This is a genomic window from Bariatricus sp. SGI.154 (assembly GCF_050313795.1).
Lineage (GTDB): Bacteria > Bacillota > Clostridia > Lachnospirales > Lachnospiraceae > CAMBRQ01.
Window position 1 is genome coordinate 115,343 of sequence record NZ_JBNPMC010000002.1, and the last position, 47,205, is coordinate 162,547.

The window sequence follows — 47,205 nt, forward strand, 5'->3', positions numbered from 1 at the left end:
GATGATATCTTAATTATTACGGCGGATCACGGATGCGATCCTGGATTCAAAGGAACGGATCACAGCAGGGAATATACCCCTTGTCTATGTTATGGAAAGTCACTAAAGCAAGATGTGAATCTTGGCATTAGAAATAGTTTTGCAGATATAGCAGAGACGATAGCGGATATATTCCAGATAGAGTATAGAGGAGACGGTAGGAGTTTCTATTCTGACATTAAGTTGAATTAACTGTATTTCATGTACTTGTTGAGTTGAAGTAGTAGTATTTCATATACTTGTTATGTAATTAAAAATTATAGTGTATATTAACAGTTTTTTATACAAATTTTGAAAAATGTTCTTACATTAAAATTTTTCACGTGATATAATATAGTGTATAAAGGGATTATGTCGGTGTGAAAGCGAACTTCATAGATGTAACTCCAGACATACTGGCGTACAATCTGTAAGCATATATGCTTTGATTGTACGCTGTTTATCTTCTTACAGGTAAACGCCTTTGGCAGTCCTTTATGTTGGAACAGGTGGAATCGAACCATATGAGGAGGTAATTATGTTCAAGATTGGTGATTATGTGGCGCACTATAAAGAAGGTGTATGCGAAGTGACAAGTATAGGGAAACTGAATATGAGTTGTTCAGATAAGAAGAAAGACTACTATACCTTAAAACCGCTCTATGATGCCGGTGGAACTCTGTATACACCTGTGGATAATGAGAAGAAACAGATTCGGGAAGTGATCTCTAATGAAGAAGCGCAGATGCTGATTGCGGATATGTCGAATATCGAGACAATCTGGGTGCCTGATGAGAAGCGGAGAGAGATGTTATATAAAGAAGCGTTGATGAAGAATCAGTGCCGGGAGTGGATTGCAATTATTAAGACTTCTTATCTGCGGAAGATGAAGAGGATGGCTTCGGGGAAGAAAGCAATCAATGTGGATGATAAGTATCTGAATATTGCAGAGAGATTCCTGTATGGGGAGCTTGCAGTGGCGCTGGATATGCCGAAAGATGAAGTGAAGGGATATATTACGAAGCGAATGAAGGCGTAAGTGGGAATTTGATGTAGAAAGTGGAGTGTTGGAGGTGTACGGTGCAAGGGCAGGGAAGCTGTGGGCTTTGGCCGGATCATTTCGCCAAGACCTCGTAACAGAAAAAGATATCGTCAGTTCTAACCGGGCATATTCGCCGTAAGCCCTTGATGGCCTTACGACTCAGATGCCCTCGAAACCAGGACTTGTAGTCCTGGTTTCGCACGAACGAACGGTATCTTTTTCTGCAACGAGGTCTAAGGCTTATGATACGGCCGCAGCCCACAACTTCCCTGCCCTTGCACCTGACATCTCCGTGGACTCAAGGCTTTCTCCCGTGGGGGATTCCGGCGGGGATGCGTGTGAAACGGTATTGGTGGAGGAGACCTGCTGGACATGTAAGAGAATGAAGAAAACTCCTGTTTGTTTCATGAATATAAATTCGTTCCAACCAACACAATTCCAATACGCAAAGCAATCACTCGCCCCGCTCTCCCTCTTCCTTACATCCGTTCTACTCCCAATCTGTTACCCATCCAACACCGTTCCCCACGTATTTCCGCCAGGAATCCTCCCCGTTCATGAAGAGTCACACATAAGAATGTCAGGCAAAGAGGGGAAGTATGGGAGTTCATATCCGTAGAAGAGCCGTACAACCGTTAGTGAAAAAGAGATCTAAAATCAGGATGAATTATGTGCTACAAGCACAGAATTCAAGAATGTCTGAGTCGGAAAAATCTTTCAGATTTTTCCGGCGAATACATTCGATTCCTGATTTTAGACCTCTTTTGAACTTACGGTTTGTAGGCGATTGGAGTCGGATAAGAACTCCCATACTGCCCCTCTCTGCCGTACACCTTACAAATTACTCTTCATGAATCAAATTCCCATCTTTTCTACAATATGAATGCGGAAACTTTCATACTCTTCCGTTGCTGCTGGAAGCAAAAGCCCTCCATTCATCAGCACATCACCCGGGTATTCTTTTCCGTCCACAGTGTAGATACTATCCGGCTTCAGTCCTTTTACTTTCATCCAGCAGCCTGGTCCGTTTGGATGAATCTGGAGTGCTACGATACACAGGAGTGCCTCGCTGCCATCCGCAGCGGCGAATTCCCATCCATGATAACTCTCGGCTGTATCCGGGTTCGTAAGGCGGTAGTAATCGCCATATTGGATCAGATCATAGTATTTTTTGAATTCGTCGATCTGGCTTCTTACGATAGACTTGTCTTCCTCAGACATCTCGTTTACATCTAATTCGTATCCAAAGGTTCCGGACATTGCTACGGTTGCTCTGGTATTGATCGGAGTGTTGCGTCCGGTCTGTTCGTTTGGACATTTGGATACGTGTGATCCCATGGTGCTGACTGGATATCCGAAGGAGGTACCGTACTGGATACTGAGTCGTTCGATGGCGTCGGTATCATCGCTGCACCAGATCTGTGGTGTGTAATAAAGCATACCGGCATCGAAACGTCCGCCACCTCCGCTGCAGCCTTCAATCAGCATATCCGGGTAGCGCTGTGTCAATTTTTCCAGCATGTCATATAAGCCGAGGACGAAACGATGTGCTACTTCTCCCTGTCTGTCTGCTGGAAGCAGGGCGCTGTATAAGTCTGAAAGGCTTCGGTTGAGATCCCATTTCAGATATTCGATCTTAGCGGAATCAAGAACTTGGCATATATGGCTGAAAATATAGTCCCTTACATCTTCTCTTGAGAAGTCTAGTAATAATTGCTGACGAGACCGGCAAGGTGATTTGCCCGGAACTTGAAGTGCCCAGTCCGGATGTGCGCGATATAAGTCGCTGTCTTCGTTAATGCCTTCTGGTTCGAACCAGATACCGAACTGCATTCCGAGATCATGGATCTGATCGGAAAGTTCTCCAAGGGTACATCCAAGTTTCTTCTCATTGACGATCCAGTCGCCAAGCCCGGATACATCCAGTTCCCGTTTGCCGAACCATCCGTCGTCCATGACGAAGAGTTCTACGCCAAGTTCGGCAGCGTCTTTTGCCATCTTTACCAGTTTTTCGCCATTGAAGTCAAAGTATATGCCCTCCCAACTATTCAGAAGAACCGGACGTCTTGTGGCTGTCCATTTACCCCGGCATAAGTGATTGCGGTAAGCCTTGTGATAGATGCGGGAGAGTTCTCCTAATCCATTGTGAGAGTATGCCATGGCAACTTCTGGTGCGTAGAAGGATTCGCCTGGCTTTACACAGTAGCAGAAGTTGTCAGGATGGATGCCAAGTAGAATTCTGGTCTGGTTATACTGGTCGTACTCAGCAGTTCCGAGAAAATCTCCGCTATACAGGAAGGAGAAGCCGTAACAACTTCCATTTTCTTCTGTGGTATCTTCTCCTGAGAGGATCAAGAAAGGATTATACTGATGGCTGGAGGTTCCGCGGGTGCTGCCAACAGACTGGATTCCGTGTCTTAAGGTCATACGCTGGTAATTGCGTTCTTTTACATGGCGGCCATAGAACGTATGCAAATCAAATTCACCATGTAAATAATCGATACAAGTACTCTGAACATTCTCAAGATAGATCTCTGCGTCACTGTGATTCTCAATACGGACGGATCTTGTGATCATATCAAGTTCTTCGAGTACTCCATAATATAAATGTACATAGAAGCAGTGGCGGGTATCCTCCAGGGTAATCACTAAAGTGTCGGCTTTCGTGTCTTCTGTCGCATAGATAGCCGGAAGTCCTGGAAGAGCATATTTTCCTTCCAGCGTCTTATGTCCGGCGTATCTTAATTCGCAGGCAGTCGTTCCGTCCGGATAGCGGACTTTTAATGCACTTGAGCGGTAGTCGCCGCTTCCGTAGGTGGGATATTCCTGCGGAAGGACATCCAGGGAGTAGGTACGTTCATCCTCTGCTTCGTAAGGATTGCCAGAGAAGCCCCGGTCTGCGTAGGAGATCAGATAAGAATAGTCGAAAACTGAACCCTTCATACCAAACCAGGTATGGAGTAAAACCCCATACCTGTCGGCTTTCATTTGGTACATACTATGGTTAGTTTCTAATGTGAATAGTCTGCTTGTGCTGTCAAATAAAATAGCCATAAGTTTGTCCTCATTTCAATATATCTAATTATTTTACTGCACCGTTTACAACACCATTGATAACCTGCTTCTGGCATACGATGTAGAACAGAAGGATTGGAATCAATGCAAGTAAGTAAGAAGCAAATGCCAGGTTGTAGTTCGTACCGAACTGTGTCTGGAATGTTAACTGTGCAAGTGGAAGTGTGTTCGTTCCTGTTCCGGACATAATTACCAGAGGGGTCATAACGTCGTTCCATGTTCCCAGGGCTGTCAGTACGGCAACGGTTGCGTGCATAGGCTTCATAATTGGGAAGATAACCTTCCAGTAGGTAGTCCATGTGGTAGCACCGTCTACAAAAGCAGCCTCTTCCAGTGCGATTGGAATGTTCTTTAAGTAGCCGCTGTAGAGCATAACATTCATCGGCATATAGAACACTAAATAGCATAAGATAACACCAAACCAGTTGTCAACCCCCATTTGTGCAGTCTGTTTTACCAGAGGCATCATCAGGATGGCAAAAGGTACGAACATACCACTAACAATGTAGAGGTAAGAGAATTTGTAAAATTTGCTCTTTGCCATACTTCTTCCGATTGCATATCCTGCGATAGAGTGAATCAGGATTGCCAGAACTACGGTGATTACAGTAATCATAACACTGTAGCCGAGAGAATGCCAGAAGTCTGTCACGCGCATAGCTTCAGCAAAGTTCTCGAAACTCCAGCTTTTTGGCAGGCTTAATGCTCCTGCAATATCGTTGGTCATCTCTGACGGTTTCTTGAATGCGATTACAACTGCCATGTAAAGTGGAAAGATTACAGTCAGACAGCCAAGGATCAATAATATAGTAAGTGGCCAATTGGTTGCAGCAGCAACTTTGTTTTTCTTTTTCATTATAACTGTTCCTCCTTCTTTCCTGTGAAGTTAAGCTGGAATACAGAGATTGCAACAATTACTACGAAGAACAGAACGGCGTTGGCACTCTGGAAACCAAACTGTCCGCCTCCCATACCATTGTTGTAGATCAGGTAAGAGATAGACTCTGTACTCTGTGCAGGACCACCTTTGGTCAAAGCCATGATCTGGTCGAATACCATCAGGAAGTCTTTCATGCTTAATACCATGTTGATACTGAAGAATGGAATGATCAGTGGGAAGGTTAATTCCTTGAAACTCTTCCATCCTGTAGCGCCATCAATTGCACCGGCCTCATATACGTCTTCCGGTACTGTCTGCAGACCAGATATGTAGATCAGAGTTGTCTGTGCGATGGACTGCCATGCAGCAACGATTACGATTGCGATCCATGCTGTCTTTGTGCTGGAAAGCATACTGGAGCCGCCAGTGATTGCCGGAAGGATGTAAGTGAAGATATATCCGAAGATATAACCTACAACCAGACCACCGAGGATTCTAGGAACAAAGTATACACCACGCAGAGCGCTCTTTGCTTTGATTTTTGCATTTAATCCTAATGCAAGCAGTAAAGCGATAACGTTTGTTACGATTGTAGCAAGTATAGCGAATTTAAATGTAAAGAGATAAGATTTTCCTACACGGGCATCTGTAAACAAGTCAGCGTAGTTACGTAATCCTACCATCTCGTAGCTTCCGAATCCTTTAAAGTTCGTGAAACTGTACATAAAACCTTTGATCAAAGGTAATGTGTTAAAACAGAAGAACAGTAATAATACTGGGACTGTGATTAACATGAAGGTTTGGTTTCTACTCAGTTTTTTCTTCATTATTCATTCCCTCCATTTTTTTCTTCGTATTCCTGTACCTTGCGGATGATATCTCTGTTATATCTTGTCCAGTCGGTATCGAATTTCTTAAGGAATGCATCTACATCTCCGTTGATTAAGAATGTCTGGATCTGAGCATCTACGGACATCTCGGCAGGATAGTAGTGATCCTGGTAATCGGCCATTTTGCCTTCTTTGATGTAGTCAGCCATACCATCGAGTACTTTCGGAAGTTCGAAGTTTCCTTCTTTACAAGGAACTGCACTCTGGTCATCCAGATAGATCTGAACGGTCTCATCTGCTAATAAGTAGGACAGTACTTCATAAGCGGCTTCTTTGTTCTCGCAGTCACTGGTAACACAGAATTGGAGGTCGATACCAGAGTTCAGAACGTTTTCATCTGCATTGTCACTTCCTGGCATTACGAAGGAATCAATATTCATGTCAGGATTCACAGATGTAATCTGAGGAACTGCATAGTTACCGATTGTGTACATTGCAGATTCTCCATTTGCAAATGCTGTACAAGCGTCATTGTAGTTGTATGCAAATGGATCTTCCGGTCCATAAGGAAGTAACTCTAACATCTTCTCGGAGATTTCTGCGTATTCATCTGAGAAGGTTGTCTCGCCTTTGTTCACCTGCTGGCATACGTCGGCCGGAGCTAAGTCTACAGCGAGAGCGTTCCATGGTGCAAGACAGGTCCATGTATCTTTGAAACCAAAGTACAGTGGCTGAATGCCCTCAGACTGGATCTCATCACATAATGCTGTGAATTCGCTCCATGTAGTCGGAATCTCCCAGCCATGTTCTTCGAACATATCCTTGTTATAGAGAACTCCGGCAGCGTTAGCAACGTAAGGCATAGAGAATACACCATCTTCCGGAACATATTCCAGATTCTTAGCAATCTCCAGATATGCTGGCTTGATCTCTGAGATTCCTTCGAAGTCGGAGATATCCATCAGCATGTCAGAATCAATAAAGGAGGAGAAGTTAACATCTCCACCGATACCGATAATGTCCGGTGTATCTTCCTTAATAAAACGGGTTTTCAGTACAGTCATCGCATCGTTCGGAGATTCGATTTGCAGCACGATATCATCATGCGTTGCGTTGAATTCTTCCTCCATCTTTTCGAAGGCTTTGACTGCTTCGGGTTTGTACTGTACCAAGGTAATATGGGTCTTACCGTCTTTGTCTGCAGAGTTACCGCATCCGGTGGTCGCTACCATGCCGGTCAAGACTGTTGCCATAAGAAGTACAGCAATCACTTTCTTTTTCATTCCACACCTCTCCTTTTCTCTCATGCATTCGTCATGTTGCATGAAGATTTGTTTTTTTTCTATACAAAATGATAGCAGTCTAACGAAGAAACGTAAATGTTTCAATGTGTGGGGTTTTTTATCAAAATGCGTTTTCGGAATAAAATAGTTGAAGTGTAGACGCATAATGGTATATAATTGATGAAAAGAAGGTAATTTCGTTAAAAATATATAAAAAAGGGGGGAAGAAATTGTGAAAAATATTGTATAAAGCGTTTTATAAATATAAAGAATAAAGCGGGAGAATAGGTCAAAATAGTGTAATATGTTCTCAATATAAGAGAAGAAGTATGAGAGATGTGATTATATAATGTAATTGTTGGAAAGAGAGGAGATAAGGAATGGCTGATACTTTATTTTCGGTTTTTCAAGATGAGCGTTTTATGGATCTGACAATATATCAATTTGGGTATGAACAGTGTAAGCCGCTGCATTCATTTGGTCCATATGTAAGGAATCATTATCTGTTTCACTATGTAATATCGGGAAAGGGGACGTTATATTCGGATGATGAGAATAACGTAACTATGATATATCAGATATCTGGCGGATCAGGATTTCTGATCGAGCCCGGATATGCGAATATGTATTCGGCGGATCAGGATGATCCGTGGGAGTATGTCTGGATTGAGTTCGGTGGCTTGAGGGCCAGAGAATGCATGGAGGCAGCAGGAGTGTCACAGAAGACTCCAATCTATATACCGGATACGCCGGAGCATGGAACTGAGATGGAGGAACGCATGATGTCATTCATTAAGAGTGAGGATGCGACTCCGATGGGGCTGATTGGCCGTCTCTATCTTTTTCTGGACTGCATGATTCGTTATTCCACGTCGAAACGTCAACTGCAGAGTGGCAAATTGAGCGCATTCTATGTCAGGGAAGTCATGAGTTATATTGAACAGAATTATGCTCAGGATATTACCGTAGAGGATATGGCAAGGAGATGTAAGTTGGACCGCAGTTATTTTGGTAAGATATTTAAGAAAGAAGTGGGTGAATCACCACAGGAGTTCTTGATTCATTACCGTATGACGAAGGCGGCGGATCTTCTGGCAGTCACTGGTCTGGCGATTGGAGATATTGGGGCTGCGGTCGGCTATGAGAATCAACTGCATTTCTCCAGGGCATTTAAGGGTGTATATGGTATGCCGCCCAGGGAATACCGACAGAAGAACCGAATCATAAAAGGAATTGACAAGAAATAGAGGATTGTAGATGGAAGGAGAAACGAAGATGGAAAAGGCATGGTGGAAAGAAAGTGTGGTATATCAGATCTATCCAAGGAGTTTCTGTGATAGCAACGGGGATGGAATCGGAGATCTGAAAGGAATTGCAGGAAAACTAGAATATCTGAAAGAATTGGGGATTGATGTAATCTGGCTGTCACCTGTATATCAGTCGCCGAATGATGACAATGGTTATGATATCAGTGATTACCAGGCAATCATGAAAGAATTCGGAACAATGGATGATTTTGAACGGATGCTGGATCGGGCGCATAAACTCGGAATTAAAATTATGATGGATCTGGTAGTTAACCATACGTCTGATGAACATGCATGGTTCGTGGAGAGCCGGAAGTCGGAGGACAATCCATATCGAGATTACTATATCTGGAGAGATGCAAAAGAAGGCAAGGAGCCGAATAACTGGGGCTCATGTTTTGGCGGCTCTGCATGGAAGTATGATGAAGAGGCGGGACAGTACTACCTGCATCTGTTTTCTCCCAAGCAGCCAGACCTTAATTGGGACAATCCGAAGGTGAGACAGGAAGTGTTCCGTATGATGAACTGGTGGTGTAATAAGGGGATTGACGGATTCCGTATGGATGTGATCAGCCTGATCTCTAAAGTGCCGGGACTGCCGGATGGTGCAGTTGGCAAGAGTGGATACGGAGACTTTGGACCATATTGTGTGAATGGTCCTCATGTCCATGAGTATCTGCAAGAGATGAATCAGGAAGTCTTATCAAAATACGACTTGATTACGGTTGGAGAATGTTCTGGTGTTACGGTAGAAGAGGCGAAGAAATATGCATCTTCATCCGGAAAAGAACTGAACATGGTGTTCCAGTTCGAGCACATGGATCTGGATGGCGGCGAGAGTTTTAAGTGGAATCATAATAAGATCCGCCTGACGGAACTTAAGAAGATCATGAGCAAATGGCAGACAGAGTTAGAAGGCAAAGCATGGAACAGCCTGTACTGGTGCAATCATGATCAGCCAAGATTCCTGTCACGCATGGGTAATGACAGTCCGCAGTATCGGGAGGTATCTGCGAAGATGCTGGCAACTTGTCTTCATATGATGCAGGGAACTCCTTATGTGTATCAGGGAGAAGAACTGGGAATGACCAATTATCCGTTCACTTCTCTGGATGAGTTCAGGGATATTGAGAGCATCAATGCATATCATGAACTGACAGAGAAGGGAATCGTTGCGCCGGAGGATATGTTCGACTATATCAGTTATAAGGGCAGGGATAATGCCAGAACTCCGATGCAGTGGGACGACAGTGACCAGGCAGGATTCACAACAGGAACACCGTGGATTCCAGTGAATCCGAATTATAAAGAAATCAATGCAAAAGAGCAGATGAGCAGGGAGACTTCCGTATTCCATTATTATAAGAAGTTAATTGCTCTGAGAAAGCAGTATGAGATCATCGTGTATGGCAAATATGACTTGCTGCTTCCGGACAGTGAAGAGATTTATGCGTATATGAGGACGCTGGGAGAAGAGAAACTGCTTGTACTGTGTAACTTCAACGAACAGCAGGTAGAGTATGAGGTTCCGGAGGAATTCGCTGGATGCCAGGGAAAGGTTCTGATCGGGAATTATAGGAATGATGCGGCAGCGGAATGTGAGATAGGTGAGAAGATTGGACTTCAGCCTTATGAAACGGTGGTATATTTAGTGTAAATAGAGATTGACATTTCTTGATAAATTCGGTATGATGGACTTTAGTGATTGGGCGCTTTAAAGCGCGAAAATACGTACGGAAAGATATATCATAAAAGGGGGATTATCATGCCTATTACGGATATTTTGGAGAAGAATTGCCGTCTCTATGGAGAGGATGTATGTCTTGTGGAGATTAACCCGGAGATGCCGGAGACGAGAAGGGTTACATGGAAGGAGTATGAACTGATTGAGCCGGTGCGTGCTTCATACTATCGTCGTGAGATTACATGGAATGTTTTTAATGAAAAAGCGAATCGTTTCGCGAATCTTTTGCTGGAGAGAGGAATTAAAAAAGGAGATAAAGTAGCAATATTGCTGATGAACTGTCTGGAGTGGCTGCCGATTTATTTTGGTATCCTGAAGACGGGAGCGTTGGCAGTGCCGCTTAATTTCCGATATGCTGCGGATGAGATTAAGTATTGTGTGGAACTGGCAGAAGTGGACGTGCTGGTATTCGGACCGGAATTCATCGGACGTGTGGAAGAAGTGGCAGATGAGATCAGCCAGCATAGATTACTGTATTATGTGGGGGATGGATGTCCGGGATTCGCAGAGGATTATGTCATGCATTCTGCGAACTGCTCCAGCCAGTCTCCGAAGATTGACATTAACGATGATGATTATGCTGCAATTTATTTCTCTTCCGGAACGACAGGATTCCCGAAGGCAATCTTACATACGCATGAAGCATTGATGCATTCTGCAAAAGTAGAGCAGAATCATCATGGACAGACGAAGGATGATGTGTTCTTATGTATCCCGCCGCTTTACCATACGGGTGCGAAGATGCATTGGTTCGGAAGTTTCCTGACGGGAGGCAAGGCTGTCCTTCTGAAAGGTGCGAATCCGGAGTTTATTCTTCGTGCAGTATCTGAAGAGAAATGTACGATTGTATGGTTACTGGTTCCGTGGGCGCAGGATCTGCTTCTTGCGCTGGATAGCGGCAAGATTAAACTTGAGATGTACCAGTTGGAGCAGTGGCGTCTGATGCATATCGGAGCACAGCCGGTACCGCCAAGTCTGATTAAACATTGGAAGGAATATTTCCCGCATCACCAGTATGATACCAATTACGGCTTAAGTGAGTCTATCGGACCAGGATGCGTACATCTTGGTGTGGAGAATATCCATAAAGTAGGGGCGATTGGAAAGGCTGGATATGGCTGGGAAACGAAGATTATTGATGAAAAGGGCAATCTGGTGACACAGGGAGAGACTGGTGAACTTGCGGTAAAAGGTCCTGGCGTGATGGTGGAATACTATAATGACCCGAAAGCCACAGCGGAAGTACTGCATGACGGATGGCTCTATACCGGAGATATGGCGATGGAGGATGAGGATGGATTCATCTTCCTGGTAGATCGTAAGAAGGATGTTATCATCAGTGGCGGAGAGAATATCTATCCAGTGCAGATAGAAGATTTCCTGCGTACCAATGATGCGGTTCTGGATGTGGCAGTAATCGGTCTGCCGGATCAGCGTCTGGGAGAGATTGCTGCGGCGATTGTATCTATCAAGCCTGGTGTGATCTGTACGGAAGAAGAGATTAATGAATTCTGTAAGAAACTTCCAAGATATAAGAGACCACGGAAGATTATCTTTGCAGATGTGCCTCGTAATGCAACTGGCAAGATTGAGAAGCCAAAACTTCGAGAGATGTATGGGGCAGCGCATCTGGTAGAGGAACAGAATCGGAGATAGGAATCTATTGGAAATATATAAGGATATCATGCATAATTGGGGATTATCTGTTATGCATGATATCCTTTTTGATTATCTGGCTGCTTTGTCAGCGAATTCTGTCGTGACCAGATCTTCGTATGGTGCGCGTTCGGTAAGTTCCCCGGCATCTTCCAATATATCCTGGAGAAGGTCGAAACTTTCCTCTTCAAATACAAGATTCTCTTTCCAGGTATCCTGGTCGTAGTAGCGGGTAACAATGGTAGTGATTGTTTCTGTGTCGGTTTCTTTGAACTGAGGTGCTATGATGGCTGCAATCTCTTCCGGAGTATGTGTCTGTACATAATCCATGCCTTTCTGCAAGGCATTGGTGAAGCCCTGGATGACTTCTGGGTTCTTATCGATGTAACTCTTTTTTGCTGAGAATGCGGTATATGGTACGTAGCCGCTGTCGGTTCCGAGAGAGGCCACTACATAGCCTTTGCCTTCTTTTTCAAGATTTGTGGCTCCTGGTTCAAATTCAACGGTGAAATCCGCCTGGTTTTCTGCAAATGCGGCTGCGGTGGAGCCGAAATCAATGCTTTGGTCGATATTGACATCGGTGGATGGGTCGATGCCGTTTTGTCTCAGGATGTATTCGAAAACCATTTCAGGCATGCCACCTTTTCTTCCACCCAGAACATCCTTGCCCTTCAAGTCATCCCATGTAAAATCTGGCATTTCTTCCCGTGCAACCAGGAAGTTACCTGCACGCTGGGTCAATTGGGCGAAGTTCACAACATAATCATTGGCCCCTTCATTGTAAGTGTAGATGGATGCTTCAGAACCCATGAAGCCGATGTCGGCGCTGCCGGAGAGGACGGCGGTCATTGTTTTGTCGGCGCCAAACCCAGTCAAAAGTTCCAGATCAATCCCCTCTTCCTCAAAATATCCTTCCTCAATTGCTACATACATCGGTGCATAGAAGATAGAGTGAGCCACTTCATTCAATATCACCTTTGTAACTTCAGGAAGTTCTTCCGTATCTTCACTCTTAGTTTCTGTTTCTTTCGTAGAGGCAGTCTCCTTGGTGTCATCCTTAGATGAGCATGCAAGAAGAGTCGTCATTGTCATAGCAACGACAAGAACTACAGCAAGTAATCGCTTTTTCATATATATCCTCCTTGAAATTCCTAATGGTATAGTATATTCGAAAACATAGATTGTGTGAGATGACGAATCGGAATATAAATATTATCTGAAAGAAGTGGCATACTATATTCAGATGAATAAAGGATGGTGAAACGGAGGTTATTATGAATCAAAGTGATATGAATAAGAAAAAACAGGAACAGCAAAATCAGAAGAAGAATAATGAAAAGTTTAACAGCATCACGCAGAAGGCAAAACCAGAAAATCAGAATCAGCATCATAATGTAAGAAAAGAAGCGGTGGATGTAGATAGATGGCAGATGTAATGAGATAGGAGTCAAAGAAAATGAGGAATAGTCACTGCCAGATAAGCAAGTGACTATTCCTCGATTCCATTTGTATGATAATAATATAAGGTTGTATTTTCATTATAATCCGCAGAATGTCCATAATCAAGAAATGCTCATCATCAGAGTTCGACATCATAAGACAGATAACCCTAACAAACAACAATCACTTTTCGAGGCGTTGTCTGCGGCGGTATGCTTCTTGTAGTAGTTGAATAATATACAATCAGAAGCAGATTGTTAAAATCTCTGAGTGAGCAGTCAAAGGGCTGCCCGTTAGAAGTAACCACTGGGGTGGCGCGTTCGACATTGAGTTTCAGAGAGCCATCCAGGGCTTCGAGGTTCTCATCAAATTCTCCGGCATAGATGGTCTCATATGGATTCCTGCGTCCGATGAAAATAGCCTGATATTGTGGCGGATATATAAGCGGAACCGGGAGGTTCGCGTCATAGAATGCAGTAACATTCATGCCGACTCTTAAGCGTACTTCGTTAATAACATACGTATCAGGGGTTAGAATAAAGTTCTGGACGCCGTCCTGATTCTGGATGGTAATCTGTTGCTGGCAGCAGGTGTCACCAAAAGGAGCGATGCTTTGGATGACTCCGTTTACGGCTACTAAGTTCATAGAAGGCATAATTAAGACTCCGTTTTTGATTAATATATGCCGGATTATCTTGGATGTTCGTCTGGTTTGATATTAGCTGCCCGTCCGTTTGGAGGGAGAAAATGATATAATTCCTCGTAGGATTCGATTTCTTCCACAGAGACAGGCTCGGATGGGATTAATCCTGTACAGTCCTGCATGGAGGCTGCATTGGAGAGATAGTCATATTCGTCAATGATTTTTTGATTGGATTGCTGACTCTTGGATTTTTCAGTTAACGTTGTTTTATCATCTGTCGTAGATTTGAGATTCATCATAGTTATGTTTTCGTGTGTGGAATTCATGTTTTTCATCGTATTACCTCATTTCTCATAACTTTCATAACGGATTGTTGTACTTCATGGTGTACTTGTTGCAATAGGAATCGATAAAGACTAAGATTATAATGTGTAGAAAAGAGAAACAATATGCTGTATAATATTTCCAGATGTTTTATAAGAAAGAAGGGAGAATTCATGAAGATAGAGATTGATACTCATACCCATACGCTTGCCAGTGGACATGCATATAATACCATCCGTGAGATGGCAGCGATGGCGGCTGAGAAAGGATTGAAAGGGCTGGCGATCACTGAGCACGCGCCAGAGATGCCGGGAACCTGCCATATCTATTATTTTCAAAATCTGCGGATCGTGCCAAGGAGGATGAACGGCATTGAACTTTTGCTGGGAACGGAATTAAATATTATGAACAGAGCAGGAGAAGTGGATCTCCCGCAGAAACTTCTGGAGGAATTGGATATAGCCATTGCCAGCATGCATACGCCGTGTTTTCACGAGGAACATTCAAAAGAACTGGTCATGGAGGCGTATCTGAATGTAATGCAGAATGAATATGTGGATATTATCGGTCATCCGGATGATGGAAGATTCCCGATTGATTTTGAGGTATTTGTAAAAGAAGCGAAGAAGACCGGAACGTTGATTGAGGTGAATAATTCTTCTCTGCGTCCGGAGGGATTTCGTGTCAATACCAGGGAGAATTGTCTTCAGATATTGAAGGAGTGCAAGAAACAGGGGGCATTGATCGTACTGGGGAGCGATTCCCATGTGGATGCGGATATCGCAGGATTCCCATATGCAGGGAGTGTTCTTGAGGAAATAGGTTTCCCAGAAGAACTGATTGCTAATGTCACATTGGAAAAATTAAAGACTTCTTTAAAACGAAATAAAAAGGTGTAGACTTTATGAATTTACTGTGTTAAAATGTAACAGTGATGAATCTGTTATGAAGGAGATTATGCTATGAATAAGAAGATTAGGACTGATGCAGTAGATTATCTTTTTAGTGCGATATTAAGTCTGAAAGATAAAGAAGAATGCTATACGTTTTTTGAAGATATCTGTACAATCAACGAACTGCTCTCGCTGTCACAGAGATTTGAAGTGGCGAAGATGTTAAGAGAGCATAAGACGTATCTCGAGATTGCAGAGAAGACAGGGGCATCGACTGCAACCATCAGCCGTGTGAACCGTTCGCTTAATTATGGTAATGATGGATATGATATGGTATTTGAGAGGATTGACAAACCGCAAGAATAAGACGGAAGAGATAAAAAGAAATAAGGTCGCTGACCTTATTTCTTCTTTTTATGCTCCGGTTCCGGAAGTTCGTCTATTAATTTTTCGATAATCTGCTTTTTGACATAGACGTCAAAACTCAGGCTACAGATGAATGCGAAGAACTGAAGATATTCCCTGTCTTCTTCAGGAACACCCTGGAAACTGTCCAAGGCACCGTTATAAGCCTTGGCAACGTCTTTCTGTAAGAGGTCAATTCTTGACTTTTCCAACTGGCAGATCTCCTCATAGATGGAAGTCATATTGAATTCTTCCCCAGTGTCAAAATATTTCTCCGTAAGGGGAGCAAGCATGGTCTCGATATCCTTGATGGACAGGATATTCTTAAAATAATAGATGAATATCATCACCAGTACGTGCTCTTTGGAATACTTCTTTTTGACCGGCGGCGGCAGCAGGTTATTCTTGGCATAATTATTAATCATGGTCTTGGTCAGAATCTTATCATCGTCATGGCGTTTGGTGGAACTTAACTGTTCTTCCATGAATGTTGTTACCTGATCCATGTACAGATCTATATTCGGAATATTCCCGGGTCTCACGTAGTCGATTCGCGAGATACTGGATAAGATGCTATTTAGCATGTCTTTTGTGTCTATCGTCATATTATCACCTCAATGTAATTATTATATAGTTTTTAAAACTATATGACAAGGATTTTTTAAATACTATATCAAAAAATTATAATATATGATATAACAGAATCGGAGGTATGTAAACGAGGAGGAAGAACATGAATGCACTAAAGAAAATGTTTGCCCCTGTGGATATGACTATGGGGAAGCCCTGGGAGGATATTCTGATCTTTACGGTTCCCATGCTGATCGGAAATATTGCCCAGCAGCTCTATAATACGGTAGACAGCGTGGTTGTGGGGAATTACGTTGGGGATAATGCTCTGGCAGCAGTGGGAAGCGCCGGACCGATCCTGAATCTGCTGATTGTACTTTTTATCGGAATCAGTGTGGGAGCCAGCATTATGGTATCCCAGTACTTTGGAGCAAGAAAGCGGGAAGATCTGTCCATAGCGATTGCAAATAGTATCGTCCTGACAGGGATTGCCTCTATATTAGTAATGATTATGGCGACGGTAGCGGCAAAGCCGCTTTTGATTCTCCTGAAGACACCCGAGAGTATCTTGGACTGGTGTACTTCTTATCTGAGGATTCTGTTTCTGGGAGTTGCCGGATTGGCGTTCTACAATATCTTAAGCGGAATTTTAAGAGGACTTGGGGATTCCATCTCCGCTTTGCTGTATCTGATTGTGGCAAGTGTGCTGAATATCATTCTGGATCTTCTGTTCGTGGTGAAGTTTGATATGGGGGTCAGTGGAGTTGCGCTGGCAACGGTCATTGCTCAGGCGATATCATCTGTGTTGTGTCTGCTCAAATTAATGCGGATGAAGGAATTATTTGATTTTCGGCTGCCGTATTTTAAGGTGACGCGCCAGCATGGGCTGAATATCATACGCCTTGGCGTCCCTTCAGGAGTCACGCAGGCGATCATGTCTATGGCAATGTTGATCGTACAGTCCCTGACCAATAGTTTTGGAGAAAAGTTTATCGCGGCCAATGTAATTGTCATGCGTGTGGATGGCTTCGCTATGCTTCCAAACTTTTCTTTTGGTACGGCTATGACAACTTATGCCGGGCAGAATGTCGGTGCAAGAGCGTACGACCGTGTGGTTCAGGGAGCAAGGCAAGGAACGGCAATGGCGATTGGCTTTTCGGCAACGATCACAGGATTGATTCTGATATTTGGCAAGTTCTTGATGGGTATCTTTACGAACACGGCTGATTTGGTAACGCTTAGTATGAATATGATGCGGATATTGGCGGTTGGATATATTGCAATGGCGATTATTCAGAGTTTGTCAGGTGTTATGCGGGGTGCAGGAGATACGGTGACGCCGATGTGGATATCGATTGTCATGACAATAGTCTTGCGTGTGCCGATTGCGTATGGACTGGTACATCTGACGAGAAGTGCGGAATTCCCGGGAGGACGCAGAGAAAGTATCTATATCTCTCTTCTGATATCATGGGTTCTGGGAGCCATCATAACTTGCGTCTGCTATAAGAGAGGTAAATGGAGAGAAAAAGCGATTTAGGTCTTTACAATGTCATATGACGGGATTATAATATGTTACATGAATAGAAACGATCTTCAGGGCGGGGTGTGATTCCCCACCGGCGGTAAAGCCCGCGAGCCAATGATTTGGTTGATTCGGTGAGATTCCGGGGCCGACAGTATAGTCTGGATGGAAGAAGATGACTAGTGTATTAAGATGTGCAAAGTACATTCTTTTTATTACAAAGGATCATTGATATTGGAACTATGACCGGAGAAAGCCCTGCAGATTTATCTGCCGGGCTTTTTTAGTGTGTGCCAAAGCATCCGGAAGGAGCCGCCAGTGGCAGGTCCTGTAGGTATGCTATCAGAGAAAATGAACAAGAAAGAAGGAATGTACATGACAGACCGCGACTATATGTTAAGGGCAATTGAGTTGGCTAAGAAGGGAAGAGGATGGACGAATCCTAATCCGATGGTAGGTGCTGTTATTGTAAAAGAAGGGCGGATCATCGGAGAAGGATATCATGTGCGCTGTGGAGAACTTCATGCGGAGCGCAATGCGATTGCGGCGCTTACAGAATCGGCAGAGGGGGCAACCATCTATGTGACTCTGGAACCGTGCTGCCATTATGGTAAGACGCCGCCTTGTACGGAAGCGATTCTGGAGCATAAGATTGCCAGAGTCGTGATCGGCTCCCGCGACCCGAATCCCAAGGTGGCTGGAAAAGGAGCGAGGATCTTAAGAGAAGCGGGAGTCCTGGTGGAAGAAGATTTTATGAGAGAAGAATGTGACCGTCTGAATCCCGTGTTCTTTCACTATATTACAACGAAGACCCCTTATGTTGTGATGAAGTATGCGATGACAGCAGATGGAAAGATTGCTACGAAGACAGGGGCGTCTAAATGGATTACCGGAGAAGATGCCCGGATGGAGGTACAGATGATGCGCCACTGTTGTATGGGAATCATGGCAGGGATCGGAACCGTCCTGGCAGATGACCCGATGCTGAATGTTCGTCTGGAGGGAAAGAAAAGCCCGGTTCGTATTATCTGTGACAGTAGATTAAGAATTCCGTTAGGCAGCCGAATCTGCCAGACAGCAAGGGAGTATCCGACGATCATAGCCTGTGCCGTGGAGGATGAAGAGGCAATAAAGCGTCTGGAAGATCTGGGGCTTCAGGTGGCGGTGGTGCCTGATGAAAAGGGAACAGTGGATCTTAAGAAGTTGATGAGGTATCTCGGAGAACAGGGAATCGACAGTGTATTTCTGGAAGGCGGAGGTACGTTGAATGACAGTGCTTTGCGTGCAGGGATTGTACAGGAGATCAAGGCATTCATTGCGCCTAAGGTGTTCGGAGGACAGTTGGCAAAGTCTCCGGTATCCGGAGAGGGCATAGATCTCCCGGCAGAGGCTGTACCCCTTCAGTTAGAGAAGGTATCACAGATCGGGGAAGACCTGTTGGTGGAATATAAGGTGAAGAAGGTGAATGTATGTTTACAGGAATCGTAGAAGAGATGGGAAGAATCCGGCATATTGCATTGGCTGGAAGTTCTGGACAGATTGCCATTCAGGCAAAAAAGGTATTAGAAGGGACGAAGATTGGGGACAGTATTGCCGTGAATGGGGTGTGTCTGACGGTAACGTCTTTGAGACCTGATGGATTTACCGCAGATATTATGGCGGAAACCTATCGGAGAAGCAGCCTGGGGCAAGGGAAGCCCGGAGATCTGGTGAATCTGGAACGGGCGATGGCGGCAGATGGAAGGTTTGGCGGGCATATTGTGTCCGGGCACATTGATGGAACCGGAGTAATTAAGTCTTGCCGCAGAGAAGAGAATGCAGTGTGGGTAACCATTGAAACCAACTCAGCCATTCTGAAACTGATTGTGGAGAAGGGCTCTATCTGTATCGATGGAATCAGCCTGACGGTGGCAAGTGTTGGAAAGACCTGGTTTCAAGTGTCGGTAATCCCGCATACCGGAGAAGAAACCACACTATTGAAAAAGGCACCAGGCAATCTGGTGAATCTGGAGAATGATGTTGTGGGGAAATATGTAGAGCGATTATTGGGATTTGCCGCTTCGGAGGAAGAAGAGGCTTCGTCCGGGATTACGATGGATTTCTTAAGAGAATATGGAATATAAGGAGGAAAAATGAGATGACAGAACAGTATAACACTGTGGAAGAAGCACTGGAAGATCTAAGAGCGGGAAAGATCATCTTGGTGACGGATGATCCGGACCGTGAGAATGAGGGAGATATGATCTGTGCGGCTGAGTTTGCAACGCAGGAGAATATCAACTTCATGGCAAGCCATGCAAAAGGGCTAATCTGCACGCCAATGAGTGCGGAGGTTGCGGTAAGGCTTGGACTGCCGCCGATGGTATCTGAGAATACGGATAACCACTGTACGGCATTTACGGTATCCATTGATCATGTGGATACAACGACAGGAATCTCAGCGGCAGAGCGTTCCTATACGATGATGAAATGTGTGGATGAGGCGACACGGCCGCAGGATCTAAGAAGACCGGGACATGTATTTCCGTTAATATCAAGAAGGGGCGGTGTTCTGGTTCGAAATGGCCATACGGAAGCAACGACAGATCTTATGCGTCTGGCCGGACTAAAAGAGTGTGGAGTGTGCTGTGAGATTATGGAGGATGACGGCACCATGATGCGGACACCGAATCTGTGGAAACTGGCGAAGAAGTATAACTTAAAGTTCATTACGATCAAAGATCTTCAGGATTACTGTAGGATTCATGAAAAGCATGTGGTGCAGGAGGCATGTGCCGATATGCCGACGCAATACGGACATTTCCAGATTTACGGATATGTGAATGATATCACGGGAGAGCACCATGTGGCACTGGTTAAAGGAGAGATTGGAGACGGAGAAGATGTGCTTTGCCGGGTGCATTCGGAGTGCTTAACCGGAGATACATTTGGGTCCATGAGATGTGACTGTGGCAAGCAGTTACAGGAGGCGATGCGCCAGATTGAGGAAGAGGGAAGAGGGATTGTCCTGTATATGCGGCAGGAAGGCAGAGGAATCGGGCTGATTAACAAGTTGAAGGCATATGAACTCCAGGAACAGGGAATGGATACTGTGGAGGCGAATATCAGGCTGGGATTCGCGCCGGATCTTCGGGAGTATTGGGTTGGAGCGCAGATTCTTAGAGATCTTGGGGTAAAGTCATTAAGACTTCTGACCAATAATCCGGAGAAGGTGTATGGACTGAGTGATTTCGGGCTGGAGATTAAGGAGCGTGTGCCGATTGAGATTGCGCCGCAGAAATACGATGTAGTATATATGAGAACAAAGCAAGAAAAGATGGGACACATCTTTCATAAAATAGAATTATAACAGGAGGATAAGAAAGATGAGAGAAATTCATGTATTGGAAGGAAAGGTTGTTGCACCGGAGGGGATGAAGGTTGGGATTGTGGCATCCCGGTTTAATGAGATCATTGTGAATAAGTTGTTAGGCGGTGCGGTTGACGGACTGGTGAGACATGGAGTGGAAGAGGATCATATTACTGCGGCGTGGGTGCCGGGGGCGTTCGAAATTCCGGTTGTGGCTTCTAAGATGGCTCAGTCAGGGAAATACGATGCGGTCATCTGCGTTGGAGCGGTGATCCGTGGTGATACATCTCATTATGATTATGTATGTAATGAGGTGTCCAAAGGTGTTGCGCAGGTTGGGCTGGCAACAGGTGTTCCGGTACTGTTTGGCGTGGTGACGACGGAGAATATTGAGCAGGCGATCGCGCGAGCAGGAAGTAAGGCTGGCAATAAGGGGTATGACTGTGCGCTGTCTGCGATTGAGATGGTGAATCTGATGGGACAGATGTAAGATGCGGCATATATTAATATTCGATTATGACGGAACCATACATGATACCTTGCGGATCTATGAGCCGGCTTTTCGTCAGGCGTATGACTGGCTGGTCAGGGAAGGCTATACAAAGAGGCAGGAGATTGCTTCAGAGACGATTGCCGGCTGGCTTGGGATGAACAGTAAAGAGATGTGGAATGCATTTCTGCCGGAACTGCCGCAGGAGATAAAAGATCAGGCAAGTGCTATGGTAGGATCAGGCATGACAAGGAGGATTGCTGATGGTCAGGCTGTCTGGTATTCTGGTGCAGAGAAGATGCTGGATGCACTGAAAGAAAACGGTCATAAGATGATTATCTTGAGTAATTGTAAAGTGGCGTATCGTGAGACAAACTGGAAAGAGTTCGATATGCAGCGGTGGTTTGCCAGATTCTATGATTGTGAATCTTATGGATTCGCGCCTAAGACGGAGATTGTCAAGCATATACAGGAGGAATTTCCAGGACCTTATATTGTGATTGGAGACAGAAAGGGAGACCTGGAATGTGCCAGGGCATGCGGAGGTTTGTTTATTGGATGTGACTACGGATTCGGGCAATGCGGAGAGTTGGATGAAGCGGATTATATAGCAGATTCGGTGGAGAAAATCATAGCACTGATAAGAACTATAGAAAATGTCGAACAATGAAATTGTTTATAGAAAAAAACTATTAAAATGTAAAATATTGCATATGACTAACTTATTGAAATTGTAAGGGATAATTGCTATACTATCCGTGTTGCAGAATTCTTGTTCGTAAGCATCAATGGATGATTTATAGGAATTGTCTATAAATGTCGGTTTGCGGCAATGGGAACAGCAGCAAATAAACTATATTTTAAGCAAGGGAGAAAACCATGAAGAAGAAAGTATTAAGCATGCTGTTATGTACAGTAATGGTAATGTCTCTGGCAGTAGGATGTGGTTCTTCATCTGATGAAAAAGAGGCGGACACCAAGGAAGAGACTACCAAAGAAGATGCAGCAGAAGAAGAGCCGGTAGAGGCTGAGGCTGTAGACCAGAGAACTGTCTATGTATCACCAGAGTGGGTAAAAAGTGTAATTGATGGTAATCAGGAAGGATACGAGAATTACGTTATCTGCGAAGTTTCTTATGATGATGTAGATTCCAGCCCGGATTATAATGAAGGACATCTTCCGGGAGCGATTCACGTAGGTGATACGGAAGTAGAGGATGCTACCGGTTCTGAAGAAGGAGCATATAATCTGCTTGCTGCAGAAGAGGTAGAAGCGAATCTGCTTTCTCACGGAATTACTAAAGATACTAAGGTTATCCTGTATGGTCAGGACCCTGCTGGTGTAGGTCGTGTGGCTTACGCATATATCTGGGCAGGTGTTGAGGATGTTAAGATTCTCAATGGAGGTATTGATGCATGGAACGAGGCTGGATACGACCTTGAGACAGAGGCTAATGAGCGTGAAGCAGCAGAGGACTTTGGAACAACTGTACCAGCGCATCCAGAGTATTGGGTATCTATTGAAGATGCAAAAGACAGACTTGCGAATGATGATAACTTTAAACTTGTCAGCATCCGTAGCGAGGCTGAGTGGTTAGGTGAGACCAGCGGATATAACTATATGGACAAAGCTGGTGAGCCAGAAGGTGCTGTATGGGGGAAAGGTGCACAGACAGCATTTGACGTAGCAGACTTTACAAATGAAGATGGAACTGTTAAGGATCTGGCAGGTCTTAAAGAAGTATGGGCTGACTGTGACTTTACATTAGATAACCATCTTTCCTTCTACTGTGGTACAGGCTGGAGAGCAACTGTTCCATTCCTTGTACTCTATGAGAATGGATATGATGATATCTCTGTTTACGATGGCGGATGGTATGAGTGGCTGATGCATGATGATTATCCGGTACAGGTTGGTGATCCTGCAAGCGATGATTGCGAGCATACAACTGTAGGAGAACTTCCGACCGGTATGGCTGCAGAAGACTAGAATCGAAGAATAGAGGCTTAAATAAACGCTGCTGCCTTAGGGTAGTGGCGTTTACTGGCTATGGAGGTAAGATGAAGAAGGTTTTATTCGGAGTGTTGGATTTGTTGGCAGTGGCATTTCTGGTTGGAGCATATGTGATTCAGTATTTTACCAAGAGAAAGTTGGGAATGCTTCGCTGGGTAAATCATCAACGGATGAAGGTTCAGAAGGCAATGCCTGTAGATATGTTAAAATATGTAGCAGTAATCTTGGTTTTAATACTAGTCATTCTAGTTGTCGTAGGTTATATGAAGAAAAGAACTAAGCTAGGAAAGTTAGATGCAGTGATGGCTGTAGTAATGATAATTGTCACAGTTGTATATCTTGGATTTACGTTGTTTGTGAATGTTGAGAGTATTCGCTCTTATTATCTGGTGCTGCCGATGATCGGAGCAGCCTCATTGATGCTAGTAATTAGAAATAGCATTGCAATATGGATGTGTAAAGATGAAAAATAAAAAACTATGGATATTCATCGGAATCATTGTATTGATTCTGGTTTTGAATTATATATTTGGATGGTCTTCTTATCTGAGTGATATGGATAACTTAAGGTTCTTAGAGGAGATGGTTCAGGAGAATCTGATGCTGGCAGCGGCGATCTATATGGTGCTGACGGCGGTTGGATGTGTAGTATTGGCACTTCCCGGTGTGACGTTTGCAATCATTGCCGGACTTTTGTTCGGTCCGGTGCTTGGAACGGTATTCTGCTCTCTTGCAACGACCATAGGTGCTATGTTCGCATTTCTTGCCGGACGTTTCTTCTTAAAAGATAGTGTGAAGCCTATGGTCATGAAGAATAAGTATCTGAAGAAATGGCTCTTTGATGAGAGCGGAACCAACGAGATCTTCGTACTTATGATTACGCGTCTGGTTCCATTATTTCCTTATAATCTTCAGAACTTTGCGTATGGGATTACTGATATCAGGTTCAGTACCTATTCCATCTGTTCTCTGTTTTTTATGTTGCCTGGAACTGCCATATATACGGTGGGAACGGCAGGACTTGCAGATAAGGAGAATCGGATTCTGTATATTGGGATTGCAATTGTGCTTGCAATCGCAGTGATGGGGATCGGAGCATTTTTAAAGAAGAGATATGTGCAGAAAGGAACGCTGGAAGATGGGAAAGAATAGGCAGGATGAGAGGCTGGGAAAAAGAAAAACGAATGCATCGGAATGCGTACACTGTCATATCTGTCAGAAGAACTGTGATTTCCTAAGCAAATATAAGCTTGATATTGGAGACCGCAAGCGGTTGGAGGAACTGGCATATCATTGCTTCTTGTGCGGCAGATGTACCGAGGTGTGTCCGGTTGGAATTGATGGAAGGGAAGAGATTCTGAATATCAGAAGAGAACACTCTAGAGATAATAATGGACAGCCGGGAGAAAAAGGATATGGAATGCTTCTAATGGAGAAGAAGGATTATTTGTTTCGGAATTATCGGAATGCTGCCGGGAAGAGTGCCTTATTTCCAGGATGTAATTTCCCGTCATTTTATCCGAAGACTACGAAGAAACTGGTGGAACTGATGAGGAATAAAGCAGGCATGGGGGTTGTATATGACTGTTGTGGCAAGCCGGTTGCGGAATTAGGGATGACAGCGCAAGAAGAGAAAATTATTCATGGAATAGAGGAACGGCTGAAAAAGTATGGGATTACAGAATTAGTTACCATGTGTCCGAACTGTTATCATTTCCTAAAACCTAGATTGTCTGTCCGTGTGGCAAGCATTTACGAGAAACTGAAAGACCTGGGACTGGGAAGCCAGATTCCGGGAGATGCTTCTGTCTTTATGCCTTGTCCGGACCGCGAGAAACATAAGTGGCTGGAAGAGATTCGTCCTTTTTTTAGAGAGGAATGTACGGTGCTTCAGAGTGTACAGTGCTGTGGGCTTGGCGGTTGTGCAGGAGTGAAAGAGCCTGAACTTGCCAGAGGAATGGCTGAAAAGTTGGCGAAAGAGATGACGGAAAATCAGGTAGTATATACCTATTGCGGTTCTTGTTCTGGTAATCTTGCCAGAAATGGCTGTAAGAATGTGCAGCATGTGTTGTCCGAGATATTAGGCATTCATGAGAAGCCGGATACGGGCGGATCCATGCTGAACAGAATGAAGACAAAGTTGTGGTAAGGAGCAAAACAAGGATTAAAAGAGATATTAAAAAAGTTTGATAGAAGGATTCGGAATGAAAAAAGCAGTGATTGTATTTACTAGAGTTCCTTTACCGGGACAGACAAAGACAAGGATGATGCCATACTTAAGTGCCAGACAGTGTGTTCATCTGCATAGTTGTTTCCTGAAAGATGTTAAGAATGCGTGTACGGAGACGGGGGCGGATCTGTTCATCTGCTATACGCCAGAAGGAAAGGAAGGGCTTCTCTATCCCCTGCTGGGCGAAGAGGCGGTTTATTTTCCGCAAGAAGGAGAAGGACTTGGAGAGCGGATGTACCATGCAATTGAATCTGTATTGCGAAAGGGGTATGATGCTTGTGTGTTGATCGGAACAGATGTGCCGGAGATTCAAACAAAGCATTTGAACGAGGCATTTGCCGTGTTGGGGATGGAGAAAGTTGCTAACGACGTAGTCTTTGGTCCAACTGTGGACGGTGGATATTATCTTGTTGGGATGAAAAAGCCTTACAAAGAAGTATTCGAGAAACAGACTTATGGAAGCGGAAATGTTTTGGAAAATACAATTAGAAGATTAAAGGATCAGAAGTTCAAAGTAGGGTGTATTGAGCAATTGCAGGATATGGATACCCGTGAAGATCTGCGAGGGTATCGAGAGCGTATGCGAAAGAATCTTCGTCTGCAAAAGACAGAGACCGGAAGATATCTTATGCGGACCAGCCGTATCTCGGTAATTGTGCCAATCTATAATGAAGAGAAAACCATTGTAAAGATGCAGGAGCAGTTGAGACCTTATCAGAGTCAGTGTGAGATTCTGTTCGTAGATGGCGGAAGTTCGGATCAGACGCTTGAGTTAATAGAACCGGGATTCCGTGTGTTAAACTCGAAAAAAGGCAGAGCGAGCCAGATGAACCTTGGGGCGCAGGAAAGCCATGGAGATATTCTGTTCTTCCTTCATTGCGACAGCGAATTGCCTGAGAGGTTTCTGTCCGAGATCAGGTATGTGATGAAGGATTATCGGGCTGGATGTTTTGGTATCGCATTTCATTCTTGGAATTTCTTTATGTGGACCTGTCGTGTGATCTCGAATCATCGGATTAAAGACCGGAAAGTTATGTTTGGAGATCAGGGGATTTTTATTGACCGGGAGTTGTTCTTTGAAGCAGGAATGTTTCCGGAACTTCCGATTATGGAAGATTACCAGTTTTCCTTAATACTTAAGGAGAAGGGAATCAAACTGGGAATTGCAAAGCATCGGATCTATACGTCTGATAGGCGTTTTCCTAAAGGGACCGTTTCAAAACTTCAAATGATGTGGAAGATGAACAGAATGAGGAAAATGTATCGGGATGGAGTAGCAATAGAAAGAATTGCACAGATGTATCGGGATGTAAGATGATCGTAGGATACAGGAGGAAAGAATTAAATGGATAGAATCGCAGGACTGCAAAAATACGTTAAGAATCAAAAATACCGGGAGGCATTAGGGCTTCCGCGCGAAGTATCAGAAGAATACCGTATGCTGGCGCAGGGAGAATATAACATAAATTATCTCTTCACCCATCCGGTCAGTGGACAGAGGCTGCTGCTTCGGGTAAACTGTGGAAGCCAGATGCATCTGGAGAACCAGATCGGGTATGAATACCATGCACTGAAATTGTTGGAGGATTCCGGAAGGACACCGAAGGCATTGTATGTGGATGGAAGTTTGGAACTTTTAGATCATGGAGTGATGGTGATGGAATTCCTTCCTGGAAATGTCCTTGATTATCGGACAGATCTTGATTATGCAGCAGCCTGCCTTGCTGATATCCATAGTGTAAAATTGGATGGTCCATCCGGGCTTTTCTGTCCTGAGAATCCATTGAAGGCGGTCTTAGAAGAATGCGAGGAGATGGTGAAAACATATATGGAATCTTCGCTTGGAAGAGAAGAGACAAAAGCAAAGATTCGAAGGATGTTAGATGCCGGATGGGAGATGATTCAGAAGATCCCGGTGGAAGATACCTATCATTGCTGCATTAATACAGAATTGAATTCCACGAATTTCCTGATTAATGGCAAGGGTGGACCGAATTATCTGATTGACTGGGAGAAGCCTTTGTATGGAGACCCGGCGCAGGATATCGGGCATTTCCTTGCACCGACGACAACGTTCTGGAAGACGGATGTAATACTGGCAAGAGAAGAGATGGATGCGTTTATCGATACCTATATCCGGGCGGTGGATGGAAGGTTTGATACGGAAGGATTAAGAGATAGAATCCATATCTACATACCGATTACCTGCTTAAGAGGAGTTACCTGGTGTGCGATGGCATGGGTACAGTACCAGCAGCCGGACAAATTGATCTTTAATGAATCTACGTATAGGAAATTGGAGGCATATCTAAGTGATGAGTTCCTGGATGCGTTAGTAATGTAATATATCATATGCGAGGGTGGCACAATCTTACGAAAATGTGGTATTACATATTAGAGAAAGTTATGTATAATAGAGGAAGAAGATGCAGTAGGAGGACCTTGTGTCTTTCTGCTGTTTTTGTTGTAAAAGTATCTGAAGGGAACTGCCAGTGGCGGGTTCTGTATGTTCACAAGGGATTGTTTTGTATTTATGAAGAAGTATCGAAGAAATGCTGCAGAATAGGAGTTAGAATATAGATGGATGGTTTAATATTAGCTGGAGGAAAAAGCACCCGGATGGGTGGACGGCATAAGGGGAACCTTGTGTATCAGGATTCCACATTTATGGAGGAGATTATCCGGGAGTTCCATAAAGAAACAGATAGCATCTGGATCTCTTATGGTCAGGATATTCACAAGGAATATGCCGGATGCCGGATTGTAATGGATGAATATCCTGATTGTGGTTCCATCGGGGGAATTCATGCTGGATTATGCCAGTGCCGGAGTGAATGGGTAATGGTAGCGGCATGTGATATGCCGTTTCTTAAGATAGAATTGTATCATTTCTTAAGAGAGGCATTGAGACAATCTGATAATGAAGCGAGGGAGACTGTAAATAGTTATGCGGGAGTTGTACCAGTAACGGATGGCAGAATACATCCGTTAGCGGCGATCTACAGGAAGAATATGGCGGAAACTTTAGAAGAGCAGATACGGAATCGGAACTATCGCATGACAGAAGCCCTGAAGAGACAGGAGATTCTGTACATCGATGTATCGGAGAATCAAAGGATACGGCGAATGCTCCAGAATATTAATACCATATCGGAATATGAGCAATTGGAGTGTCAGAAGGAGGAGAGGGAAGAATGTTAACGTTACAAGATGCGACGAAGTTATTGTTGGACAGAGTAAAGAGGATTACAGAGATAGAAGAAGTCTCCCTGTGGGATGCACGAAAAAGGGTGCTTGCTGAAGATATCATTGCGCAGAGAAATCAGCCGCCGTTTCCAAGGTCGCCATTGGACGGCTATGCGGTCAGAAGTGTGGATATCAAAGGAGCAGATGAGAACTATCCGGTCCGGCTTCAGGTGATTGATGAAGTGACTGCCGGACATATGACGAGGAAACAGGTTGAGGCAGGGCAGGCGGTACGTATTATGACCGGAGCGCCAATTCCGGAAGGGGCGGACTGTGTCGTTGGACAGGAAGATACGGACTATGGGGAGGAGACAGTCTCCGTATGTATCAATCTGAAACCGTATGAGAATTATTGCTTTGAAGGGGAGGACTATAAGAAGGGTGCTTTATTGCTTAAGAAAGGAATCGTGCTGGGTGCTGTGGAGATCGGAGTGCTTGCAAGCCTTGGATTAGAACGCGTATCTGTATATCGAAGACCTAAAGTGGCGCTTATCACAACCGGAGATGAAGTAGTACTGCCGGGAGAACCCTTGACAGACGGGAAAATCTATGATTCCAATCTGTATACGCTGGGAAGCCAGTTGTTTTCCTGGGGAATGGATATTGTGTGCAAAGAAAAAGCGGCAGATGTCCCGGAACAGGTTGCGAAAAGAATTGAAGAAGTGATAGGTGATGCGGATATTATCGTTACAACTGGCGGTGTCTCTGTCGGTAAGAAGGATATCATGCATGACGTGTTAAAACTCCTTCCAAGTGAGAAGGTATTCTGGAAAGTGGCTATGAAGCCGGGGATGCCGACGCTATGCGGAGAGTATCAGGGAAAACTTCTGGTCTGTCTGTCTGGAAATCCTTATGGTGCAACAGCGAATATGGAACTGCTGGTACGTCCGGTGCTTGCCGAGATGGCAGGAAGAGAAGATCTTCGGTTACAGAGAGTACAGGCGATTGCGGAGAATGAATATCCGAAAGCAAGCAGGGTAGACAGATATGTCCGTGCACATTATGCGGATGGAAGAGTTAGGGTTGCGGATGGCTCTAATGATTCGGGAATCTTAAGTTCTATGTGCGGATGTAATTGTCTGATTGAGATACCTGCGGGGACTCAGAGCGTAGATCAGGGAGATCAGGTGTGTGTAGTGCTGATTTAATATGTGGATTCCTGAAGATAAGTATACTCAGGAACTTTGTGTAAAAGAACAAGAATCTTCATATGAAGTGATGAAGAAGTGACAGAGGAATGGAGGCAGAAGATTACATGAACATCGGGAAGAAGGAAAAGCAACAGAAAATTATCGTAGTATGTGGAGTGAAGGATTCTGGCAAAACTACACTTCTTGAAAGGCTGGTCAGAGAAGTATCCAAAAGAGGGCTAAAGGCTGCGGTGATTAAGCATGATGGACATGACTTCGCATGTGATATTTCCGGCACGGATAGTTACCGGTTGAAAGAGGCGGGGGCTTATGGAACAGCAGTATTTTCAAACCATCGCATCTTCGTGCATAAAGAAGGAACGAAAGAACGGGAAGAGGAGTTGATTCTGATGTTCCCGGAGGCTGATATTATATTCATTGAAGGATTGAAAGACAGCAGGTATCCGAAGATTGAAGTGATCCGGGAAGGGATATCGGAGAGACCGGCATCGAATCCAGAGGGAAGATTCTTGATCGTGACGGATCGGAGAGCAGAGGAGTATACGGAGAGAGTTGTTGGGTTTGAGGAGATTGATGTGATGGTGGAGTTGATTTTATCTGGCAAGTCGTTGCGAAAATTGTCGTGAAGTTTTCGATTAGAATTGTCCTTGCGCTCTGCCTGCAAAAAAACTATAATGGTAACATAGTTTTGGAGTGGAGGTAATTGCGGTTATGAGATCTACCGTATTATGTTATAACTTAAAAGGTACGAAGAAAGGAAAGAAGATAGGCATGATCTTCGGTTTTCTTGGATATAAAGTACGCCATGTGGAACCATCAGAGTATCTGATACCCATCGGGATTATGGCGGGGATTGACAAGACCGAATCGAATGTGGGAGAATACGAAGGCGCGGCATTCACAGAAGAGATGCTTGTGATGAATGCAGAGACGGAAGAGATACTGGATAAGGCACTATTTCTGATGAGGAAGGAGAAGGTGCAGGTGGGATTAAAAGCGATGATAACACCGACCAACAGCACCTGGACTTCACTGGCACTTCATGATGAGATATTAGAAGAACACAAGTACATGAGTGAAAAGAACAAAAAGGAAGATAAGGAAAGGAAATAAGAAGATTGAGCATATACGATACGTTAAATGAACAACAGAAGGAAGCGGTGCTTCATACGGAGGGACCGCTTCTGATTCTTGCAGGGGCAGGATCAGGCAAGACAAGAGTATTGACTCACAGAATTGCCTATCTGATCGAAGAAGTGGGAATCAATCCGTGGAATATCCTGGCGATTACATTTACCAATAAGGCAGCAGGCGAGATGCGGGAACGTGTGGACAAGTTGGTTGGATTTGGCTCAGAGAGTATCTGGGTGAGCACATTTCACTCCACCTGTGTCAGAATCTTAAGAAGACATATTGATTTGCTGGGGTATGATAATAATTTTACAATCTATGACAGTGATGACCAGAAGACGCTGATGAAGGATGTATGTAAATTATTACAGGTTGATACGAAGATATTTAAGGAGAGATCGCTTTTAAGCGCAATTTCCCATGCGAAGGATGAACTTGTCACACCGGAAGAATTCCGGCTTCGGGCAGAGGGAGATTATAGTAAGAAGAGAATCGCAGAGGTATATGAGGAATATGAAAAGCAGTTGAAAGCCAACAATGCTTTGGACTTTGATGACCTTCTGGTGAAAACGGTACAGTTGTTCCAGACGCAGGCAGATGTGCTGGAATATTATCAGGAGCGTTTCCGTTATATTATGGTGGATGAGTATCAGGATACGAACACTGTGCAGTTCGAGTTGATTCGGCTGCTGTCATCTAAGTACCGTAATCTCTGCGTGGTAGGTGATGATGACCAGTCCATCTACAAATTCCGCGGAGCCAATATTAAGAATATCCTGAATTTTGAGCAGGTATTCGAGGATGCGAAGGTGATCAAACTGGAGCAGAATTACCGTTCTACCAGTAATATCCTGAATGCCGCCAATGCGGTGATTCGCAACAATATCGGAAGAAAAGACAAGACACTCTGGACGGCGAATGGAGACGGAAATAAACTGGAATTCCGGCAGTTTGATTCTGCATATGATGAAGCGGAGTATATCGTAGATGATATCCGCCAGCATGTGAATCAGGGAGAGTGTACATATAATGACAATGCGATTCTGTATCGGACCAACGCACAGTCACGTATGTTTGAGGAGAAATTCGTAACGGCGAATATTCCATATAAGATTGTGGGCGGTATCAACTTCTATGCCAGACGAGAGATCAAAGATCTGCTGTGTTATCTGAAAACGGTGGATAATGGGCGTGATGATCTTGCAGTACGCAGAATCGTCAATGTACCGAAGAGAGGAATCGGGCTTACGAGTATTAACCGTGTCCAGGAGTATGCAGCGCAGCATGAGATAGGATTCTATGAAGCATTGCAGGCGGTGGATCTGATCCCGAATATCGGAAGGGGAGCATCCAGATTAGAATCTTTTGTAGCGCTGATTGAGCATTTTAAAATGGATGCGGCAGAGGTAAGCCTCTCGGATCTGATGCAGGAGATTATCGAAGAGACAGGATATATTGAGAGCCTGAAAGAAGAAGATAGTGAAGAGGCGGAAGCGAGAATTGAGAATATTGATGAGTTGATCAGTAAGATTGTAGCCTATGAAGAGACCTGTGAAGAGATGAATGAGCCAGCCTCTTTAAGTGGATTCCTGGAGGAGGTCGCTCTGGTGGCAGATATCGATAGTCTGGATGAAAGCAATGATTATGTGGTATTAATGACATTGCATAGTGCGAAGGGACTGGAATTCCCGCATGTATATCTGGTTGGGATGGAAGATGGAATCTTCCCAAGTTATATGACGATTACTTCGGATGACCCGGAAGAAGTGGAAGAGGAGAGAAGGCTCTGTTATGTGGGGATTACCAGGGCAGAGAAGGAACTTACTCTGACTTGCGCGAAACGTCGGATGATTCGGGGAGAGACACAGTATAACAAGATGTCACGTTTCTTAAAAGAGATCCCGATGGAACTGTTGTCTACAGGAGCAGTATTTTCTAAGATTAGTGAAGAGAAAGAAACGGCTCCAAGGCAGACTGCTTATCAACAGGCGAAGCAGGCTTTCAAGACAAAAGCATTCGCGACACCGAAACCGGTAAGACAGTTTGGGACACCTGGCGGAGATGGACCTGGATATACGGTTGGCGACAGGGTGCGTCATGTGAAGTTCGGAGAAGGTACGGTAACTGCAATGACGGAGGGCGGACGAGATTATGAGGTTACGGTAGATTTTGACGGTCCGGGAACTAAGAAAATGTTCGCGACATTTGCCAGATTACAGAAGATATAGGCGGATAAATTTTGCATATTTTAAGATAAATGTGTAGTAATCTCAAAATGATAGTGTTATAATAAGGTCAATAGTTGAACTTGCTATAAAAGCTTGAGAAAGGACGTGAGAGCATGAATAAAGTAGAAGATATTATTGCAGCAACAAAGTTAAGCGAGTTAATGAGCAAGAAGGAAGAGGATAAGACAAGTAAGACTGTTCTGTGGGTACTTGCTATTATCGGAGCTGTTGCAGCTGTTGCAGCAATTGCTTACGCTGTATATTGTTTCTTTACACCGGATTATCTGGAAGACTTTGAAGAAGATTTTGAAGATGATTTCGATGATGACTTCTTCAATGAAGATGATCAGGTATAGGTGTTGGCAGCATAGTTGGATATGCGGCTTCGCGTATGAGGGAATACGCGGTTGAATACGGAATAGAAAAAGCAGGTTGGAAGCCTATCTGATGTAGGAAAAGGCATCTTACCTGCTTTTTTGGTAGTATGTTTTTGGATTCCAAAGTATCTGAAGGGAGTTGCCGGTGGCAGGTCCTGTAGGTAGTTTGGGTTTTGATGAATAGAGAAAATAGAAGGGATAGGAAGATGGACGAACAGTGTTATGCGTTATTGATTGATGCGGATAATGTATCTGCAAAGTATATAAAACCCATACTAACGGAGTTATCCAAGTATGGAGTTATCACATATAAGAGAATCTATGGAGACTGGACAAGTACTCAGCATTCCAGTTGGAAAGATGAACTGCTGACGAATTCAATTACACCAATCCAGCAGTTTAGTTATACACAAGGAAAGAATGCGACGGATTCAGCGATGATCATAGATGCGATGGATATCCTGTATGGCAACGATGTGGATGGATTCTGTATCGTGTCCAGTGACAGTGATTTTACCCGATTGGTAAGCAGGATTCGAGAGAGTGGGAAGATGGTCATTGGCATGGGAGAGAATAAGACGCCAGAACCATTCCGAAAAGCGTGTGATAAATTCACGATTCTTGAGAACCTGTTGAATGAGCAGGATCCGGGAAGAACCAAGAATGAAGAATCCCGCGATAAGTTAAGTAAAGAGAAGATTGAAGATGCGATTATTAAGATGGTGATTGAGAATCAGGACAGCAATAAGGCGACAGGGCTTGGAGAAGTGGGAAGCCGCCTGGTCAGCCTGTATCCTGATTTCGATGTTCGAAGTTATGGATATAATATGCTGTCGAAATTCCTGGAGGAATTTTCAAGAATTCAGTTGGTGAAACATGGCAATATCGTGTCGGTTGCGCTGAAAGAAGACTGGGGAATGAAAGAAGATATCGACAGGTATGTGCTTTATCTGGTGAAGAAAGCGGGAAGGCACGGAGTGGAACTTAGTACTTTGGGAAATAAGGTTTATGAGAAATATAAGGATTTTAAGATTAGTGATTATGGATATGCTCAGTTTAATCAGTATGTGAAAAGTATTGAGGAGATAGAAGTTGAGCAGGATGGGACGATATTGAAGGCGAGATGCCGGAATTAGGCATGAGAAAAGCCGATGTAGGAAACAGATGTGAAAAGCAGTATATTTAGAAGATAATAATATACCTTATCGGGCAAAGCCCGCCAGCCGAAGGCATGTATTACGGGATGCTCGAATGAGTATAAGAGTCTGGAGAAAGGAAAAGTATATATCTTAGTACCTAAAAGATAGTATACGAGGAAATAAACGGTATGAAAAAGGGGAAGGTATACGAGGGAATCATTGAGTCAGTGGATTTCCCGAATAAAGGAAAGGTATTCCTACCTGAAGAAGATAAATATGTAATTGTGAAAAATGGAGTCCCGGGGCAGAAAGTGCGTCTGTCAGTAAATAAGATCCGAAAGGGCAAGGCAGAGGGGAAATTGCTGGAGGTTCTGGAACCATCACCGCTAGAGACAGAACCGGCATGTCCTCATTTCGGACAGTGTGGGGGATGTGCTTACCAGAATCTGCCTTATGAAGAGCAGATTCGGATGAAAGAGCGTCAGATCAAGGCTATGATGGATGAGGCGGTTGACGGAGAGTATGTGTGGGAAGGTGTAAAGCCAAGCCCGGTGAAAAACGGATACCGGAATAAGATGGAATTTTCTTTTGGAGATGAATATAAGGATGGTCCACTGGCACTTGGGATGCATAAGCGTGGAAGTTTCCATGATATTGTGAATGTATCGGAATGCCGGATTGTAGATGAGGATTATCGAAAAGTGCTGTCATGCACTTTGGAATATGCCAAAGAGACAGGACTTTCATATTATCATAGAATGCGCCATAATGGATTCTTCCGCCACTTGTTGGTGAGAAAAGCAGTAAAGACGGGGGAGATATTGATTGATCTGGTGACAACGACGGAGTATGACTTTTCGGCAGATTTTCATGGAGAACAATGGACCAGGAGACTTCTGGCATTGGAACTTGACGGAAAGATAGCCGGAATACTGCATACACATAATGATAGTGTGGCAGATGTGGTGAAAGATGAAGGAACAGATATCCTGTATGGACAGGATTATTTCTATGAGGAACTTCTGGGGCTTCGGTTCAAGATTACGCCATTTTCTTTCTTCCAGACCAATTCTCTGGGAGCGGAAGTGTTGTATGAGACGGCAAGAGAGTATATTGGCGAGACGAAGGATAAGGTAATCTTCGACCTCTACAGCGGTACGGGAACCATTGCACAGATTCTGGCACCGGTTGCGAAGAAAGTCGTGGGCGTGGAGATCGTGGAAGAGGCCGTGGAAGCAGCGAGAGAGAATGCCCAATTAAATGGGTTGTCGAATTGTACTTTCTGGTCAGGGGATGTGCTTAAAGTGATTGATGAACTGGGCGAAGTGCCAGATCTGATCGTGCTGGATCCGCCGAGGGATGGGGTACATCCGAAGGCATTGGAGAAGATTACGAATTTTGGTGTGGAGAAGATGGTGTATATTGCTTGTAAGCCTACCAGCCTGGCAAGGGATCTGGAGATGCTGCAGGGGAGAGGGTATCGTGTGGAACGGATGGGGTGCGTGGATCTCTTTCCGGGGACGGTGCATGTCGAAACAGTCTGTCTGCTGACACAAAATCTTGCATAATAGATGCGAGAAAATATGTAAAAAGTACAAGATGTTGTGGTCTGTGGAAACATATAATTTGGCAAAACTAAGTGCAAAGAAGCCCGTAAATAAGGGAGATTTAGGGGGATGCGGTTTTGCAAAATTGTTAATACTGGCTATGTGGAGCAGTCGTTTGGCTGTCGAGAAAAGCCCGGTAAATCAAAGACTTCCGCAACTTTGGGGTAAAAATGGATGTGTGTTTCTGTTTCCGCAGAATGACAATGCGGAAACTGATTTACCCCAGGGGATAGAAATTTGGGAACGGGTGATATACATTTTGGCAAAAGGGATACTTTTTCGCAAAAGAGAAACAGTAAAAACGTATGAATATGGTACTGTAAAACAAAACGCTGGAGCATGGAGATTTTCCATGTACCAGCGGTTTGCTGCTGACTCAGCCTATCGCAGCAGTGGCATACTGCCTGTGAGCTTGTTGACCTTTTTCTTAGGGCCTACTGGATAGATGCACTTGGATGTGGTATATTGTAAGCAATCAAAATAGTAGTGGTACGGCATGGAGGAACAGCAGAATCCATTAATTTTGAGTGGGAGCAGCAAATTTAGAAGTCTGAAGGAGAAAATATAAAGTGAATATAAATGATAAGAGAACAGATATTGAGGCTGTTATAACAAGTTATAATCAAGGCTCTATGATTCTTGAAGCAGTACAGTCGTTGTGTAACCAAACGTTAATACCTGAAAAAATTATTATCGTGGATGATGGTTCGACAGATGAATACTCTCTGAACATATTGAACGAAATTGAAAAAAATACGGATTTACTAATTCCGGTAGTGATACATTATCAAGAAAATGGTGGTGTATCATCTGCAAGAAATGCCGGAATTAAAAAATCACAGGCATCAATGCTGTTAATCCTTGATGGAGATGATAAGATTGAACCTACATACATTGAATATGTCAGTAATTTACTTTGTGACAATCCATCGATGGTTGCGGCTTCATCTTGGATGCATACTTTTGGAGTTTTAGATGCGGTGGTTCGCCCTACTGGTGGAAATATAGTACCATTTTTATCGCACAATTGCTGTCCGGCAACGCATATTCTTCGTAGAGAAGTTTACGAACAATGTGGCGGTTATGATGAGTCCATGCGTTCTGGATTTGAGGATTGGGATTTCTTTTTAAGTATGTTAGAAACTGCACCAGAAGCAAACATTGGAATGGTCGAAAAACCGTTGATTAACTATCGTACAGCACCTGCCTCAGCTAATGTAAAAAGTATGAATAAGCGGCTTGAACTTATGCGTTATATTACTAAAAAGCATATCAATAGTTATTGCGCGCATATTTCAGATGTATTGTTAGATATTGAAGCAATATCTAATTCGAGATTATATGGATGGGAGAACGAGATTATTCATTCAATAACACGTTATCAAGATTTGAGTGAATCATCAAAAGATTTTATAAAAAACCCGTCATACGGTGATGGAGGAATGGCTTCTGCAGTTCGAATTATGTCAATTAATAAGTAGATATACAACCACTAGGTTGCACGGATTGAAAATCCAGCATCTAAATAGGCCAATGATTATACACAACATCAATGCCACGGAGATACTGATCAGAACTAGATAGTCGACCGCAGATATGGTATGCTATAAGCAATCAAACTGGTGGAGGTACGGGCATGGAAGAACAGCAGAATTCATTGACTTATGAAATCATCAAAGCGGCGGTTGCTGGAGAAAGATGGGCAACAGAAAAAGTCATTGCACACTACGATTCTTATATTGAAGAACTCGCCACGGTAAAAGAAAGGCAGCCGGACGGCAGTGTGAGAACCTATGTGGACGAGGATATGAAACAATCCATTATTCTGAACCTGCTGGAGAAGATACCAGACTTTCCTTTGGAGAAAACGGAGAGGATAGCAGAAGAGGAAACAAATGAGGGGATATAACATTGGCGTATAGTGGTGTCTGATTTCACGAAGTATCGGGCTTGAAAACGGTTCGAGGGTACATTATGTGGTAGAAAAGTCCGAAATAAGCCCTATATGTGGGAAAAATCCAGCTCATGCAGAAATCAGAGTACATAAAATTTGTGTGTTTCATGGACGAACGGTTCATACTCATGGAAAAATAACAGGGTGGGGTAAACTTCTTAAAAAGAAGCCCCCACCTTTTCGCATAACTAAGAGGGTGTCAGAACTTTTCCGCAAAAGAGGATTTGAGTGGCTATTCTGATACTGTCGTTGAGAAATTTGCAAAACTACGGTATAATGCTATATGGAAATTTTACAAGATGAGGTAGTTTGAGTGAAAAAGATATTGGTTGTTGAAGATGATTTAGCTCTAAGTGCGGGGTTATGTTTTGAATTAGATACTTGCGGCTATTTGACGGTGGCTGCTTATAACTGTCAAAAAACACAGCAGCTTTTGAAAAGTGAACATTTTGATCTGATGATTTTGGATGTGAATCTTCCTGATGGCAATGGATTTAATCTTTGCCGGGAAGTAAAGGCAATTATACCAAATTTGCCGGTTATTTTCCTAACCGCTAATGATTTGGAGCGGGATGAACTAAAGGGGTTTGAGCTTGGTGCAGAAGATTATATAACTAAACCATTTAATATTCAAATTCTAAAGCGCCGTGTGGAAGTTGCATTACGGCGAGGAACCTCCACTTCAAAGGCTACGGCCGATTGTTATGATGATGGATTCTTGCATCTGGATTTTAGTGCGCTGACTGCTATCAGGAATGGCGAAAAGCTGGCAATTACCCCAAATGAATATAAAATGCTGCGGCTTTTGACTTCCAACGCCGGAAACATTGTGACGCGGCAAATCCTGTTGGAAAAGCTATGGGATTGTGACGGGAACTATATTGACGATCATACCCTTACCGTAACCATGAACCGGCTGCGGGCAAAAATTGAAGAAGCAGGCCATTCCTATATCCAGACAGTCAGAGGAATGGGTTATGTTTGGACAGGGGCAAAGGTATGAAAAAGACAACATTCAAACGGTTCCCGGTGAAAACCGTTTTAGCTGTTATGGCGATTGTGCTTATTCTTTTGGGGGTGGTGTGGAACTACATTCCCCCGATTGGAATACGGATTATTTTATTGGTGTTCGGCGCAATTATGTTTGTATTGGTGTGCCTGTGGAGCCGATGCCAGCAGCGGCAACAATCAGAGTTTGCGAATGATATTTGCGAAACTGTGGATGCACTGATGGATGGGCGAGAGCCGGAAAATTACAATCCATACGAAGATTCTCAGACATCCAAAGTACAAAGTAAACTCCTGCAATATTATGACCGTATGCGGGAGGGGCAGCGGCAAAGTGAGCAGGATAAGCAGACAATTCAGGAATTAGTCAGCGACATATCCCATCAGGTGAAAACACCCATTGCAAATATTCAGATGTTCACGAACATTTTACAGCAGCACCAGTTATCCGATGAAAAGCGGAATGAATTTCTTGCTACTATGTCCGCACAAATCAATAAACTGGATTTCCTGATGCAGTCCCTTATTAAAATGTCACGTCTGGAAACGGGGACATTTACTCTGCACATGGAATCCGGCAGTCTATATAATACGATTGCACAAGCAGTCAATAGTATTTGGGCAAAGGCAGGCCAGAAGAACATTCAGATTGATGTGGGATGTGATACCCATGTGACCGTCAAACACGATTCCAAATGGACAGTCGAAGCGTTAAGCAACATCTTGGACAATGCCGTAAAATATACGCCGGAGGGCGGAAATATCCGTGTGAGTGTCCGTCCGTGGCAGTTTTATACCCGGATAGATATTTCAGATACAGGAATAGGGATTGCCCCGGAGCATTATAATGATGTGTTTCAGCGATTTTTCCGGGCGCAGGAAGTGGCTTCTATGGAGGGAGTTGGACTCGGCCTGTATTTAGCTCGTGGCATTATTACCCGGCAAAAAGGTTATATCAGTGTAAAATCAGAAATCGGAAAAGGGACGACTTTCTCTGTGTGTCTTTTGAATTAGCCTTACGCTGCTTCCTGTAAAATCAAGTGAGGATTGAACAATGGATATAGTAACGATACATAATCTAAAAAAAAATTTTGGGAAAGGTTTCCGTCTGGTAAAAGCATTGGACGGTATCGACCTTTCCATCGAGAAAGGCAAGTTCACCGTTATCATTGGGGCCTCCGGTTCTGGAAAAACTACTCTTATGAATATGATCGGCGGGCTGTATGAACCAACCGAGGGAACTGTTATTGTTGACGGCATCAATCTGGCAGAACTGACCGAAGAACAATTAACTGTTTTCCGGCGCAGAAAAGTGGGATTTGTCTTTCAGGACTACAATCTGGTGCCTGAATTGACGATAAAGGAAAATATTTTATTTCCTCTGTCATTGGACGATTCCCGGCCAGATGAAGTATTCTTTTCAGAGATTGTAGACCTTTTAGGGCTGAATGAAAAATTAGACGCCTACCCCTATATGCTCTCAGGCGGAGGTCAACAATGTACTGCCATTGCGCGGGCTTTAATCACAAAACCAGCCATTATTTTAGCTGATGAACCAACCGGGAGCTTTGATGTAAAGACCAGCCAGAATGTAGCGGGCCTGTTAAAAATGACTACGGAAACCTTTCATCAAACTCTGATCATGATAACGCATAATTTAGAGCTTGCCCAACTTGCTGATTGTGTGGTACGCCTGCAAGACGGACGGATTGTGGAGTAAGTACCACGTTGCCAGCGCCCTGACGAGAAATTGGGGCGCTTTCTTTTGGGAAAATTGAATGGTACAAAAATGTACCTTTACTGTACCTTAATTGTAACATTGAGGTGTTATGATTTTATCAGCAAGAAGCTCAGGAGGTAATCCCCATGAAAGAGATGTTAAGAACCCTTGCCCGGCGCAGCTTTGCCACAAGCAGGGTACGAAACTTAATCGCGGTACTGGCAATCGCCCTTACTGCTGTTCTTTTTACTTCTGTTACTACTATCGGTTTGGGATTTATGGAATCCCTGACCCTTACCATGCAGATACAGAAAGGCAGCAGCTCGGACGGCGATTTTCGGAACATGACCGCAGAACAGTTTGAAGCCTTACAACAGGCCGATTTTGTAGATCAGGCTGGTTTGCGGATGCCGGTAGGGTTTTTAAGCAATACCAACCGGCACAATATTGAATTTGATGTGGTAGATCAGACACAGGCTGACTTGACCTTTTGCAGCCCCAGCCACGGCGAAATGCCGGAGGCCGCAAACGAAATTGTTACTTCTGACCGGGCCTTAATTGATTTGGGAGCAGAGCTGAAAATTGGTGCGGAGGTAACGATTGAGTTTACCGCACATGGACAGGAATACAGTTTGCCGATGGTGGTGTCGGGCTGGTACGAAGCTACCAATGAACAGACAAGTATGATGATTGCCGGAACCGCTTTCCTGGATGAATACCCGGCCATTTTTGAATATACCTACGATAAGGACGCTGAAATAGCCGGAACATATTGGTCTGACTTTACGGCAACAAGCACAGTGGGCTTACAAGAGAAAATGCAGGACTTTTCGCGTGATGTAGGAGGGAACCCGGAAGACGTGGCCGCTTCCAACTATCTTCCCGCTGTCATTAACACCATGACCAATCCGACAGCAGACCCCAGCCTGATCTTCATGGCAGTTGTATTCATCGTTCTGTTTATTTTCTGCGGTTATCTGTTGATCTATAACGTGTTTGACATTGCCGTAATGCAGGAAATCCGCCGGTACGGGCTTTACCGCACCATTGGAATGAGCAAACGCCAGGTGAAAAAGCTGATTAACCGGCAGGCTTTGTGGTTGTCATGCATTGGTATTCCGATTGGCCTGATTATTGGATTTTTCATTGGAAAGGCAGCTTTGCCCAAAGTAATGACATTTTTAGCAGTTTCCTATACCAATATTGTATCGGAAGTTTCACCGTCCCCTCTCATTTTTCTTGGTGCAACCGTGTTGTCTGCGCTGACGGTATTTTTAAGTACGAGAAAGCCTGTGCGTGTAGCGGCAAATATTTCCCCTATCGAGGCATTTCGTTATGTGGAAAGCAACACAGGCAAACGGACTTCCAAAAAAAGCAGCCTGGGCGCAAGTATTCCCCGCCTTGCCTGGTCAAACCTTGGACGTAACGGACGTCGCACTTTTTTCATTATGGTGTCACTCATGCTGTGTATTGTGCTACTCAACTGTATAGGGACAGCCGCTAATAGTATGGACATAGAAAAAGAAGTGGCCCTGATGATACGAAGTGATTTTGCCGTGGTAAATGCTGACAGCACCAACGGACAAAAAGGATTTTCCCTGCGGGAACAGGCACTTTCACAGCAAACGGTTGAGGATATTGCGGCGCAGCCGGGCGTGATCGACGGAAGCCTTGTTTACAAAAATACTCTTGAAGATACCAATGTGACCTTTGATTGGGGGGCAGAATTTATCGAAATCGAACAATCCCCAAATTCCGGCTTGATGGAGGGCATGACAGCTAATTATTTGTTCTATAACCTTGGCGACGATGGGAACCCGATCTGTAATGTGTATGGCATGGAAGAAACTGCGATTGCCCGTATGGTTATAGAAGATGGGGAAACAGACGCGCATACTCTCTATGAAAAGATGCAGAATGGCGAGGGCGTGTTACTGGGCGTTCAAGTTGACTACCAGACAATGCAGATTGATAAAAGCTCCGACTTCGACTTTCTGAATGTTGGAGATGTCATTACCGTTTATAAAAACGGGGAGCCTGTAATGGAATTGCCCATTCTGGCAAAGGCGGCAAGAAACGGGGATGATGCAGAAATCGGCATTACTGCTAACGGCCCCTTGACAGTCGGCGGAGATGGACTGTTCCTCTATCTGCCTACCAGCATTTATAAAGAATTGTACGATGAACCCGTGGCCTACAAATATGCCTTTAATGTGGAAGAAAGTCAAAGAGAAAGCATGACCGCTTTTCTGAATGACTATATGAAAAACGTAGACACCAGCATCAATTATCTGTCTGCTGATTCTGCTAGAGAAAACGCAGAGGGAACCCGCACCATGATTAAGTTTGTCGGCGGTCTTGTTGGCATTATATTTGGGATTGCCGGTGTACTGAACCTGATTAACATGGTGATTACTACAATTCTGACAAGGCGGCATGAATTTGCAACGATGCAGAGCATTGGCATGACAAACCGGCAGCTTACCAAAATGATGATATTTGAGGGAACCTATTATGCGGCGGGGGCCTGCTTATTCGGGCTTGTCCTGGCTACGATCCTGAACCTTACGCTTGTAAAGAGCATTGTCGGGAGCATTTGGTACTTTACGTTCCGCTTTACCTTACTTCCTGCGCTCATTGTTTCCGTTGTCCTTTTGGTTGTAGGCGCTATTGTGCCAGTTCTGGCGCTTAAATTCTTCAACAAGGGTAGCATCGTGGAGCAACTGCGTATAGCGGAATAACGGTCTATACAGAAACAATCCAAAAACATTCCCATTAAGGAGGACATTTCTATGGAAAGCATCTTAAAGGCAACCGGTCTTAAAAAATATTATGGCAATGGCGACACCATGGTAAAGGCCCTGGACGGCGTTGATCTGGAAATTGAGCGCGGCAAATTCACCGCCATTATCGGCACTTCCGGCAGCGGCAAATCCACCCTGCTTAATATGCTGGGCGGCCTTGATACTCCCACTGAGGGAAGTATCAAAATCGGCAATACAGAACTTGCAAAGCTGAACAGCGAACAGGCTACGATCTTCCGGCGTAAACAAATCGGCTTTATCTTTCAGAACTACAATCTGGTGCCGGTGTTGACTGTTTGGGAAAACATTGTATTTCCTCTTTCTCTGGACGGGCAAAAGCCTGATAAGCAGTTTATTATGCAGATCGTGAAGCTGCTGGGGCTGGACAGTAAGTTGGACAGTCTGCCGAACAATCTTTCCGGCGGCCAGCAGCAGCGCGTGGCGATTGCCCGCGCCCTGGCTTCAAAACCGTCCATCATTCTGGCCGATGAGCCCACCGGCAATCTGGATTCAAAAACCAGTGATGATGTGATCGGCCTGCTAAAAATGACAAGCAAGGAATTTCACCAGACTATTGTAATGATTACACATAACCCGGAGATCGCGCAAATGGCAGACTACATTGTGCGTATTGAAGATGGAAAAATCGTTGCGTGATAGTGGAGTTAAAATAGAAATAGTGATGAGGAAGATTGCTCCCTCCGGGAGCGTTTCAGAAACCGTCCTGGTTTCACTGCCAGGTGCAGAATCCCAGGAAGCCACCCATAGTTCCGATATCCTCATCTTCCCCGACTTGGAAATCAGCATCAACGAACAGACTGTCTACCAAAATAACCATCCCGTCCGCCTCACCCACCATGAGTTTTTTACCTTGCTTTACCTAGCCCAAAACCCATCTTGGGTTCTTTTAAAAGAGCAGATATACGAAGCGGTCTGGAAAGCGGACCCGGAGCATTGCGGGGCGGCGGTGGCGAATGTGGTGTATTCGCTCAGACGGAAGATCGGAGATAGGTACATAGAAACGGTGGTTGGGAGCGGGTATCGGTTTGTGGGGTAGTATAATAGACAGGAAGTAGTAGCCTTTTGGGGGCAATGCTTCCTGTTCTTTTTTAATTTATATTTTACTATATGTAAGAAATATGTTATACTGAAAGACAGAAATTTTGGGAAGGCGGTGAGCAGGTGGGAAAGAGTAAATACACATTTGATAGCAAGATCCATATATATCGAGCAACTAAGCGTATGACGCAGCAGGAGCTTGCCGATTTGGTTGGTGTATCACGGCAAACCATTATGCAACTTGAACGAAACCGCTATAATCCGTCTATGTTGTTGGCATACAGTATCGCAAAGGTATTTGATGTTACAATCGAAGATTTATTCGATTTCAAGGAGGAATAGCTATGCAGACATTTTATGAGTTCATCTGGAACTTGTTCAATAATAAAATGCTTTTCATTGTGGGCGCTTGGGCAGGGATACCACTTACCCTTATATTGCTTATTATGTTTGCCCGAAAGAAAAATCGAGATGAGCGAGGATGGAAAATTATAGGTAAAGCCAGCATCATTTCTTTTATTTACCTTATATTAGTGGTAAATCTTTTAGCAAAAATTTTGGGATATGTGGTAGATACCCATGAAGTACACTATCTTTTTGTAGGAAACGCAATTCAGTGGTTTTATGATACCGTGATAATAGTCGAAATCGTTGCTATGTTGATTTTAAGAAAAATTGAATAACCTCACTTATTCCGAATGTGAATCCATCCCTCCCACGATCATACAACCAGGTCAGACCTGTTAATGGCAGGACTGACCTAAATTTTTGTTTCAAAAAGTATGAAATAGTTGACATTATACAAGAAATAAATTATAATAGCGGTGTCGAGAAGGAGGTGATAATATGGTCGGAACGGTTATCGAGAGTATCATAATTTTTGCCGCGATAGTTTCTTCTTATTTGCTTTTGAAGAAAAATCCATCAAAGGCACGCAAAACATTTGCAATTTCCTTTGTGCTTGCATTTGCTGTTATTATTGCATTTGCTCTTGCACAGCTTAGTGTACAATTCAAGTTGCTGGAAATTGCGTTGTCTTATTCTCCAATAGAGGTTCTTGTGCTTATGGCAGTTGTTTATTGGATTGCCTTCGTGTCAGCAAAAGGAACACTTTTTGACAAAATAATCGGAGAATAAGGTTCTAAGGTCTAATATAATGAGGTGGGGATCTTATTTTGAAAACGAACAGGAAAAAATATAGGCGCATGGACTGTTCGGGAAAGGAGCATTAAGTAATGTCTAAAGATCGCTTTATAGAAAGTTATTCACAGGGGACAACGAATGTTCGGAAGATTATCGTTGATACAAAGACGGGCGTCAATTATTTATTAGCCTCATCTTCTATGACGGCGGGCTGCGGGATGACTGTTTTGGTGGATAAAGACGGTAAACCAGTCGTTACTCCTATCGTTTCTGATAATTAAGAATTTACTAGAAGGGCAGCCAGACACAGTGTCTGACTGTTCTCTTCCTCGTATCCTAGTGAATTCGGAATAATAGCTGCTGTAATTTTGGGAATTGATGCGTGTAAAATATGGGCTTCTAAAAGTACATAAAGATAATTTTGAATAGATGGTGATGCAATATAGGAAAAGTAATGGTACTGACATTTTCAAACTCTGAAGAACACGTTATAAATAAAATTCTCACGGCAGTGGAAGGTGAGCCGACAATGGAACATATCGCAAATCGTCACACACCATCTGTACTCACCTTCCCCAACCTGCAAATCCGCATCAACGAACAGACCGTTTACCACGATAACCACCCCGTTCCGTTTACCCACCATGAGTTCTTTACCTTGCTCTACATGGCATCCCACCCATCCTGGGTTCTTTCAAAAGAGCAGATCTACGAAGCGGTCTGGAAAGCGGACCCGGAGCATTGCGGGGCGGCGGTGGCGAATGTAGTGTGTTCGTTGAGAAAGAAGATCGGAGATGGATACATAGAAACTATAGTTGGAAGCGGGTATCGGTTTGTCGGTGTGGGAGAATAATAGCAGAGGCGGCTGCTCCTTGTGTTGGAGTGGCTGGCCTCTGCCTCTTTCTTATCAGAAAGTTTAAA

General features: G+C 44.0%; 50 protein-coding genes and 1 riboswitch (1 of these 51 running past the window's edge). Of the genes, 42 read left to right on the top strand and 8 right to left on the bottom strand.

Annotation, left to right across the window (positions count from 1 at the left end; all coding sequences use genetic code 11):
• Positions 1 to 231: the 3' end of a phosphopentomutase gene (locus ACQRBN_RS02465; protein ID WP_427737353.1), read on the top strand. The gene continues 942 nt to the left of window position 1, outside the view; the window shows 231 of its 1,173 coding nt (coding positions 943-1,173); the start codon falls outside the window, past its left edge; it ends in the stop codon at positions 229 to 231.
• A 325-nt stretch (positions 232 to 556) separates the two neighbouring features.
• Positions 557 to 1,057 (top strand): CarD family transcriptional regulator, encoded by a 501-nt coding sequence (locus ACQRBN_RS02470; RefSeq protein ID WP_427737354.1) that lies wholly within the window; start codon positions 557 to 559, stop codon positions 1,055 to 1,057.
• Positions 1,058 to 1,915: 858 nt separating this feature from the next.
• Here ACQRBN_RS02470 and ACQRBN_RS02475 read toward each other — a convergent pair.
• Genes ACQRBN_RS02475 through ACQRBN_RS02490 form a run of 4 tightly spaced genes read right to left on the bottom strand, consistent with a single transcriptional unit; the run spans position 1,916 to position 7,128 of the window.
• Positions 1,916 to 4,114, bottom strand: coding sequence for an alpha-galactosidase (locus tag ACQRBN_RS02475; RefSeq protein WP_427737355.1), 2,199 nt, complete (start codon positions 4,112 to 4,114; stop codon positions 1,916 to 1,918).
• A 28-nt stretch (positions 4,115 to 4,142) separates the two neighbouring features.
• Complete coding sequence (locus ACQRBN_RS02480; RefSeq protein WP_427737357.1) at positions 4,143 to 4,991, bottom strand: carbohydrate ABC transporter permease; 849 nt, start codon at positions 4,989 to 4,991, stop codon at positions 4,143 to 4,145.
• Positions 4,991 to 5,842, bottom strand: coding sequence for a carbohydrate ABC transporter permease (locus ACQRBN_RS02485; protein WP_427737358.1), 852 nt, complete (start codon positions 5,840 to 5,842; stop codon positions 4,991 to 4,993). The genes ACQRBN_RS02480 and ACQRBN_RS02485 overlap by 1 nt, the downstream gene beginning before the upstream one ends.
• Positions 5,842 to 7,128 (bottom strand): ABC transporter substrate-binding protein, encoded by a 1,287-nt coding sequence (locus tag ACQRBN_RS02490; RefSeq protein ID WP_427737359.1) that lies wholly within the window; start codon positions 7,126 to 7,128, stop codon positions 5,842 to 5,844. Before ACQRBN_RS02490 ends, ACQRBN_RS02485 begins: the two co-directional genes overlap by 1 nt.
• A 380-nt stretch (positions 7,129 to 7,508) precedes the next feature.
• Between ACQRBN_RS02490 and ACQRBN_RS02495 the strand changes: the two genes are divergently transcribed.
• From ACQRBN_RS02495 to ACQRBN_RS02505, 3 genes are all read left to right on the top strand, one after another.
• Positions 7,509 to 8,375: an AraC family transcriptional regulator gene (locus ACQRBN_RS02495; RefSeq protein ID WP_427737360.1), complete on the top strand. Its 867-nt coding sequence runs from the start codon at positions 7,509 to 7,511 to the stop codon at positions 8,373 to 8,375.
• A gap of 28 nt (positions 8,376 to 8,403) precedes the next feature.
• Positions 8,404 to 10,092, top strand: a complete 1,689-nt coding sequence (locus ACQRBN_RS02500; protein WP_427737407.1) for a glycoside hydrolase family 13 protein — start codon at positions 8,404 to 8,406, stop codon at positions 10,090 to 10,092.
• A 108-nt stretch (positions 10,093 to 10,200) separates the two neighbouring features.
• A complete protein-coding gene (locus tag ACQRBN_RS02505; RefSeq protein WP_427737361.1) occupies positions 10,201 to 11,835 on the top strand; it encodes a class I adenylate-forming enzyme family protein in 1,635 nt (544 codons plus the stop codon).
• Between the two features lie 72 nt (positions 11,836 to 11,907).
• Here the strand turns inward: ACQRBN_RS02505 and ACQRBN_RS02510 are convergent, their stop codons facing one another.
• Positions 11,908 to 12,966 (bottom strand): ABC transporter substrate-binding protein, encoded by a 1,059-nt coding sequence (locus tag ACQRBN_RS02510; protein WP_427737362.1) that lies wholly within the window; start codon positions 12,964 to 12,966, stop codon positions 11,908 to 11,910.
• A gap of 143 nt (positions 12,967 to 13,109) precedes the next feature.
• On the opposite strand from ACQRBN_RS02510, the gene ACQRBN_RS02515 reads away from it, so the two are divergent.
• Positions 13,110 to 13,271, top strand: coding sequence for a hypothetical protein (locus ACQRBN_RS02515; protein WP_427737409.1), 162 nt, complete (start codon positions 13,110 to 13,112; stop codon positions 13,269 to 13,271).
• 173 nt (positions 13,272 to 13,444) lie between these two features.
• Here the strand turns inward: ACQRBN_RS02515 and ACQRBN_RS02520 are convergent, their stop codons facing one another.
• Together ACQRBN_RS02520 and ACQRBN_RS02525 are read right to left on the bottom strand one after the other, a co-directional pair.
• Positions 13,445 to 13,930 carry a hypothetical protein gene (locus ACQRBN_RS02520; RefSeq protein WP_427737364.1) on the bottom strand — a complete coding sequence of 162 codons (486 nt, stop codon included), beginning with the start codon at positions 13,928 to 13,930 and terminating at the stop codon, positions 13,445 to 13,447.
• Between the two features lie 35 nt (positions 13,931 to 13,965).
• The gene (locus ACQRBN_RS02525) at positions 13,966 to 14,253 is read right to left on the bottom strand and encodes a hypothetical protein (RefSeq protein WP_427737365.1); all 288 of its coding nucleotides are present in this window, start codon (positions 14,251 to 14,253) and stop codon (positions 13,966 to 13,968) included.
• Between the two features lie 162 nt (positions 14,254 to 14,415).
• On the opposite strand from ACQRBN_RS02525, the gene ACQRBN_RS02530 reads away from it, so the two are divergent.
• Together ACQRBN_RS02530 and ACQRBN_RS02535 are read left to right on the top strand one after the other, a co-directional pair.
• Complete coding sequence (locus ACQRBN_RS02530; protein WP_427737366.1) at positions 14,416 to 15,141, top strand: phosphatase; 726 nt, start codon at positions 14,416 to 14,418, stop codon at positions 15,139 to 15,141.
• Between the two features lie 63 nt (positions 15,142 to 15,204).
• On the top strand, positions 15,205 to 15,501 hold the full coding sequence (locus ACQRBN_RS02535) for a YerC/YecD family TrpR-related protein (protein ID WP_427737367.1): 297 nt from the start codon (positions 15,205 to 15,207) through the stop codon (positions 15,499 to 15,501).
• 35 nt (positions 15,502 to 15,536) lie between these two features.
• Here ACQRBN_RS02535 and ACQRBN_RS02540 read toward each other — a convergent pair whose 3' ends face one another.
• Positions 15,537 to 16,145: a DUF1836 domain-containing protein gene (locus ACQRBN_RS02540; RefSeq protein WP_427737368.1), complete on the bottom strand. Its 609-nt coding sequence runs from the start codon at positions 16,143 to 16,145 to the stop codon at positions 15,537 to 15,539.
• Between the two features lie 128 nt (positions 16,146 to 16,273).
• On the opposite strand from ACQRBN_RS02540, the gene ACQRBN_RS02545 reads away from it, so the two are divergent.
• From ACQRBN_RS02545 to ACQRBN_RS02710, 34 genes are all read left to right on the top strand, one after another.
• Complete coding sequence (locus ACQRBN_RS02545; protein WP_427737369.1) at positions 16,274 to 17,650, top strand: MATE family efflux transporter; 1,377 nt, start codon at positions 16,274 to 16,276, stop codon at positions 17,648 to 17,650.
• 48 nt (positions 17,651 to 17,698) lie between these two features.
• Positions 17,699 to 17,816: riboswitch (FMN riboswitch) on the top strand.
• A gap of 194 nt (positions 17,817 to 18,010) precedes the next feature.
• Positions 18,011 to 19,123, top strand: a complete 1,113-nt coding sequence (gene ribD / locus ACQRBN_RS02550) for a bifunctional diaminohydroxyphosphoribosylaminopyrimidine deaminase/5-amino-6-(5-phosphoribosylamino)uracil reductase RibD (protein WP_427737408.1) — start codon at positions 18,011 to 18,013, stop codon at positions 19,121 to 19,123.
• Positions 19,105 to 19,758, top strand: coding sequence for a riboflavin synthase (locus ACQRBN_RS02555; protein WP_427737371.1), 654 nt, complete (start codon positions 19,105 to 19,107; stop codon positions 19,756 to 19,758). Before ribD ends, ACQRBN_RS02555 begins: the two co-directional genes overlap by 19 nt.
• Positions 19,759 to 19,772: 14 nt before the next feature.
• Positions 19,773 to 20,984 carry a bifunctional 3,4-dihydroxy-2-butanone-4-phosphate synthase/GTP cyclohydrolase II gene (locus tag ACQRBN_RS02560; protein ID WP_427737372.1) on the top strand — a complete coding sequence of 404 codons (1,212 nt, stop codon included), beginning with the start codon at positions 19,773 to 19,775 and terminating at the stop codon, positions 20,982 to 20,984.
• A gap of 16 nt (positions 20,985 to 21,000) precedes the next feature.
• Positions 21,001 to 21,474 (top strand): 6,7-dimethyl-8-ribityllumazine synthase, encoded by a 474-nt coding sequence (gene ribH, locus ACQRBN_RS02565; protein ID WP_427737373.1) that lies wholly within the window; start codon positions 21,001 to 21,003, stop codon positions 21,472 to 21,474.
• A gap of 1 nt (position 21,475) precedes the next feature.
• Complete coding sequence (locus ACQRBN_RS02570; protein ID WP_427737374.1) at positions 21,476 to 22,144, top strand: HAD family hydrolase; 669 nt, start codon at positions 21,476 to 21,478, stop codon at positions 22,142 to 22,144.
• A gap of 209 nt (positions 22,145 to 22,353) precedes the next feature.
• Entirely contained in the window at positions 22,354 to 23,463 is a 1,110-nt protein-coding gene (locus ACQRBN_RS02575; protein WP_427737375.1) for a sulfurtransferase, read from the top strand.
• A 71-nt stretch (positions 23,464 to 23,534) separates the two neighbouring features.
• Complete coding sequence (locus ACQRBN_RS02580) at positions 23,535 to 23,960, top strand: hypothetical protein (RefSeq protein ID WP_427737376.1); 426 nt, start codon at positions 23,535 to 23,537, stop codon at positions 23,958 to 23,960.
• Positions 23,950 to 24,639 carry a TVP38/TMEM64 family protein gene (locus ACQRBN_RS02585; protein WP_427737377.1) on the top strand — a complete coding sequence of 230 codons (690 nt, stop codon included), beginning with the start codon at positions 23,950 to 23,952 and terminating at the stop codon, positions 24,637 to 24,639. The genes ACQRBN_RS02580 and ACQRBN_RS02585 overlap by 11 nt, the downstream gene beginning before the upstream one ends.
• Positions 24,626 to 25,636: a heterodisulfide reductase-related iron-sulfur binding cluster gene (locus tag ACQRBN_RS02590; protein ID WP_427737378.1), complete on the top strand. Its 1,011-nt coding sequence runs from the start codon at positions 24,626 to 24,628 to the stop codon at positions 25,634 to 25,636. Before ACQRBN_RS02585 ends, ACQRBN_RS02590 begins: the two co-directional genes overlap by 14 nt.
• A 55-nt stretch (positions 25,637 to 25,691) precedes the next feature.
• Entirely contained in the window at positions 25,692 to 27,035 is a 1,344-nt protein-coding gene (locus ACQRBN_RS02595) for a TIGR04283 family arsenosugar biosynthesis glycosyltransferase (protein WP_427737379.1), read from the top strand.
• Positions 27,036 to 27,062: 27 nt separating this feature from the next.
• Positions 27,063 to 28,061 carry an aminoglycoside phosphotransferase family protein gene (locus ACQRBN_RS02600; protein WP_427737380.1) on the top strand — a complete coding sequence of 333 codons (999 nt, stop codon included), beginning with the start codon at positions 27,063 to 27,065 and terminating at the stop codon, positions 28,059 to 28,061.
• A 236-nt stretch (positions 28,062 to 28,297) separates the two neighbouring features.
• On the top strand, positions 28,298 to 28,918 hold the full coding sequence (gene mobA / locus ACQRBN_RS02605; protein WP_427737381.1) for a molybdenum cofactor guanylyltransferase: 621 nt from the start codon (positions 28,298 to 28,300) through the stop codon (positions 28,916 to 28,918).
• Entirely contained in the window at positions 28,912 to 30,111 is a 1,200-nt protein-coding gene (locus tag ACQRBN_RS02610) for a molybdopterin molybdotransferase MoeA (RefSeq protein ID WP_427737382.1), read from the top strand. Before mobA ends, ACQRBN_RS02610 begins: the two co-directional genes overlap by 7 nt.
• A gap of 89 nt (positions 30,112 to 30,200) precedes the next feature.
• The gene (gene mobB / locus ACQRBN_RS02615) at positions 30,201 to 30,740 is read left to right on the top strand and encodes a molybdopterin-guanine dinucleotide biosynthesis protein B (RefSeq protein WP_427737383.1); all 540 of its coding nucleotides are present in this window, start codon (positions 30,201 to 30,203) and stop codon (positions 30,738 to 30,740) included.
• Between the two features lie 85 nt (positions 30,741 to 30,825).
• Positions 30,826 to 31,227 carry a DUF3783 domain-containing protein gene (locus tag ACQRBN_RS02620; RefSeq protein ID WP_427737384.1) on the top strand — a complete coding sequence of 134 codons (402 nt, stop codon included), beginning with the start codon at positions 30,826 to 30,828 and terminating at the stop codon, positions 31,225 to 31,227.
• 5 nt (positions 31,228 to 31,232) lie between these two features.
• Positions 31,233 to 33,473: a DNA helicase PcrA gene (pcrA, locus tag ACQRBN_RS02625; protein ID WP_427737385.1), complete on the top strand. Its 2,241-nt coding sequence runs from the start codon at positions 31,233 to 31,235 to the stop codon at positions 33,471 to 33,473.
• 113 nt (positions 33,474 to 33,586) lie between these two features.
• Positions 33,587 to 33,829 (top strand): DUF4366 domain-containing protein, encoded by a 243-nt coding sequence (locus ACQRBN_RS02630; protein WP_427737386.1) that lies wholly within the window; start codon positions 33,587 to 33,589, stop codon positions 33,827 to 33,829.
• Positions 33,830 to 34,056: 227 nt separating this feature from the next.
• The gene (locus ACQRBN_RS02635; protein WP_427737387.1) at positions 34,057 to 34,986 is read left to right on the top strand and encodes an NYN domain-containing protein; all 930 of its coding nucleotides are present in this window, start codon (positions 34,057 to 34,059) and stop codon (positions 34,984 to 34,986) included.
• Between the two features lie 191 nt (positions 34,987 to 35,177).
• On the top strand, positions 35,178 to 36,557 hold the full coding sequence (gene rlmD, locus ACQRBN_RS02640) for a 23S rRNA (uracil(1939)-C(5))-methyltransferase RlmD (RefSeq protein ID WP_427737388.1): 1,380 nt from the start codon (positions 35,178 to 35,180) through the stop codon (positions 36,555 to 36,557).
• A 58-nt stretch (positions 36,558 to 36,615) separates the two neighbouring features.
• On the top strand, positions 36,616 to 37,041 hold the full coding sequence (locus ACQRBN_RS02645; RefSeq protein ID WP_427737389.1) for a hypothetical protein: 426 nt from the start codon (positions 36,616 to 36,618) through the stop codon (positions 37,039 to 37,041).
• A gap of 124 nt (positions 37,042 to 37,165) precedes the next feature.
• Entirely contained in the window at positions 37,166 to 38,077 is a 912-nt protein-coding gene (locus ACQRBN_RS02650) for a glycosyltransferase family A protein (RefSeq protein WP_427737390.1), read from the top strand.
• Between the two features lie 155 nt (positions 38,078 to 38,232).
• Positions 38,233 to 38,505 (top strand): helix-turn-helix domain-containing protein, encoded by a 273-nt coding sequence (locus ACQRBN_RS02655; protein WP_427737391.1) that lies wholly within the window; start codon positions 38,233 to 38,235, stop codon positions 38,503 to 38,505.
• Between the two features lie 358 nt (positions 38,506 to 38,863).
• Positions 38,864 to 39,553, top strand: a complete 690-nt coding sequence (locus tag ACQRBN_RS02660) for a response regulator transcription factor (protein WP_427737392.1) — start codon at positions 38,864 to 38,866, stop codon at positions 39,551 to 39,553.
• The gene (locus ACQRBN_RS02665; RefSeq protein ID WP_427737393.1) at positions 39,550 to 40,572 is read left to right on the top strand and encodes a sensor histidine kinase; all 1,023 of its coding nucleotides are present in this window, start codon (positions 39,550 to 39,552) and stop codon (positions 40,570 to 40,572) included. Before ACQRBN_RS02660 ends, ACQRBN_RS02665 begins: the two co-directional genes overlap by 4 nt.
• A 40-nt stretch (positions 40,573 to 40,612) precedes the next feature.
• The gene (locus tag ACQRBN_RS02670) at positions 40,613 to 41,278 is read left to right on the top strand and encodes an ABC transporter ATP-binding protein (RefSeq protein WP_427737394.1); all 666 of its coding nucleotides are present in this window, start codon (positions 40,613 to 40,615) and stop codon (positions 41,276 to 41,278) included.
• 146 nt (positions 41,279 to 41,424) lie between these two features.
• On the top strand, positions 41,425 to 44,019 hold the full coding sequence (locus ACQRBN_RS02675) for an ABC transporter permease (protein ID WP_427737395.1): 2,595 nt from the start codon (positions 41,425 to 41,427) through the stop codon (positions 44,017 to 44,019).
• A 51-nt stretch (positions 44,020 to 44,070) separates the two neighbouring features.
• Complete coding sequence (locus ACQRBN_RS02680; protein ID WP_427737396.1) at positions 44,071 to 44,739, top strand: ABC transporter ATP-binding protein; 669 nt, start codon at positions 44,071 to 44,073, stop codon at positions 44,737 to 44,739.
• A gap of 214 nt (positions 44,740 to 44,953) precedes the next feature.
• Complete coding sequence (locus ACQRBN_RS02685) at positions 44,954 to 45,139, top strand: winged helix-turn-helix domain-containing protein (protein ID WP_427737397.1); 186 nt, start codon at positions 44,954 to 44,956, stop codon at positions 45,137 to 45,139.
• A gap of 125 nt (positions 45,140 to 45,264) precedes the next feature.
• Positions 45,265 to 45,483, top strand: a complete 219-nt coding sequence (locus ACQRBN_RS02690) for a helix-turn-helix transcriptional regulator (protein WP_216697211.1) — start codon at positions 45,265 to 45,267, stop codon at positions 45,481 to 45,483.
• Positions 45,484 to 45,485: 2 nt separating this feature from the next.
• Entirely contained in the window at positions 45,486 to 45,824 is a 339-nt protein-coding gene (locus tag ACQRBN_RS02695; RefSeq protein ID WP_427737398.1) for an ABC transporter permease, read from the top strand.
• 163 nt (positions 45,825 to 45,987) lie between these two features.
• Complete coding sequence (locus ACQRBN_RS02700) at positions 45,988 to 46,278, top strand: hypothetical protein (RefSeq protein ID WP_427737399.1); 291 nt, start codon at positions 45,988 to 45,990, stop codon at positions 46,276 to 46,278.
• Positions 46,279 to 46,376: 98 nt separating this feature from the next.
• Entirely contained in the window at positions 46,377 to 46,565 is a 189-nt protein-coding gene (locus ACQRBN_RS02705) for a DUF6440 family protein (protein WP_216697208.1), read from the top strand.
• A gap of 248 nt (positions 46,566 to 46,813) precedes the next feature.
• Positions 46,814 to 47,137 carry a winged helix-turn-helix domain-containing protein gene (locus ACQRBN_RS02710; RefSeq protein WP_427737400.1) on the top strand — a complete coding sequence of 108 codons (324 nt, stop codon included), beginning with the start codon at positions 46,814 to 46,816 and terminating at the stop codon, positions 47,135 to 47,137.
• Positions 47,138 to 47,205: the final 68 nt, after the last annotated feature.

What these genes read in the sequence shown, in the direction of transcription:
- ACQRBN_RS02470 (WP_427737354.1), top strand. Translation starts at nt 557, where the DNA reads ATGTTCAAGATTGGTGATTATGTGGCGCACTATAAAGAAGGTGTATGC.
- ACQRBN_RS02475 (WP_427737355.1), bottom strand. Translation starts at nt 4,114, where the DNA reads ATGGCTATTTTATTTGACAGCACAAGCAGACTATTCACATTAGAAACT.
- ACQRBN_RS02480 (WP_427737357.1), bottom strand. Translation starts at nt 4,991, where the DNA reads ATGAAAAAGAAAAACAAAGTTGCTGCTGCAACCAATTGGCCACTTACT.
- ACQRBN_RS02485 (WP_427737358.1), bottom strand. Translation starts at nt 5,842, where the DNA reads ATGAAGAAAAAACTGAGTAGAAACCAAACCTTCATGTTAATCACAGTC.
- ACQRBN_RS02490 (WP_427737359.1), bottom strand. Translation starts at nt 7,128, where the DNA reads ATGAAAAAGAAAGTGATTGCTGTACTTCTTATGGCAACAGTCTTGACC.
- ACQRBN_RS02495 (WP_427737360.1), top strand. Translation starts at nt 7,509, where the DNA reads ATGGCTGATACTTTATTTTCGGTTTTTCAAGATGAGCGTTTTATGGAT.
- ACQRBN_RS02500 (WP_427737407.1), top strand. Translation starts at nt 8,404, where the DNA reads ATGGAAAAGGCATGGTGGAAAGAAAGTGTGGTATATCAGATCTATCCA.
- ACQRBN_RS02505 (WP_427737361.1), top strand. Translation starts at nt 10,201, where the DNA reads ATGCCTATTACGGATATTTTGGAGAAGAATTGCCGTCTCTATGGAGAG.
- ACQRBN_RS02510 (WP_427737362.1), bottom strand. Translation starts at nt 12,966, where the DNA reads ATGAAAAAGCGATTACTTGCTGTAGTTCTTGTCGTTGCTATGACAATG.
- ACQRBN_RS02515 (WP_427737409.1), top strand. Translation starts at nt 13,110, where the DNA reads ATGAATCAAAGTGATATGAATAAGAAAAAACAGGAACAGCAAAATCAG.
- ACQRBN_RS02520 (WP_427737364.1), bottom strand. Translation starts at nt 13,930, where the DNA reads ATGCCTTCTATGAACTTAGTAGCCGTAAACGGAGTCATCCAAAGCATC.
- ACQRBN_RS02525 (WP_427737365.1), bottom strand. Translation starts at nt 14,253, where the DNA reads ATGAAAAACATGAATTCCACACACGAAAACATAACTATGATGAATCTC.
- ACQRBN_RS02530 (WP_427737366.1), top strand. Translation starts at nt 14,416, where the DNA reads ATGAAGATAGAGATTGATACTCATACCCATACGCTTGCCAGTGGACAT.
- ACQRBN_RS02535 (WP_427737367.1), top strand. Translation starts at nt 15,205, where the DNA reads ATGAATAAGAAGATTAGGACTGATGCAGTAGATTATCTTTTTAGTGCG.
- ACQRBN_RS02540 (WP_427737368.1), bottom strand. Translation starts at nt 16,145, where the DNA reads ATGACGATAGACACAAAAGACATGCTAAATAGCATCTTATCCAGTATC.
- ACQRBN_RS02545 (WP_427737369.1), top strand. Translation starts at nt 16,274, where the DNA reads ATGAATGCACTAAAGAAAATGTTTGCCCCTGTGGATATGACTATGGGG.
- ribD (WP_427737408.1), top strand. Translation starts at nt 18,011, where the DNA reads ATGACAGACCGCGACTATATGTTAAGGGCAATTGAGTTGGCTAAGAAG.
- ACQRBN_RS02555 (WP_427737371.1), top strand. Translation starts at nt 19,105, where the DNA reads ATGTTTACAGGAATCGTAGAAGAGATGGGAAGAATCCGGCATATTGCA.
- ACQRBN_RS02560 (WP_427737372.1), top strand. Translation starts at nt 19,773, where the DNA reads ATGACAGAACAGTATAACACTGTGGAAGAAGCACTGGAAGATCTAAGA.
- ribH (WP_427737373.1), top strand. Translation starts at nt 21,001, where the DNA reads ATGAGAGAAATTCATGTATTGGAAGGAAAGGTTGTTGCACCGGAGGGG.
- ACQRBN_RS02570 (WP_427737374.1), top strand. Translation starts at nt 21,476, where the DNA reads ATGCGGCATATATTAATATTCGATTATGACGGAACCATACATGATACC.
- ACQRBN_RS02575 (WP_427737375.1), top strand. Translation starts at nt 22,354, where the DNA reads ATGAAGAAGAAAGTATTAAGCATGCTGTTATGTACAGTAATGGTAATG.
- ACQRBN_RS02580 (WP_427737376.1), top strand. Translation starts at nt 23,535, where the DNA reads ATGAAGAAGGTTTTATTCGGAGTGTTGGATTTGTTGGCAGTGGCATTT.
- ACQRBN_RS02585 (WP_427737377.1), top strand. Translation starts at nt 23,950, where the DNA reads ATGAAAAATAAAAAACTATGGATATTCATCGGAATCATTGTATTGATT.
- ACQRBN_RS02590 (WP_427737378.1), top strand. Translation starts at nt 24,626, where the DNA reads ATGGGAAAGAATAGGCAGGATGAGAGGCTGGGAAAAAGAAAAACGAAT.
- ACQRBN_RS02595 (WP_427737379.1), top strand. Translation starts at nt 25,692, where the DNA reads ATGAAAAAAGCAGTGATTGTATTTACTAGAGTTCCTTTACCGGGACAG.
- ACQRBN_RS02600 (WP_427737380.1), top strand. Translation starts at nt 27,063, where the DNA reads ATGGATAGAATCGCAGGACTGCAAAAATACGTTAAGAATCAAAAATAC.
- mobA (WP_427737381.1), top strand. Translation starts at nt 28,298, where the DNA reads ATGGATGGTTTAATATTAGCTGGAGGAAAAAGCACCCGGATGGGTGGA.
- ACQRBN_RS02610 (WP_427737382.1), top strand. Translation starts at nt 28,912, where the DNA reads ATGTTAACGTTACAAGATGCGACGAAGTTATTGTTGGACAGAGTAAAG.
- mobB (WP_427737383.1), top strand. Translation starts at nt 30,201, where the DNA reads ATGGAGGCAGAAGATTACATGAACATCGGGAAGAAGGAAAAGCAACAG.
- ACQRBN_RS02620 (WP_427737384.1), top strand. Translation starts at nt 30,826, where the DNA reads ATGAGATCTACCGTATTATGTTATAACTTAAAAGGTACGAAGAAAGGA.
- ACQRBN_RS02630 (WP_427737386.1), top strand. Translation starts at nt 33,587, where the DNA reads ATGAATAAAGTAGAAGATATTATTGCAGCAACAAAGTTAAGCGAGTTA.
- ACQRBN_RS02635 (WP_427737387.1), top strand. Translation starts at nt 34,057, where the DNA reads ATGGACGAACAGTGTTATGCGTTATTGATTGATGCGGATAATGTATCT.
- rlmD (WP_427737388.1), top strand. Translation starts at nt 35,178, where the DNA reads ATGAAAAAGGGGAAGGTATACGAGGGAATCATTGAGTCAGTGGATTTC.
- ACQRBN_RS02655 (WP_427737391.1), top strand. Translation starts at nt 38,233, where the DNA reads ATGGAAGAACAGCAGAATTCATTGACTTATGAAATCATCAAAGCGGCG.
- ACQRBN_RS02665 (WP_427737393.1), top strand. Translation starts at nt 39,550, where the DNA reads ATGAAAAAGACAACATTCAAACGGTTCCCGGTGAAAACCGTTTTAGCT.
- ACQRBN_RS02670 (WP_427737394.1), top strand. Translation starts at nt 40,613, where the DNA reads ATGGATATAGTAACGATACATAATCTAAAAAAAAATTTTGGGAAAGGT.
- ACQRBN_RS02675 (WP_427737395.1), top strand. Translation starts at nt 41,425, where the DNA reads ATGAAAGAGATGTTAAGAACCCTTGCCCGGCGCAGCTTTGCCACAAGC.
- ACQRBN_RS02680 (WP_427737396.1), top strand. Translation starts at nt 44,071, where the DNA reads ATGGAAAGCATCTTAAAGGCAACCGGTCTTAAAAAATATTATGGCAAT.
- ACQRBN_RS02695 (WP_427737398.1), top strand. Translation starts at nt 45,486, where the DNA reads ATGCAGACATTTTATGAGTTCATCTGGAACTTGTTCAATAATAAAATG.
- ACQRBN_RS02700 (WP_427737399.1), top strand. Translation starts at nt 45,988, where the DNA reads ATGGTCGGAACGGTTATCGAGAGTATCATAATTTTTGCCGCGATAGTT.
- ACQRBN_RS02705 (WP_216697208.1), top strand. Translation starts at nt 46,377, where the DNA reads ATGTCTAAAGATCGCTTTATAGAAAGTTATTCACAGGGGACAACGAAT.
- ACQRBN_RS02710 (WP_427737400.1), top strand. Translation starts at nt 46,814, where the DNA reads ATGGAACATATCGCAAATCGTCACACACCATCTGTACTCACCTTCCCC.